Raw genomic sequence first — 57,671 nt, 5'->3', positions numbered from 1 at the left:
TGCATCACGATCATCGCGGCAAAGGCATCGCCAAGGCGCTCATCGACCTGCTGGCCGACAAGGCGGAAGAGCGCAGCTGGTCCAAGCTGGTGCTCAACGCGCCGCGTGTGCCGGAAGACGGACGCAAGCTCTATGAGCAGGTCGCGACGGCAGCCGACTGGTCGAGCTATGTGATTCGATTCGGCGCCTGATGTGCTTTTGCTAAAGTTGATGAAATTACACATGTTTTTTAAATTGCGGCCTTCAAACGATTGAAGGCCGCATTCACGTGAAAGTGTCGCAAAGGTGCGACCAATTGTTAGTCTTTTCGTGAAAAAGCTTCTTTGACGTGGTGGTAAAAGAGCAGTAGAAAGCGGCACATAAGGCCGTATTCCACGGTCTCGCCATATTTTCAGGTCGCACCGGCGCGGGATCGAAAGTTCCGGTTCATTGCGTAGAGCGCGACTTCAAAACTGGGTTTTTAGAAAAACCCGCCATCCGGTACGCCAGATCGATCATTGTCGGTGGGCATTCCGGGGGAGAAACGTCAGGGAAGCCCCACGAGAGGCCAACGAGAACCATGACACAACCGACCGTAACGCGTCAGCGTCCTTTGTCGCCGCACCTGTCCGTCTATAAGCCGGTCATCACGATGACGATGTCCATCGTGCATCGTATCACGGGCGGCGCTCTCTATTTCGGCACCCTGCTGCTTGCAGCCTGGCTTATTTCCGCAGCCGTCGGCGAAGAGTGCTTCAATGCCGTCAACGCCGTGTTCGGCTCCTGGATCGGCCAGCTTGTGCTGTTCGGCTATACCTGGGCGCTGTTGCACCATCTGGCGGGCGGCGTTCGTCACTTCATCTGGGATACCGGCGCAGGTCTTGAAAAACATACCGCTTCCAAGATCGCCTGGGCTACGGTCGTCTTCTCGGTCATCGCCACGATCCTCGTCTGGGTCGTCGCTTACTCGGTGCGCTAGGAGGCTGATCCCATGAGCGGTTCGAATAATGATATGCGCACGCCTCTCGGCAAGGTTCGCGGTCTTGGTTCTGCCAAGGAAGGCACCAGCCATTTCTGGTATCAGCGCGTGACGGCAGTGGCCCTGGTGCCGCTGGTTCTCTTTTTCCTCGGTCTGGTGATTTCGCTCAATGGCGCAAGCTTTGCGGAAGTCCGGGCTGCTCTCTCGCATCCCATTACCGCCATTGTCATGGCGCTGTTCGTTCTGACCGGCGTTTATCACATGCGTCTGGGCATGCAGGTTATTATCGAAGATTATGTGCATGGCGAAGGCATGAAGGTCGTGCTGGTAATGCTGAACACCTTCTTTGCGGCGGTGGTCGGTTTTGCCTGCGTTTTCGCGATCCTCAAGCTCAGCTTCGGAGGTTGATAGCCCGATGGCTAGTGCAGAAAAGAATGCAGCTCCGGCTGCGGGCGAAAAGTCCTACAAGTTTGTCGATCACAAATTCGACGTTGTCGTGGTTGGCGCCGGCGGCGCTGGTCTGCGCGCCACGCTCGGCATGGCCGAGCAGGGGCTCAAGACCGCCTGTATCACGAAGGTTTTCCCGACCCGTTCGCATACGGTCGCGGCACAGGGCGGCATTGCCGCCTCGTTGAAGAACATGGGCCCGGACAGCTGGCAGTGGCACATGTACGATACCGTCAAGGGATCGGACTGGCTCGGCGACACCGACGCGATGGAATATCTGGCGCGTGAAGCGCCTGCCGCCGTCTACGAGCTTGAGCACTACGGTGTGCCGTTCTCCCGTACGGAAGAAGGCAAGATCTACCAGCGTCCGTTCGGTGGCCATATGCAGAATTTCGGTGACGGTCCTCCGGTTCAGCGCACCTGCGCTGCTGCCGACCGTACCGGCCACGCGATCTTGCACACGCTTTACGGCCAGAGCCTGAAGAACAACGCGCAGTTCTTCATCGAATATTTCGCGCTCGACCTGATCATGACCGACGGTGTCTGCACCGGCGTGGTGGCGTGGAACCTCGATGACGGCACCATCCATCGCTTCTCCGCCAAGATGGTGGTTCTGGCGACCGGTGGTTACGGTCGCGCCTATTTCTCGGCTACCTCGGCCCATACCTGCACCGGCGACGGCGGCGGCATGGCTGCGCGCGCTGGTCTACCGCTTCAGGACATGGAATTCGTTCAGTTCCATCCGACCGGCATTTACGGCGCAGGCTGCCTCATCACCGAAGGCGCACGCGGTGAAGGCGGCTATCTGGTCAATTCCGAAGGCGAGCGCTTCATGGAGCGTTATGCGCCATCGGCCAAGGATCTTGCCTCGCGTGACGTGGTTTCGCGCTGCATGACCATGGAAATCCGCGCCGGTCGTGGCGTCGGCAAGGCCAAGGACCACATCTTCCTGCATCTCGACCATCTCGATCCCGCCGTTCTGCATGAACGCCTGCCGGGCATCTCCGAGTCGGCCAAGATTTTCGCGGGCGTGGACGTGACCAAGGAACCGATCCCGGTTCTGCCGACCGTTCACTACAATATGGGCGGCATTCCGACCAATTACTGGGGCGAAGTGCTGAACCCGACGCCGGAAGACCCGGATCGCGTACAGCCCGGCCTGATGGCTGTCGGCGAAGCGGGCTGCGCTTCGGTGCACGGTGCAAACCGTCTCGGCTCCAACTCGCTGATCGACCTTGTGGTGTTCGGTCGTGCGGCTGCGATCCGCGCTGGCGAAGTCATCGACCGCGCCGCGAAGATCCCGGATATCAACGAAGCCGCTGTCGAAAAGATCATGGATCGGTTCCATCGCCTGCGTTACGCCAATGGCTCGACGCCGACGGCAGAGCTGCGCGAGAAGATGCAGCGCACCATGCAGGAAGACGCCGCCGTGTTCCGCACGTCGGAATCGCTCAAGCAGGGCTGCGAGCGCATGGAAAAGATCTGGCAGGAACTGCCGGATATCAAGGTTTCCGACCGCTCAATGATCTGGAACTCCGATCTCGTTGAGACGCTGGAGCTGGAAAACCTGATGGCCAATGCGTTGACGACCGTTGTTTCGGCGGAAGCGCGTCATGAAAGCCGCGGCGCGCATGCGCATGAGGATTTCCCGGACCGTAACGATGCCGAATGGCGCAAGCACACCCTGTCCTGGCTCTCGCCGGACGGCAAGGTGACGCTCGGTTATCGCGCCGTTCATCTCGATCCGCTCACGACGGAAGAAGAAGGTGGCATCAGCCTCGCCAAGATTGCGCCGAAGAAGCGCGTTTACTGATTAAGGGAAAGAGCAATGGTTGAACTCGCACTTCCCAAGAATTCCCGCATGCAGGAGGGCAAGACCTGGCCCCGCCCTGATGGCGCCAAGCGCGTCACGGAATTCCGTATTTATCGCTGGTCGCCGGACGACGACGCCAATCCGAGCATCGACACCTATTATGTCGATCGCGACGATTGCGGCCCGATGGTTCTGGATGGTCTGCTCTATATCAAGAACAAGATCGATCCGACGTTGACGCTGCGCCGCTCGTGCCGCGAAGGCATTTGCGGCTCCTGCGCGATGAATATCGACGGCGCCAACACGCTGGCCTGCACCAAGGGCATGGACGATATCAAGGGCGCCATCAAGGTCTACCCGCTGCCGCATATGCCGGTGGTGAAGGATCTCGTGCCCGACCTCAACAACTTCTACGCCCAGCACCGTTCGATCGAGCCCTGGCTCAAGACGGTTTCGCCGGAGCCACAGAAGGAATGGTTGCAGAGCCATGACGACCGCCAGAAGCTCGACGGTCTTTATGAGTGCATTCTGTGCGCCTGCTGCTCGACCTCGTGCCCAAGCTACTGGTGGAACGGCGACCGTTATCTCGGCCCGGCTGTGCTGCTGCAGGCATATCGCTGGCTGATCGACAGCCGTGACGAAGCCAAGGGCGAACGTCTCGACAATCTCGAAGATCCGTTCCGCCTATATCGCTGCCACACGATCATGAACTGCGCGCAGACCTGCCCGAAGGGATTGAACCCGGCCAAGGCGATTGCCGAGATTAAAAAGATGATGGTCGAGCGCCGCGTGTAATCGCGGCAATCGCTTCTTTTTTGCGATCCCTGTCGGCCTGCGGCCTCCACGCCTCTTGTGCCGAGATCAAGAAGATGATGGTTGAGCGCCGCGTGTAGTAGCGCCAGCTATCAATTGGAGTATGCAAAGGGGAGGGCTGTTGCCTTCCCCTTTGTTCTTTGCACGAACCGGCAATAGATCATGCACTCATTGATTGTATGGTCTTGACCTTTACGTTGCCGCCGATATGTCTTGAGATAACAAGGCAGCACGGAGAATGGGCAATCATGCTCGACCATATCGGCTTCAACATTTCCAGCATGCCCAAGTCGCGCAAATTCTATGATGAGGCGCTTGCCCCTCTGGGCATTACCCGCGCCATGGAATTCGGCGACTGGGTCGGATATGGGCGCAACGGTAAGCCGGAATTCTGGATTGGCAAGCAGAAGGGCGCCAAACTGGAAGGGGTTCTGCATGTCGCCTTTTCGGCGGGCACGCGCTCGGAAGTGGATCGTTTCTATGAAGCGGCCATCGCGGCTGGCGGCAGCGACAATGGAAAGCCGGGCATCCGCGAAGGTTACCATCCCGATTATTACGCTGCTTTCGTGATCGACCCGGACGGGCACAATATAGAGGCCGTCTGCCACCTGCCGGAATAAAAGGCGGGATCTGTAATCCCGCCTTTCGTGGTCTCAGACCAGTTTTGCGTCCAGCGTCACTTCGATTGCGCCAAGCGCCTTCGAAAGCGGGCAGGATTCCTTAGCCTTCTTGGCAAGATCGGCAAAGGCCTCAGCCGAAATGCCGGGAATCTTGGCATTGAGGGTCAGCGCGCTGCGGGTGATTTCAAAACCGCCGCCCGAAGCTTGGCCGATGTTGACGGCTGCCGTTGCTTCCAGTTTTTCCGGCGGGGTGCCGTTCTGCGTCAAAAGGGCGGAAAGCTGCATGGCGAAGCAGCCCGCATGCGCCGCACCGAGAAGCTCTTCCGGATTGGTGCCAGCGCGCCCGCTTTCATCCTCGAAGCGAGCTTTAAAATCATAGGGAAGGTCTTTCAGTGCGCCGCTCTGGGTGTTGAGCGTGCCTTTGCCTTCCTTCAGCGTGCCTTGCCAGACTGCTATTGCTTTTCTTTCCATGGGGAAGCTCCTCTCGGTGATTGTCCGTCACGGATATAGGGCGCTTCGCGATGGCTTCCAGCGATGAATAGGCAGCAATTAGGGGGCGGCGGTCAGATCGGCTGCCCTTTCAGAAGGCGGGGCGTATCGCCGGACAATCCGGCTGCCTGCTTGATGAAGAAGGATTTCAGGCTCGGGACGCGATCCACGAGACCAAGGCCGATATCGCGAATGGAGCGGATGGCCGGATTGTCGTTGGAAAACAGCTTGGTGAGAACATCGGTAGTCACGCCCATCTGCACCGTGTCAAAGCGACGCCAGGACTGGTAACGTTCAAGGGCGGCGAACGATCCGATATCGAGGCCGAGGCGATCCGTTTCGACGATAACCTCGGCAATGGCAGCAGCATCGCGGAAACCGAGATTGAGGCCCTGTCCCGCGATCGGGTGGATGCGATGCGCCGCATCGCCGACAAGGGCAAAGCGCGGTTTCACGAATTCGCGCGCCAGCGTCAGGCCAAGCGGGAAGGCGCGGCGCGGGCCTTCGACATGCAGCGCGCCGAGACGATGCCCGAAGCGCTGTTCCAGTTCGGCTTCGAAAACGAAATCATCTTCGCGGATCAGCCGGTCGGCGTCAGCGGTGCGTTCGGTCCACACCAGCGAGCTGCGATTGCCCTTGAGCGGCAGAATGGCAAAGGGTCCGGCAGGCAGGAAATGCTCGTCGGCGCGTCCGCCATGCGGCTTTTCGTGGGATACGTTGCAGACGATGCCCGACTGGCCATAGTCCCAGTTGACGGTCTTGATGCCCGCCTGATCGCGCAGACGGGAGCGCGCACCGTCGGCGGCAATCAGAAGGCGGGTCTCGATGGCGTCGCCATTGGAAAGCGAAACGGTAACGGTTTCCGGCTTGGTTTCGAAGCCATTCACGCTGGTTGCTTCGAGAAAGGTAATGCCCAGCGCATCGGCCTTGTTGTGCAGGGCAGTATTGAGAATGCGGTTTTCAACCATATGGGCGAAAGGCTCGCCGGGGTCCACATCGCCTGCAAAGGTGAGGAAAACGGGTCGCACCGGGTCGGATACGCGCGAATCGGTGATGACCATTTCGGTAATTGGCTGCGCATCGGGCACGATTTCCTGCCAGCAGCCGAGCTTGTCGAGCATGCGTGATGCGGCAGCCGCGATGGACGAGGCGCGTGGGTCGGTTTTCCACGAACCGGCGGGCGCGCCATCGACAACGGTGACGGAAAGATGTGGCGCCGCCGACTTGACCGCAACCGCCGTGACGAGGCCAACATAACCGCCACCGGCGATCAGCAGGTCGGTGTTGCGGGTGCTTGTCTGTCTGGAAGTCGCAGCCATCGGTTCGTCCTTTTCGGAAAGCCTATACCATGCTTGTGCGCTTCTGGCACAAATACGGCAAGAGTGAAGCCGATATTTTGCCGCGGCACTGTGAGGCACACCGACCGAATCCGAAAAGCCTCCGGGCCACTTGACAGATTTCGACCGGCAGGAACAAACATGAGCCTCAAGTTTATTAGCTTCATATATGGTCGCAGGAGCCAGGCTGTCCATGTCCGATCGCGAAAAGTCCGAATATCAGCAGTCCGATCTTACATCTGTCTCAGATGAGAGCGCAGGCCAGACGGCTTCCATGCGGCAGCTGCTGTCGATACTCGATCTGGAAACGCTGGAGATGGACCTGTTTCGCGGCAACAGCCCGCAAGTGGGTTGGCAGCGCGTGTTCGGCGGTCAGGTGATCGGCCAGGCGCTGATCGCGGCGCAGCGCACCGTGGAGCCTGCGCGGCATGTGCATTCGCTGCATGGATATTTTGTGCGTCCCGGCGATCCGGCGATTCCGATCATCTATGAGGTGGATCGCATTCGCGACGGTTCCAGCTTCAACACCCGCCGCGTGCTGGCCAAGCAGCACGGCAAGGCCATCTTCACGCTGTCGGCGTCGTTTCAGGTGGATGAGGGCGGTCTGGACCACCAGATCGCCATGCCCGAAGGACTGCCGATGCCGGAGCAATTGCTGGGCGACCGCGACATCAAGGAGCAATATCTGCATCTCGCTCCGGCCAATGTTCGCAGATATTGGGAACAGGAGCGTCCCATCGAGATCAAGCCGGTGCAGCTGACGCATTATTTCTCGCGCGAGAAGCTGGAGCCTGCGCAGCATGTCTGGGTGCGCGCAAATGGTATTGTTCCTGATAATCGCGCGCTTCAGGCGGCGATCCTCGCTTATCTCTCCGACATGACGCTGCTCGACACATCGCTGCATCCGCATGGGCGCTCGATCTTCGACCGCGATCTTCAGGCGGCAAGCCTCGATCATGCGATGTGGTTCCATCGTCCGTTCAAGCTGAATGACTGGCTGCTTTATACGCAGGACACACCGAGCGCTTCGGGCGCGCGCGGGTTCAATCGCGGTTCGCTTTATACGCGCGACGGCATTCTGGTGGCTTCCGTTGCACAGGAAGGACTAATTCGTGTGCATGAAAACAAAGAATGATTAAATATTAACCACACCAATGCCTTCTGTATAAATATTATGCAATTCGACGGTTTTCAGCCAAGTTCAGCGCTCGGGCATGGCGCTGAAAAGATGAATCGCTAGAATCACTTAGCCTGAATTTGCCTAAACCTCCGGCACAAAAAGCCCGGCTTTGCGGGGCTGCCGGAAGCCGCAACGACCCACTTCACAAAAAAATCACATTTTGCGCCGCGCCTTTCTGCAACTGGCACGATTTTTGTTTCTCTTGGTTCGAACCGGTCTTTCCAGCGCATACGCGTTTGAAACCGCCATTCGACGGAGATATTCGATGCTCATAACAGGAAGAATCAAGCCAGCAGCTCTTTTGGCCTCTTTGCCTGCGCTGGTCGCCATGGCTGGAATGGCGATGGCACAGGACGCAGCGCCTGCTGCGGCTCCCACGCCCACTCTCGATACGGGCGATACGGCCTGGATGCTGACGTCAACCGCGCTCGTGTTGATGATGACCATCCCGGGCCTTGCGCTGTTCTATGGCGGCATGGTGCGCAAGAAGAACGTGCTGTCCACCGTGATGCAGAGCTTTGCCATCACCTGCCTCATGTCGGTTTTGTGGATGGTCGCCGGCTATTCGCTCGCTTTCACCGACGGTGGTTCGTCGAACGCTTATATCGGTGGTCTTTCCAAGGCTTTCTTCTCCGGCGTCACGATGGAATCGCTGACCGGCACCATTCCGGAATATGTCTTCATCACTTTCCAGATGACCTTTGCGATCATCACGCCCGCGCTGATCGCCGGCGCGTTTGCTGAACGCATGAAGTTTTCGTCCATGCTGGTCTTCCTGACCCTGTGGCTGTTCATCGTCTATATCCCGGTCGCGCACTGGGTCTGGGGCGGCGGTTTCCTCGCGTCGGACGGCGTGCTTGATTTCGCCGGCGGTACGGTCGTTCACATCAATGCTGGTGTTGCCGGTCTGGTGGCTGCACTCATCCTTGGCAAGCGCGACGGCTATGGTCACACCAACATGGCGCCGCACAATCTCGTTCTCTCGGTCATCGGCGCTGCCCTTCTGTGGGTGGGCTGGTTCGGCTTCAATGCCGGTTCGGCTGTCGGTGCGAATGCTCTCGCCGGTGTCGCCATGCTCAACACGCAGGTTGCGACCGCCGGTGCGGCTCTGGCCTGGATGTTCGTGGAATGGGCAATTGCGGGTAAGCCAAGCGTGCTTGGCATTATTTCGGGTGCTGTGGCCGGTCTGGTCGCCGTCACGCCTGCTGCCGGTTTCGTCAATCCGATGGGCGCGCTCATCATCGGCATCGTGGCCGGTGCGATCTGCTACGTCGCAGCCGTCAAGATCAAGCATGCGCTCGGCTACGACGACTCGCTCGATGCGTTCGGCGTCCATGGCGTCGGTGGTTTCGTGGGTGCGATTTTGACCGGTTTCTTCGCAGACACCACCATCAATTCGCTCGGCGAAGGTGCTTCCATGGCCAAGCAGTTCTTCGGTGCGGCAATCACCATCGTCTATACCGCAGTCGCGACGGCCATCATCCTTTATGTGATCAAGGCCGTGATGGGACTGCGTCCAAGCAAGCAGGCTGAAATCGAAGGCCTGGATATCTCTTTGCACGGCGAATCTGTTCAGTAAGAACAATTCTCCCAAGAAGGAGAAAGGCGCGGGAAACCGCGCCTTTTTTCATTTATAAGAAGAAAACCCATGGTTAATGGGGAATTAACCATCGCCGGATTAGGATCGGACCGATTCATTCTGCCCATAGCTATTCCGTTATGGGCGACAGCAGAAATTTCGGTTCGGGACTGGCTATATGCGGCAAGGATATTCGCCCTCATACCCGCTGCGTGACGAGCGGATTACGGAAGACAGGCTCCGCCTGACCAATATCTTCCGCAGGCAGTTCTATATATTGTTCGGTCTGGCGCTTCTGTCGCTGACGGCAATGGCAGTTGGTGCACTGGCCACTTGGAATGTGGCTGATCCAAGCTTCAGCCATGCAACCGACAATCCGGTGACCAATGCGCTTGGCTATCCGGGCGCTGTCTTCTCTGATCTCGCCATGCAGTTTTTTGGTCTGGCGAGCGTTCCTGCATTGTTGCCGCTGGTCGTGTGGTCGCTTCTGATGATGACGCGCGGCGGTATTGGCCGCGTTGCCAAGCGCAGCTTTGCCTGGATCGGCGCTGCCCTTCTGTTTGCCGGCATTGCAAGCTGCTTTGCCGTGCCGGAAAGCTGGCCGATGCCGATCGGTCTTGGCGGTGTGTTTGGCGATATGGTGCTGCGCCTGCCCGGCCTGTTCCTTGGCCAGTTCCCGCAGGGCGCAATCGCTTCGGCCATTGCATTGGTTCTCGCCGTTCCCGCTTTGTGGCTCTGCCTTTTTGCAAGCGGCATTATTGGCCGTGGCATCATCAATCCGGTTCAGCCCGTGCAGCGCGGACGGGCGGAGGAAGATTTCATCGATGAGGATGACGAGGAAACCGCAGGCGGCGGCTTCCAGTTCATTGGTGCGCTGACCCATCTCGTGCTGACAACGACAGCCAACTTCAAGCGTCTGACCGGGCTTGGTCGCCGCCAGTCCCGCGACGAGGATTTCGGCGACATGCGCGCCGTGCGCCGCAGTGCCGAAACGCGTAACGGTGCGGAAGCGGGCAGACGTCGTGAGCCGGGCTTCGGTGGGCCGTCGGCGGACGAAGCGCCGTTCCACATGGATGATCCGATGGATGACGGCATGGACGACGTGCCGCTGGCCGGTCAGGAATGGCACGATGCGCCGCCAGCACGCAGCCGCAAGGCGCGTGTCGAACAGGCCGCGCCGTCGCCCAAGCCGGGCGCTCGCGCACAGCGTGAGGCGCAGCCGTCGTTCCTCAAGGACAAGGGCGTGTTTGAAATGCCATCGCTGCATTTCCTCGCCGAACCAAAGCTTGTTCAACGTGATCCCGCTCTGTCGAAGGATGCGCTGGAGCAGAATGCCCGTCTGCTTGAAGGCGTGCTGGAAGATTTCGGCGTGCGCGGCGAAATCATCAATGTGAAACCCGGACCGGTGGTCACGCTTTATGAACTGGAGCCAGCGCCGGGCATCAAGTCTTCCCGCGTGATCGGCCTTGCCGACGATATCGCCCGTTCGATGAGCGCGATTGCGGCGCGTGTTGCCGTTATTCCGGGCCGCAACGCCATCGGCATCGAATTGCCGAACCCGAAGCGCGAAATGGTTTATCTGCGCGAAATGCTGGCCAGCCGCGACTTCGAACATTCCAAGGCGAAGCTGGCATTGGCGCTCGGCAAGACCATCAATGGCGAGCCGGTGATTGCCGATATCGCGAAGATGCCGCACGTCCTCGTTGCCGGTACGACCGGCTCCGGCAAGTCGGTGGCGATCAACACGATGATACTGTCGCTGCTCTATCGCATGACGCCGCAGGAATGCCGCCTGATCATGATCGACCCGAAGATGCTGGAACTTTCCGTCTATGACGGCATTCCGCATCTGTTGACGCCCGTTGTGACCGATCCGAAGAAGGCGGTTGTCGCGCTCAAATGGACCGTGCGCGAAATGGAAGACCGCTATCGCAAAATGTCGAAGGTCGGTGTTCGCAATATTGACGGTTTCAACCAGCGGGTGGGTCTGGCGCAAAAGAAGGGCGAACCGATTGCGCGCACCGTGCAGACCGGCTTCGACCGCAATACCGGCGAAGCGATCTACGAGACCGAAGAGCTGGATTTGGCACCAATGCCCTATATCGTCGTGATCATCGACGAAATGGCCGACCTGATGATGGTCGCAGGTAAGGATATCGAAGGTGCGGTGCAGCGTCTGGCGCAGATGGCGCGTGCCGCCGGTATCCATGTCATCATGGCGACGCAGCGTCCGTCGGTGGATGTCATCACCGGCACGATCAAGGCCAACTTCCCGACCCGTATTTCCTTCCAGGTGACGTCGAAGATCGACAGCCGCACTATATTGGGCGAGCAGGGCGCTGAACAGCTGCTCGGTCAGGGCGACATGCTCTTCATGGCGGGCGGCGGTCGCATCCAGCGCGTGCACGGGCCTTTCGTCGGCGACGACGAAGTGGAGCGCATCGTGCAGCATCTGAAGCTTCAGGGCGTGCCGGAATATCTGGATGCCATCACTGAGGATGAAGAGGATGACGAGGGCGGCAGCGGACCGGCTGGAACCTCCAATCTGGAAGACTCCGACGATCCTTATGATCAGGCCGTTGCCGTAGTGCTTCGCGACAAGAAGGCTTCCACGTCCTATATCCAGCGTCGTCTCGGCATTGGTTATAACCGCGCTGCCTCGATTATCGAGCGTATGGAAGACGAAGGGATTGTCGGTCCCGCCAACCATGCCGGCAAGCGCGAAATTCTGGTGCCGACCGGTGACGATGACTTCTAAGCCGAGTGCAGCAGCGCGCCATACTCGCGCCAAACTGGCGGCGTAGTTAAACAGAATGATGAAAAGAGAAAGTATATTGATGATGTTCTCCCGTTTTTCAGCCTTGGTAAAAGCTGGCCGTCTTGCCGCCGTGCTGGGAATGGGAGCGCTTGGTCTTGGCGTATCATCGCTTGTTCTGGCACCTGTTGCTGCGATGGCGCAGGGCGCAGGCAGCGGTGCGGCGGCGCAGCAGATTGCCGACCATTTTTCATCGGTACGCACCATGACGGGTGAGTTCGTGCAGTTCGGGCCGAAAGGCGACCAGACCGGCGGCACTTTCTATATCGAGCGTCCGGGCAAGATCCGCTTCAACTACAACAACTCGCCAATCCGTGTAATTGCCGACGGCGAGTCCGTCGTTATCAACAATCGCAAGCTGGATACGTGGGATCTCTATCCGCTTTCCAAGACGCCGCTCAAGCTGTTGCTGGCGGATCGCATCGATCTCGGCGGCGGTCGTTTGCAGAACGTGAAGCAGGAACCGGACATGACCACGCTGGTGCTCGGCGACAAGTCGATCTTCGGCGATTCGAAAATCACCATGATGTTCGATCCGAAGTCCTATGAGCTGAAGCAGTGGACCATCACCGACGCCCAGAAGCTCGATACCACGGTGATGATCTTCAACGTGCGCAGCGGTGTGCGCTTCACCGACGACATGTTCAAGATCGACTATCAGCGCATCGCCATGAAGCGCAAGCGTCCGTAATCGCCAGTTTATGGTCTGCAAGCCGTTTGCATTTGCGCGATAAATGGTTAGGTTCGCGGCATCTTTTTCGTTGCTGCGAGTCCTTCCCCCATGGCTTTTTCCGTTGCTACCTGGAACATCAACTCCGTGCGCCTGCGCATGCCGCTGGTCGAGCAGTTTCTGCGCGACTATCAGCCCGATGTTTTGTGTCTTCAGGAAACCAAGTGCCCGGACGATCAGTTCCCCTCCAAGGGGTTTCGCGCGCTCGGCTATGAGCATATCGCGATCAGCGGCCAGAAGGGCTATCACGGCGTTGCGACCATCTCGCGCCGTCCGTTGTCCGGCGTCGAGAAGATCGGCTTTTGCGATATGGGCGATTGCCGCCATTTGAGTGCTGTCGTCGAAGCTGGAAACAAGAAGCTCCGCATCCATAATTTCTACGTGCCAGCCGGCGGCGATGAGCCGGACCCGGCAATCAATCCGAAATTTGCCCATAAGCTCGGCTTTCTGGAAGAAATGCGGGCCATTGTGGCGGACAGGCAGGACGGATTGTCGTCGATCCTGGTGGGCGATCTCAACATCGCGCCGCTGGAAAACGATGTCTGGTCGCATAAGCAGCTTTTGAAGATCGTCAGCCATACGCCGATCGAGACCGAGACGCTGGAAGACCTGCGCGTCAAGGGCGGCTGGAGCGACCTCATGCGCCAGATCATTCCAGCGGATCAGAAAATCTATACCTGGTGGAGTTATCGCGCCAAGGATTGGGATGAATCGGATCGTGGTCGCCGCCTCGACCATATCTGGGGTTCCGCTGATCTGGAGGTCCATATGAAGGGCTTGCAAATCTTGCGCGATGCGCGCGGCTGGGAGCGGCCGTCAGATCACGTCCCTGTTATCGCGACATTTGATCTGGATTGATTTCGTAACAGTCCCTATATTGGGAGCAGTCTAAACAAGGAGAGAAGAACGATGGATCAGGCAGCACTGTATCAACCAACCAGTGTTTTCAATGTTTCCATGGTTCGCAATGACTGCTCCTCTCACACTTCAGGACGTTTCCTGCATCACGGCTGATGGCCGCACGCTTTTCGAATCCGTCAATTTCAGCGTGACCGAAGGCCGTATTGGGCTTGTCGGGCGCAATGGTGCGGGTAAATCCACGCTTCTCAATATCATGAGCGGCGCCATGGCGCCGACTTCCGGCGCGGTCACGCGCAACGGCAGGCTCGGTGTTCTGCAACAGAATATTGTGACTGACGGCGGGCGAGCGCTGGCCGATCTGTTCGACCTTTCCGCAGCGTTCACCATGCTTTCGCGCATTGAAGCCGGGCTGGGGTCGGATAACGACTTTGAACAAGCGGACTGGCTGTTGCCGCAGCACTTTGCCGATGCCTTGCAGCGCTTCGGGCTGACGCTTGAACCGCAGACACCCCTTGCAACGCTCAGCGGTGGGCAGCGGACGCGCGCCGCTCTCGCCGCCCTTCTTTTCCATCAGCCTGATATCATTCTTCTGGATGAGCCGACTAACAACCTCGATCATGATGGCCGTCTGGCCGTGATGACTATGCTGGCAGAGTGGCGCGGGGCAGCAATTGTCGTTAGCCATGATCGCGCCTTGTTGCGAAACATGGATGGCATTGCCGAACTTTCACAAGGTGGCCTGCATCTTTATGGCGGCAACTGGGATTTTTATCACGACAAGAAGCAGGAAGAACGGGACAACGCAGCTCGCAATCTTCAGCTTGCCCAGCGCGATGTGAAACAGGTTCAACGCAAGGCGCAGGACGCAGCCGAACGTCAGGCACGCAGTGATTCACGTGGACGTAATTCACGTGCCGATAGCGGCATAAGCAAAATGACACTCGATGCGCGTGAGGATCGGGCGCAGAAGACCGGCGGCAAAGGTCAGGCGCTTGCGGATCGCAATATGGAGAAGGCTGCGGCGCAACTGAGAGAAGCTGAAACGCTGGTCGAAACAGTCAAGCCGATGCGCTTCAGCGTCGAGCGCGAGGCGCTTCCTTCCGGGCGCGTCCTTCTGCAAATGGAGAGCGTGTCGGGCGGGCCGCGACCGGACACGCCCGTCATACGCGATTTTTCGATGAAGATTGTCGGACCGGAGCGCATTGCCATACGCGGTGCGAATGGCGCGGGCAAGACATCACTGCTGCGGCTTGTCACGGGGGAATTGCTGCCGGTTGCGGGGCGCGTGCAGTGTTTCGTGCCGATCGCTATGTTCGACCAGCAGATGAGCTTGATGGACCGCAAAGCCACGCTTTATGAGAACTTCCGGCATCTCAATCCGGATGCGAATGACAATGATGCCCGCGCAGCGCTGGCGCGTTTTTCATTTCGCGGCGAAGCTTCGTCCCGGCTTGCCGGAGAACTGAGCGGCGGTGAATTACTGCGCGCAGCACTGGCCTGTGTGTTGGGTGGAACGCAGAAGCCGGAACTACTGATCCTGGATGAGCCGACCAATCATCTCGATCTGGATTCCATCGAGGCGCTGGAGGTAGCGCTGAACGACTATGAAGGCGGACTGCTTGTCGTCAGCCACGATCAGGCGTTTCTGGATGCTATCGGGATCGAAAGGATGATTGATCTGTAGGTTCAGCGAATTGCCAGGGGGGCGCGCGGAGGATTTGCAGGCGGCAAAACCTGCTCTATTCGTCTACAGATATTCTTTCAAAATTTGGGGGGAAATTTTGGATTTGTCCTTCGGGCCAAGCCGCCGAAAGACTGAGGGGATAGAATAAGATTAGAGAAGGCCGAAGGTGCGGGCTTTCGCGACCGCCTGAACTTTATTCACCGCAACAAGTTTGGTCAGCACGTTGCTGATATGGAAATTCACGGTACGGGTTGAGATATTGAGAATTGCGCCGATGATTTCCGATGTTTTGCCCTCGCTGGCCCAGTGCAGGATTTCCCTTTCACGCGCCGTCAGGTTCACTTCGGAAACGCAGTTCATGGTTGGAACATCAAGATGTTCATACATGGACAGATGAAGCAAATTGGCCGAAATCTGCATCTGACGACGCAACGTGGCGATTTCGCCGGAAGCTAACGGCGGATCGCTTCTGATGAAAGACAGCATGCCGAATACGCCCTGCGCGGCCCAGCAAGGCTGCGAAATACCAACCTTGAAGCCGAAACTCTGCGCATCCGTCCAGATTTGAGGCGCCTCGGCGTATAGTTTCGCCGACCAGACCAGCGGCTCGATGCTGTTTAATGCTTTACGAATAAGCGGATCTTCCTCCGCATATTTTTTTGAAGCGTAATGATCTACCCACTCTTGCGGCAGAGAGCCGAAGCTGAGCCATTTCACCACGCCATTGAGCAGTGGAACGCGCATGATATAGGACACATGTGCGAACCCGCGCTGTTTGGCATAGTTGTCTATGTGCTCCAGAAGCTGCCCAGCATCATCAGCGGATTGCATAGATTCATAAATTTGTTCCCATTTCATTGCAGACACCCAATAAGAATGTTTTGTTTATGCTCGTGTGAAATTTATTAGTGTATTGTATTCAGTTTTACTGAAACAATTTCATCATATTACTCTCTTTTTTTCAAGATTTTAATACCGATGGGAACAATTTTAATTCAATTGGCTGTATATTTAAATGAAATTCAGCTAAATTAGCGCGCGTCCACTTTACTCGGGGTTATATCCGCAGGATTTGAAGTAGTTTGCGGATTCTTGTGGTTCGAACAGCGTGACGATCTGGCCGACAGTATTCCATAAGCCCTGGACGGTCCGCTCGGCTTTGGCGCGCAAGACGGCCTTGAGCTTGGCGAAGGCCTTCTCGATGGGGTTGAAGTCTGGACTGTATGGAGGAAGGTAGAGCAAGCGGCACCCAGCACCTTCGATTGCAAGACGCACGCCCTGCGCCTTATGTGACGGCAGGTTGTCCATGATGACGATGTCGCCGGTCACCAAGGTTGGAATGAGAACCTGTTCGACATAGGCCTGGAATGGGACGCCGTTCATCGCGCCGTCGAGGGCCATGTCATGCCGGATAGTCTGAGTGCACCGGTAAATGTCGTTGTCTTCCAATGGCCGTTTGGGACCGGTGAACGGCATCGATCTCCGCAAGGGGGGCGCCCGCGAAGCCGGGACATCTTCGTGCTCAGGCTGGTTTCATCAATGAAGACGAGGCGCGCTGGATCGAGATCGAGCTGGCCGTCGAACCAGTCCTGGCGATGCTTCAGCAGGTCAGGACGGTCCTGCTCCAATGCATGTGCGGTCCTTTTTTGAAAGTCCAGTCGCGCTTTCGCAGCCAGACGTCAAGCGCACTGCGGCCGATCGATACGGCTCTCTCCTCATGCAATCGCCGGACCATCTCGTTGAGCGTGATGTCCTTCGCCTCTTCGATCATGCCGAAGATGAAGCCCTCGTGAGGATCCAGGCGTGAGCCGCCGCGTCTGCCCTGCTTCGCCGGGGCCAACAGACCTGCCCGCGCACTCGCAATCCAGGCGATGGCTGTTGAAATCCCAATCCCAAATCGGGCTGCCGCTGAACGCGCCGACATGCCATCCCGTGACGCAGCCAGAACGCGGCTACGCAGATCATCACTGAAAGCCCGGGTCATATTGCCTCCAACCAAATCACCCGTCGGAGCGATGGAATCAGAATTCGGCGACCAAGGGAATCCCCAACGCGATTCCGCGTTCAATGGACGCGCTCTAGCTTTAATTCAATTAATTTTCATTGACATGAAGCTGATGATAAGTGGCCGAGGCCAAAAAAGTGCGCGGCTGCGTTGATCTGACATTTGTATAGGTGCTTTAGTCGATGAGCCCTAACTAAAGCTCGGCGGACAGCTGTTCTGTTTTCTAAGCCGACACCTCAAGCACTCCATAATCGCTTCAGCGATTTCAGCCAGTGTCCACGTTTTAAAATGTTGTGGAGGCGGGCATATACATCGCCGCGAAATCGTCTTCTTTCTTATCGGTGCCGCCGTGCTAACAACGACACCGATATTGAACTCGCTACTATTAGGGTTCGACGGTATCAATCTCGATGGGGCCAAAGGCTTTCGACCAAGTATCATCTATATTATAGTCGGACTCCAGCGTTCCTTTATCGTATCCTTTAACGTCATCGAAAGCAAAATTAAATACTAATTGCTTGTTATTGATGTCGCTTCCGGCTATTTTCCTTCTTTGTTGTAATCTATTTCCATATCCACCACCCTTTTTGTTTAGGTAAAGGATCAGGGTGATTGTTTTTCCAATTAATGTTTTATCAGAGTCGATATCCACAAAGATATCCAATCCGTCAACGATATCAGGGAAATTAATTATGCTAGCATGCTGTCGCAGATATGGAGCCGCCAGTGTTCGAGTCACGCCCGGAGCGGGATGATTCGGGGCCGAGCTAATTACCTCCGGTAATACGGGCCTTGTCTGGAAGCCAGCGCCGGTAGTGTTCACGAGCATATAGGAAAAGATGTTCGAAGGCTGCCCATCAATGTCTGGCGTAAGATATTTGAACGGAACAACAACCGAACCGTCGACGGCTTCCTCGTAGCTCGTGATTACTATATTCTCCTGAGAGTTATCCGCAGTACGACTATTGATCCAGAAAACAACCTTTTTGTATTCTTCTCCAACGCTTCCCGGCGGCACTTGTAGGGTGAAGCCATCGTGATCATATGCATATTTGCCAGTTAAATCAATTGGTTGAGGTTCATACTCAACCTGATGGAATTGGTCGTAATAAGTTACATCAAGAAATGTGGCTATGACGAATTCGCTCGACTGAACAAGCGCTTCATTGTTCTCGTTCGGCCAAGCCCTGACGGTGGCGACACACGCGGTCAGAGAGCCGATTTTTAGGATGGTCTTGCCGTTTTGATCGGTTTTTGTGGGAATAATATGAGCGTCGTTGTCGACGAACAACTCTGTGTTCTTCTCGTCGAAGAACTGCATGCCCGGCATCATTGTTTCGACAGTCCAATCTATCAACTTGCCGGGTTGAGGAATGCCATTCTTGACATAGGTATAGGTGTACGTGATGATTTGGCTCTCATCGAGTGGATCGACGTCCTGGCGCCTGGGCGGGTTATGCGCATAGCGCTTGTTATGGGCCAGAGCGGTGCCCTGGTAATCATCTACCCCAAAGTTCAGTTGGATCGGGCAAGTAGCATCTGCTTGCGTGGCTTCCACGGTAAAGGGAAGGGATTGTGCCTTGGTTACCTCAATTATAGCAATGGCTGTACCATACGACCTTGTAAGTTCGTCTTGCCGTTTGATTGTGACGCCGTCTGTAGGCAGGTTCCACTTGATTGGGTAGTTATTTAGCTTCTTGCCGCTTTCCGTAGACAATTCCACGATGATGATGGTATTTGTGTCGAGCGATTGGGAGGAGTTGTTGTTGGGTTGCAGGAGTTTGAGGTTGTTGTGTCGCGCTGGACCCGTGAATGTGAATAGTGCAGTTTCGGAAACAACCGAGCCGTCGGCTGTCTTGACTGTTGCTTTTAGGGAGACATCGAAGGCGGGAGGGCCCGAAACGGTCGACAAGTGAAACCAGAACGAGGCTTTTCCAGATGGATCCGTGTTTGCAAACGGGTTCCACGATAAATTGGGTGCTACTGGGCTTCCATCGGCAAGGGTCAGGTCGAGCTTCAATTGGCTGCTGGGAACAGGACCGCGGCTATCCGTATATGTCGCAGTTACCGTAACATCGGTATCGTAACGGATCGTTTGCGGATCCGGCTGATCAATCGTTATTTTGGGTTTGTTTTCACCAAAGGTGAGCTTGACCGTTGTGGGAACACAATCTGGCCCTTCGGAAATGGATAACTGTGTCGTAAGCGCGGCGGACGCAGTTACCGGTATGGTCGCGATGCCGTCAAAGTCTGTTGCAGCACTGGAACCAACCTTGATATCAGAGTTGGGGGCGATATTTAGCGTGCGATAGCGCACAGCATTTCCCTTGTAATCGGTCACGCTAACCTTAACAGCCTGTTCAATTCCGACAGCCAGCGGGTCGGTGGTCGTAGGTGAGACCGGTGCGATGACGTTGGCGGCTACCTGATACGACGCCTTGTAGGGGGCGCCTTCCGATGGTGTAATGGTAACGTCGATATTCTGAACTACACCTTGTGGCATATTGCTAAAGTGGATGTCACTTTGGCTCAAACCGTTTTGGAGCTCGGTAATAAGCTCGGGAAAACGTGCCTCTCCCTCTCCCTTTACAGAGGCTTCCCAAGTAACGCTGAAATTGCCACTTGGCGCGATCCCATTCTCGTCGGTCACTTTAACTTGGAACGCGTAGGAATTGTGCGGGTCAAAAATATTCTCGTTGTCTGGCAGCGGTGCAACCTGAACAAAGCGCGGCCCGCCGATCTTGAAGGTCGGGTAGTCGAAGATGACAATGTCCGATTCTTCCATTCCAACTAAGCCAACTTTCAAGGTGATCCGATCATCCATTCCATAGACAACATATGGAACAGTAATTGATGAAATGGCAGTGCCTATGTGATCTTCCTTTAAGGATGCCGGCTCAATCCGGACCTCGACACCATCGGGTAATCTGGTATTTACACTCCACAATATCTCACGACGACTTAAGACAAATCCATTTCCAGCCGTGTGAAGTGTCTTTAGGTCGTAGGAATAACCAGGATATAGTACAGAATTGTTAATAGGCCAAAAATTAATAACCTGATTTATAACTATATTTTGATCAATAAGTAGATTTTTTGAATTATCTTCTTTACCATCTACTTTTGCGGTCGTGATCCACTCTCCGGGAGAATATTGGTCTACTTCTTTAAAATGGGTGTAGAATTGACCAAGGCGGATTTTAGTATTATTACTTATTGTACTCTGACCAAGTACAGAAGTAATAATTATTTCTTTGCTTTCTATAGGAATTCCATAGGGGTCAGCGTAGAAAACCAGGTAGTTTATATCGCCTGCATCTGGGGCGAGGGATATGGGGGCGAGATATTTTGGGTCGTCGCCGGGGTAGAGAATTTTTAGCCAGTTTCCCGCGCCAATCGGCGGAGCAGACTTTGGCGCGCCGAAGAGACATTCGAATTCGAGCTTGGATTCCGGTTCATCTTCCGGCCAGACGGCCAGGCGGATGGTTGCGTTCGCACTCGGATCGGCAAGCGTCACCTGGATGGAATTGACGCCGTTGCCGTCGCTGCCGACCGGCGTCGCCTGGTGGCGTAGCGTGGCTTCGCCTTCGGCAAGCTGCCACACGAGGTTTCTGCCAGCCAATGGCGTATGAAAGCTGTCCTTATAGGTGACGGCAAGATCGACGAATTCATTCGCTGGAAAAGCAAAACCGCAAGCCGGTGTGCTGGCCATGTAATGCAAATTATTGTTGTTTTGAGTGAGAATGAACTGTCTCATCCTGCTCTCCTGATTTTGAACAAACGGAAAAACTTGCCAATTCCATCCGAACTGACAATTCAACTGGCGCAGTATGTGTCTGGGCTTAGAGGAAGGCTGTCTTCATATGCATCACTGTCAAATGACGCACCTGCCTTCAGATCGTCGTTCGGCAAAGTATTTAAAACGCACCCAATGCAAACCGACTGGGTTCCTGTCTGTTTCAACAAGACATATCTCAGTTCTGTGTGAAATGCCCGGTCACGATGGAACTAGAATCAACACTGTGGTTGTTTTCCGAGCGCCACCCCATATACTGAAATTTCTTATTTCACAGAAAATGCGATGTGCTTGGAAAGATCGCTTATTGTTTGTGTGATCTGCCGAGTCCCACGTTGATTGCGAGCTCTGGGGTATGCTTCGGCATGGCCTTTGTTTTATTAGTGTTTGGGTCTCTGATTACATAGTCAACCCTGACCGTGCCCAAATGTATTCCCGTATCCTGTCCAGCACAAAAGCCAGCAAATCTGGGCGCGGGAATTGGCACTATAAGCTCGCCATTAAAGTCACTACCGTCAAGTGTGTGATCGTCCGACTCAACTACGTTGGAATTGGGTTCCATCGTTTCATAATGATAGGCATTAACGTAACACTTTATCTTCAGAATATCACCTTTCACAAAGGGCAGGCTTCCTCCTAGCGCCGGTATTTTAATTGAGAAATTGTTGGTGATGGTCGCATCGTTAATGACACCGGTGTGATTTGCCAGATATGCTGCGTTATCCAGATTGCGGTATTGCGTAGCTGCTGGCGGATTGACGTCATCGGCTCGAACCGTCAACAGTGCGAGGATCATTCCATTTTCAGCCGCCAATGCGTTATAAATCATATAGACAAATGAGTTATAAGTGTCGTATCTCAATGTGTCAGGCGGTATTTTAAAGCCTTCGGTACTGAGTTCCCTCATGCTTTTGACGTAGATATCATCATTCACCTGCAGTGCCACTAGCGCCTCAGGCCGGTTGCCATAGTCGGTTGTGCATGTCTGTGGCAGTGTGACGCTAACAAAATCCTGACTCGCAGCGACCACGAGCTTGCCGTCCTCATTCTGCGTGGCGTCTACAGGCCCCCATTTTGCATCTATGGATTTCGAGTTATCAATAAAGACCAGGTGTGGCGGCATGTTGGCTGGCAGCTCCGCGCGCTCGTTCCACAGGCGGACAATGGGTTCGATGATTGCTTGGGTATGACTAGCATAATAGAATTCTAACTTGCCGTCCGCCCCGGAAGTGAGCTTGTAGCCAGTCTCTCCGTCGTCATAGTCCGCAAAACTTCCGTCGCTTTTTAAAACCGCAACTGAACGGGGCGAGAGGCTGACATAGACGTCCATTGACGCGCCGCCTGTGCCATCATTTGTTATGAGCTCGAACTTGATTGACCCATCCGTTGTTGTTGGTACATCTGCTGTTGAGACATCAGTTACTTTAAGTGGGGGACTAGTAAATTGAATAGTGTTTGCCATTGAATTAACCTCATGTTTTACAATGCGCATCAACAATGAATTTTAAAACGAAACGCAGCAACTGTTGGGAACGACATAATCTTTGACGGAGTTGCCAGTTGCGCTGAAAATTGATCGATACCGGAGACAATGCGCGCTGATCAAAAGCTGATCCAGCCGTCAGCAAACCGGCACGATGATTCCCGAAAAATCCGCTCTCCTGGGGCGTGCTATCTCGCCGTTCTCAATGCGTTTTGAAAATGGGGAAATAGAAAGCATATTCCCGAAAATAAATATAGATTGGATTCGTCCTTGATGAATATAATATTCATTATTAGATTTATTTAATATAATAAAAATTCAAATTATTCATTGAATTTTTATTTAAATATGAGAAAAAGCTAGAAACTGTATTATTTAAGAGAATTGAGATGTTAAATTATCGCCGCAGATTCAGTGTATATCATTTTTCTAAATTAAAAATACTTAATTTAAATCTCCGTTCAAGTGTGGCGCTCCCAAAGGCACTTATTTTGGCGGCCTTATTGTTCTCACCCGTCTTGCCAGCTCTTGGCCAGACAGTGGGTGGGCGAGGCGGGGAAGGGATTCGTAGCACCGGTCAACCTGGTGACGGTGGATCGCCTGGCCAGCCGGGAACCGATGGAGTGCAACCTTCGGGCTTTCTTGACGCCGGGGTGGGAGGTGGAGGTGGCGGTGCCGGAGGCGGCCTGGGCGGGCATGGTGCCGGAGGCGGGGGACGAGCGCAAGGCGGCGATGGCGGCCTGGGCGGAACGCATGACAAGGAGGATGGCGCTAACGGAGACGATTACACAACCCCCCTTACCGGCGGATTAGGGGGCAATGGCGGTGACGGACAGGATGCAAACATTACCCCCAATGGCGACGGTAGCGGGGGTGGCGGTGGTGCTGGTGGTTATGCCCTGATCATTGCTGGCAATAGTTCTGTTACAAACCATACGACGATTACGGGTGGTAATGGCGGTAACGGCGGCAACAGTGGTCACATATCGGTAGTATTTTAGTGAACGCAGAGGGTATGGGCGGCGGTGGCTATGGCGGTGGCGGCGGCCTAGGCATCTGGATGAATGGTGACGGGATAACTGTCACGAACTCCGCTACAGGCGTGATTATTGGCGGAAACGGTGGCAAGGGCGGAACATCTTTTTCGGCTTCGTTATCGGCAGGAGTTGGCCGGAACACTGGCAATGGTGGTGACGGCGGCGCGGGTATTTATGGCGCAAGCGGTAATCCTTCTCAGGCTCGACCTGATTCAGCAGTTGTGAACCAGGCATCAGGGAGCATCACCGGTGGCGCGGGTGGTGAAGGAGGGGACACGGACCCGACCGTGATTCAAAATGGCCGATCAGCCATCGACGAAAATGGGGCCAATGGCGGCGTTGGTGGCGCAGGCGTCTTTGGTGTTGCTACGGTGACGAATGAACAGGGCGCGACCATTACTGGCGGTGCAGGTGGCAAGGCCGGTCGGGGGTCGCAATGGGTCAAAAACGCTGCGGATATAAATACCGAAGCCAATGGTGGTGCCGGGGGCGCCGGGGTGGTTACGCTTTCAGTTGCGGGAGGGGCTCAGTCGAGCGTCGATAATTCCGGTGCGATCACGGGTGGCAAAGGTGGCAAGGGCGGAGATGCGCTGACACCGCTACTCGATACGCTCACCGTGAACCAGAGCGTTGGCGGCAGAGGTGGCGACGGTGTCAGGGGCGATAATACAACGATTACCAATACGGGCGTGATCGCGGGTGGTGATGGCGGCGATGGCGGCGCAACACTGGCGGGGACAACCGCGGGGCGCAACGGCGATGGCGGTGCCGGCGGTGACGGTATCAATGGCTCGAACCTGATGGTTGTGAATAGCGGCACCATTGAAGGAGGTAATGGTGGCGCTAAGGGAGCAAATGGTGCCGGCACTGCGGCGGACGGAAAAAATGGCTACGGCGTACACTTCACGAGCGGCACCAACACGCTGGAACTCCATAATGGTTCCACCATTATCGGAGGCGTTTTCGCCGACGCCGGAACGACCAATACGTTCATACTCGGTGGAGCTGCCGCTGGTACCTTCGACGGAATCCTGTCGACCAAAATAGATGGTTCAGGAACCTATCAAGGGTTCACTACCTTCGAAAAACGGGACACCAGCAACTGGACGCTGACGGCGGCCAGCGATGTGAGTTGGACCATCTATGGCGGCACCTTGACGATCGGCAATGGCGGCGGATTAGGCACCGCTGGCACCTCCGTCAATACCGGTCCAAGCGCCGCAGAAAAAGGCATCCTGGCTTTTGATAGCAATGGTTCAATAACGGTCGGCAGCACGATTACCGGCGGCGGTAAGGTCGTTCAGAAAGGGACGGGCACGGTTTCTCTGGGTTCAATCGCCAACACCTACACGGGCGGGACTGACCTGAACGACGGTATTATGTCGGTAGAACTTGATCAGGCTCTCGGCGACATAACCAGCGGTGTCACTTTTAACGGCGGAACATTGCGTATAGCGGGAACGGACAACGATACATCGAACCGTCAATTCGCGCTGAATTCTGCATTTGGCACATTCGATATTGATGATGCGGCCAATATCTTCACGCTCACAAACGATTTGGACGGCACCGGAGCGTTGAAAAAGACCGGCGCGGGAACGCTCGCTCTGACAGGCCTCAACGCATATACCGGCATGATCGCAATCGAAGAGGGCACGTTGCAGATTGGTGACGGTAGCACGGTGGGAGAACTCGGTGCAGTTTCGGATGTTACGGTTGCCAGTGGTGCATCGCTGGCTTTCAATCGAACCGACGATAATCTTGTTGTGAGCCAGACGATTAGCGGTGATGGCGGTGTTACACAGAAAGGCACGGGGAAAACGACGCTAACTGGCACCAACAACTACATTGGTGTAACTGACATCCAGGCGGGCGCGCTTCAGCTTGGCCAGAACACAACAGCCGGTAGTCTGGATCCTCAAAGCACCGTTAACATCGCCCAAGATGCAAAATTTATCATCAATCACAACGATGCCTCTTTTGATTTCACCAACATGATTCAAGGCGACGGCCAGGTGGTGATTGACGGCGACGGAACTGTCGTGCTCACCAATATGAGCAATACCTATACGGGCGGCACTGAACTCGAGAAGGGTGTCCTCAAGCTTTACTCTGATAGGGTCCTGGGCTCAGGTGACCTAATAATGAATGGTGGCACGCTGTTGCCGGATTCGGCTGTTGTGCTGGGCCACGATGTTCAGGTTTTGGGCATTGACAGTGTGTTCCAAACGAACACATTGAAGGACTTAACGCTTACGGGAAAACTGACGGGCGACGCAGGTACTGCTTTCACTAAAACAGGTAACGGTCGCCTGATCCTCAATCAAAGCGCCAATGCGTCGGGCTTTGCTGGTTCTGCCAACGTGAACGAAGGCGCCTTGGTGGTCAACAGCAACCAATTTGGTGGTAGTGTCATCGTCAACAGCGGTGGAACGCTGGCAGGCGCTGGCACAGTCGGCAATACGAATGTTGTGACTGGCGGAAAGCTGGCAGGTATGGTTGGCACAACGCTGACTATAAACGGCAATCTGACCGTCGATGCGAATAGCACCGTTGATGTCAATATTGGTGCAACAACTTTCAATCAGGAGATGTTCAACGTTACGGGCAACCTCACCCTTAACGGAAAACTCGACGTTAGTACCAGCGGGGGTGCGGCACCCGGTATCTATCGCATTTTTAATTATGATCCCAGTCAAACGAACGCCTATAGCACTTTCCAATTGGGTACAATTGATGGCGCCGCCGCCAATTCGGCCGACTGGAAGATTGAGGACACGAATCCCGGTCAGATCAATCTCGTCAATATGAAGGGCATGTCGTTTGTTGTTTGGGATGGTTCCAATACAAACGATGGTGGTGGAGTCCACGGCGGTGACGGAACCTGGAACATCGCGGACACCAATTGGAAAGATATTCAAAGCCTATCCGTCAATGACCCATGGGCTGACGGATCAGTCGCGGTCTTCAGAGCAGCCGCTGGAACAGTAACCATTGACGATCAAGCGGGTGGCGTAAATGCAGCGGGCTTGGTGTTTGAGACCGATAATTATCACATCAACGGTCGACCGCTCAATCTGGTTCAAGGAGTTAATGGAACGGCGCCGTTTATACAGGTCGGTGCGGGAAGCGATCCGACCGTTAAGGCCACAATCGACACCGTTTTGCAAGGAAGCGCGGGCTTGACCAAAACAGGCGTTGGCACGCTGATTCTGACGAAGGATGCGACATATAGTGGTACAACAACGGTAACCGCTGGCACTCTTCAATTGGGCAATGGTGGCCACGAGGGCGCGGTGAATACGGATGTCGAGTTGAATGGTAGTCTGCTTGCTGACACTGCGCTCGTATTCAATCGTTCGGATGGGTTTCATTTCCAGCATTCGATCAGTGGCAACGGTGAAGTTATCCAGCGCGGCACCGGGACCACAGTTTTCGATGCAAGCAATAGCTTTTCTGGTGGTCTGACTGTCGAGATTGGGACGGCGCAAGCCGGCATCGCGGACACTGCGTTCGGCGCAGGCCGTGTGGCCGTGGAAAAAGGTGCCACGCTCGATCTTGCTGGATTCAACCAAACCATCGGTGGTCTCGTCGGCAATAAAGACGACAAGGGTGACGGTGATATCCAGCTCGGTAGCGGAATCCTGACACTCAATCAGGACTTCAGCACCAATTTTTCCGGTAAGATTTCTGGTACAGGCGGTCTCGTAAAAAACGAGAACGGTACGTTGACGCTGTCGGGTACAAACAACTATTCCGGTGTTACCACTGTCAATGGCGGCTCGCTGGTGCAAGGCGCGAAAGATGCCTTCAGCGGTACATCAGCCTATGCCGTGGCCAACGGAGCGACACTCGATCTAGGCGGTTTTGCCACCGGCATGCGGTCACTGGAAAACGGCGGTACTGTTGATTTCGGCGGTACTGGTGGTACTGCGCTTAACATTGCTGGCGATTATGCTGGTGGCGGCACGCTTGTCATGAGCACCGTGCTGGGTGCGGATAACTCCACCACGGACCAGATGAAAGTCGGCGGCAATACTTCCGGAACGACATCGGTTGTGGTCAAGAACCGGGGAGGGCTTGGTGCCGCGACGGTAAATGGTATCGAACTGATCGATATCGCGGGGAACTCGGGCGGCACATTCAATCTTCAAGGTGATTACACGACCAAGGATGGGCAGCAGGCAATACTCACCTCCTCGGCATATGCCTATACCTTGCAGAAGGGCGATGCGAGCGGTTCAAACACCAACGATTGGTATCTTGTCAGCCAGTACACCAGAAACGATCCGGATGGCCCTAATCCGCCGGCTTGTGATGATCCGAATGGTTGTCCTGAGAATCCGAGCAATCCAAGTGGACCATCCCGGTTTAGTCCCGCCGCTCCGGTATATACGTCTTATGCTGCCAGCATGCAGGCACTGAACCAACTGCCAACATTGCAGCAGCGCCGCGGGGATCGTTACCTTAACAAGTCAGGATCACTTCGCGGCTCCTCGGAGGCTGGCGAGACGGATGATCGGGCCATTTGGGCACGTATCGAAGGAGCGCATAACCGTCTGGAGCCGAATACGACTGCCGGGCATGTGCAGCAGGATATCAATACTGTCATCATGCAGGCTGGTGTCGATGGGCAGTTCTATGAGGATGAGAGCGGTCGGTTGATCGCAGGCATTACCGGTCAATACGGCAATGGTCGTGCCAGAACGGCGAGCAATTTCGACGATGTCAACGGTGGTGGCGAGCTGAACACCCAAGGCTGGGGTCTCGGTGGAACCATTACCTGGTATGGCAATGACGGTTTCTATGTCGATGGACAGGCGCAGGCCAACTGGTACAAAACCGACCTTCGCTTTGGCGGCGGCAACAACGGGCTGACGAACGACAATAATGGTTTCGGTTATGCGTTAAGCGTGGAATCTGGAAAGCGTTTCGATATCGATGAAAATTGGTCGCTGACGCCGCAGGCTCAGCTGATGTTCTCATCGGTCGATTTCGATACGTTCTCGGATAGCTACGGCGCGACTGTCAGCAATCGTGACGGCAACAGCCTCAACGGTCGTCTCGGGCTTGCCGCCAACTACGCCAATAGCTGGCAGGGAGCGGATAGCCGCATGGTCAATGCCAATGTGTATGGCATCGCCAACCTCTATCAGGAGTTCCTCGGTGGAACGAGCATCAACTATGGCGGCACCCGGATGAAAGCCGACCGGGACCGTACATGGGCGGGCATTGGTTTCGGTGGCACCTATGCCTGGGCGGATAATAAATACTCCGTCTATGGCGAAGGCACCGTGAACACTTCGCTCAACCACTTTGCTGACAGCTATGCCGTCAAAGGAAACGTAGGTTTCAAGGTGAACTGGTAGGATCAGCATAACAAGAAGAGCCCCAACAGGCTCTTCTTGTCGCTCCATCTCGATGCTGACGCTGGGCTTGTGGTTTACTTCTTTTGCCATCGGGCGAGGAATGACGTCAGGTCGCAATGCATCGGACGGACAGGGCGTTGTCGGGGAATCGGTTATTGCGAGACCTTAGCAAAGGTTGCTCGGAAGCATTTCCGGTAAATCGGAAGGACTTGCAGGGAAAATCGGACGAGACTGCTTCCCATTCATTTTGGATAGGCAAAACATACCCTAAGCAAAAAAGAAGCGCCGGTTTGATTGTATCAAATCGGCGCTTTCGTTTTCAGAGCAAGAATTCCGCTCGCTTTGAAGCCTCGGTAGGTTGTCGCGTTTCGACCGAGGGACTGATGGAGCGTTTTAATTCGGAGTGGACAACCTCTACCGAACTCACAGCTGGAGTTCGTTCAGTGAAAGTCGGATCGCTTTAGCCGGTTTAACTCGTTCTTTGGCGCCTATCTTATCCGAAACAGTTTCGGACATTTCCGTCCGCGCTCTCGAAGTCAGTCGCCATTCGTCAGGCGGGGCGCGACTTTCTCGATCTCGCCGATCAGCTCCAAAAGATTGCGGCTGATATGACCATGCAGGGAGGCTGCCACTTCCGGGTATTCTTCCAGAATGCGCCGGAAGATTGAGCGGCTGATGCGGATCACTTCGGTTTCCGCTTCGGCAACCGCGCCGGTCAGGCGTGATGTCTGGGCGATGAGAGCCATCTCACCAAGCATCGCACCGGGGCCAACGGGGCGGATCGATATCCGCCCCTCATCAGCGTCGTGAAACAGGGTAATGTTGCCGGAAACGACGATATAGGCACAGTCCGCGCTCTGGCCTTCACGAAAAAGCTCGCGGCCCGCGCGCAGCACAAGCCGCTCGGCGCCGAAGGCAAGGAGGCGCAACTGTTCCGGAGTGAATGACTCGAACAGGCCCACCGTGCCCAGAATGCGAATATCGTCGTCTAGCGCCATAGAGTGTCAATACACCTGCATCGGGCGCTGTCCATCACGGGACAAGCTTGTATCCCCCGCTTTCTGTGACGAGAAGCGTCGCGTTGGATGGGTCCTTCTCGATTTTCTGGCGCAGACGGTAGACATGGGTTTCAAGCGTATGGGTCGTCACGCCTGAATTATAGCCCCAGACCTCCTCCAGCAGCACATCGCGACCGATGACCTTGTCGCCAGCGCGATAGAGATATTTGATGATCGCCGCTTCCTTTTCGGTGAGGCGAATCTTTGCACCCTTCTCGTCGATCAGCAGCTTCTGACCCGGCTTGAACGTATAGGCGCCGACCGTGAAGGTCGCGTCTTCGCTCTGTTCATGCTGGCGCAATTGCGCGCGGATGCGGGCAAGCAAAACGGCAAATTTGAACGGCTTGGTGACATAGTCGTTCGCGCCGGATTCGAGACCGAGGATCGTGTCCGATTCGGTGTCATGTCCGGTCAGCATGATGATCGGGGACTTGAAGCCGCCTTTGCGCAGAAGCTTGACAGCCTCGCGGCCATCCATGTCCGGCAGACCCACATCCATGATCAGAAGATCGACGATGCCATTGCGGGCCGTCTGAATGCCCTTGGTGGCGTTGTCTTCCTGCAGAATCTGGAATTCTTCACACAGCTCAAGCTGCTCGACGAGGATGGAGCGGAGATCTTCGTCGTCATCCACAATCAGAATTGTACGGCCTGTCATGCCTGTCCTCGTTACTCTTTGATTTAAATATGGCTCTTCGTGTTTTATGACACTTAATGGCCAGAAGTTGAAGCGGCGAAACGCGAATCAGGCTTTCGCACGCCTCAGGGGCGAAGTGTAAACATATTTTGCCCGAAAACTGAAAATGGAGACGGCAGCGTGACCAGATACCAAGGAGGCCGTGGGGTCGGCATCATCAATGTTCGGGCCAAGCCGGGCCACAAAACGCGTGGGCTGCTTACTGCTGGCAATCTGGTGCTGGAATGCGCGCTTGGCAAGGGCGGCATCAGCGCTTTCAAGCGCGAGGGCGATGGTGCAACGCCTCTGGCCGCCATGCGTCTGCTTTATGGTTATTGTCGCGGTGACAAGGGCAACCTGCCATCGTCACGGCTGCCTCTGCGCCAGATCCGCCGTCTGGATGGCTGGTGCGATGCGCCGGGCGACCGCAACTATAACCGGCCGGTGCCGCTGCCTTACAGGGCCAGTCACGAGGATATGTGGCGCAAGGACGAGCTTTACGATGTTTGCATCGTCATGGACTGGAACATCCTGCCGCGCCGCCGCGGCTGCGGCAGCGCCATTTTCTTCCACCTGGCGAGGCCGGGCTATACACCGACGGAGGGCTGTATCGCATTGAAGCGCGCCGACATGGCGCGCCTCTTGCCGCATCTATCGGACAGAACGGTCATTCGCGTCCTGCGATAGTTCCGATTTTCAGTGCGCCGGTGCGGGCACGATTTTCACCTCGTTGCCCTGCACGTCGTAGAGCTTTCCGCCGAGGAAATAGTCGCCGTCGTGCAGCTCTGCGATGTGGTGATGACGGATAATGCGCTCGGTGCCTTCCGAAAACACCGACATTTGATCGGAATTACCGGTCTTGAACTCATTGAACAGCAGGTTCAGCACGATGGCCATCAGCGCAGCCGAGCTGATGCCCGAATGGAAGATGGTTTCAAACCAGTCGGGAAACTGATGGTAGAACTGCGGTGCAGCGATCGGGATCATGCCGAAACCGATGGAAGTGGCCACGATGATCAGATTGACGTTGTTCTGATAATCGACCCTCGACAGCGTGCGGATGCCGCTGGCCGCGACCGTGCCGAAAAGTACGATGCCCGCACCGCCCAGAACCGCTGGCGGAACACAGGCAATCACGCGCCCCATCACCGGCAGCAGGCCGAGCGTGACAAGAATGAGACCGCCGGTCGCGACGACAAAGCGGCTTTTCACGCCCGTCACCGCCACCAGTCCGACATTCTGCGCAAAGGCGCTCTGCGTGAACGAGCCGACGATTGGGGCAAAAATGCTCGACGCCATATCGGCGCGCAACCCGTTGCCGAGCCTGCGGGAATCGACCTTGGTGCCGATGATTTCGCCCACGGCCAGAATATCCGCCGAGGTTTCCACCAGGGTCACCAGAATGACAATGAACATGGAAATGGTCGCAGCGATGCTGAATACGGGCATGCCGAAATGAAAGATTTCTGGAAAAGCCATGATCGGGCCTTCGCTGACGCGCGAAAAATCCGTCATGCCGAGCGCCCAGGCGATCAGCGTGCCGCACACCATGGCGAGCAGGATTGACAGGCGGGAAATGGTGGCACTGCCGATCTTGCTCAGGATAAGCACCAGCGCCAGTGTCAGTCCGGCCAGACCGATATTGGACATGCTGCCGAAATCGGGCGCATTGCTGTTGCCGCCCATCGCCCAGCGGGCCGCAACGGGCATCAGCGTCAGGCCGATGGTTGTGATGACGATGCCAGTCACGAGCGGTGGAAAGAAGCGCGTTATGCGTGAGAAAATCGGCGTTATCAAAAAGCCGATAAAGGCCGCCGCCATGACGGAGCCAAGCACGACTTGCAGGCCTGCTTCACCGCTGCCGCTGGACGTGACAATGGCCACCATTGTGGCGACACCGGCAAAGGAAACGCCCTGCACGAGCGGCAGCTGGCATCCGAAAAAGGGAATGCCGATGGTTTGCAGCACGGTGGCAACACCGCCGGCAAACAATGAGGCAGTGATGAGCAGACCCACTTCACTGGGGCTCAATCCTGCGGCCTGACCGATAATCAGGGGAACCGCAACAATGCCGCCATACATAGTCAGCACATGCTGAAAACCATAGGCAAGGTTTGCTGCAACCGACAGTTTTTCATCTTCAGGGCGCGAAACTGCATCCGCCCCGGACAGGTGCGTATTCAATGCTACTCCCTCCCGGCAGACGGGTTTAGACCAGTCTGCCCTCTCCGTTCTCCCTGCGCAATCGTGTTGTGGCTGTCCGAGTTGTGCCGCACACAAAAATACGCATGTCTCCTCCAAGACAGTCGTCAGAGTATAGCGGCACCCGTCCGCATGACTGTGCGTGTTTTGCTTGAAATTGTTTTCGACGCGGGAAGGCTAATGTCGTGGTTGGGTTTAGCAACCTGTCATTTTCATCGCTTCTTGCAGAACCGTGAAAACAGCGGGGTCTGTCGATTGCGCCACGTTGAAGCGCAGATAGGCGCTTGCCGTGCGTGACGGGCTGAATACATCGCCGGGCGCCATAACGACACCCTTGTCCAGCGCGTGCCTTGCAATGGTGCCGGAATCCATGCCGTCGGGCAAGCGCGCCCAGAGAAACATGCCGCCTTGCGGTTCGGCCCAGAGTTCCAGCCCTGCGGCTTTCAGGCGTTTGGCGGTCAGCGTCATGGCATCGGCAAGCTTGGCGCGCATGCCTTCGATGTGGCGGCGATAGGTGCCATCGGTCAAAAGCGCATGGACGATTTGCGCCGAGATCGAATTGCCGCCGAAGGTGGTGGCGAGCTTCAGATCGGTCAGGCCGTCGATCCAGTCACTGCGCCCGGCAATATAGCCGACACGCGCCGCAGCCGAGAGCGTCTTGGAAAAACTGCCAATGTGCAGCACGCGCTCGAACCCGTCGAGTTCCGCCAGTAGTGGTGCTGGCGACGGATGAAAATCGCCGAAAATATTGTCCTCGACGAGAATAATGTCGTGCGCTTCCGCGAGCTTCAGAAGGCGATGCGCGGTTGCGGGCGACATGACGCCGCCGGTCGGATTTTGCAGGCCCGCATTGGAAATATAGAGTTTCGGGGCGTGTTCGGTGGCAGCCTTGGCGAAGGTTTCGAGGTCCGGGCCGCTATGGGTATAGGGCACGCCGACCAGCTTGACGCGGTGGGTCAGCAGCACGGCCTGAAAGTTGAAATAGCACGGATCGTCCACCAGCACGGTGTCGCCCGGCTGGAGCAGAAAGCGGCAGATGAGATCAATGGCCTGCGTGCCGGAATCGGTCAGCAATATCTCGCTGCCGGAAATATCCATGCCCTGTTCCGCCAACCGGTGCGCGAGATGGCTGCGCAACGGGCGGAAACCGAGCGGTTCGCCATAGGTGGCGAGATCGCTGCGCTCGTCGCGGGCAATGGCGCGCAGCGCACGGCGGATGCCCTCAAGCGGCAGCCATTCATCCGGCAGCCAGCCGCAGCCGGGCTTCAATGTCTTGCCTTCGGTTTCCAGCGATTGGCGCATGACCCAGAACGGGTCGATCTGCCGGTCCTTGTGCGGCGTGGTGGTGGCCAGCGAAAACGGCTGGCGCGCTCGCTCTGACACATAGAAGCCAGCACCACGGCGCGAGTGGATGGTGCCTTCTGCCACCAGCCGGTCATAGGCTTCGACGACGGTGGATTTGGAGACGTCCATGGTTTCGGCTAGGCGGCGGATCGATGGCAGGCGGGCGCCGGGCGCAAGGCTCATGGCCGCAATGCGTCCGCGTATAATGGACATGACTTTTTCGACGAGCGAGGTTTTTTCAGCCATGCCATTTTCATCACCGCGCGCGCTATCGACGCCCGCATAGGCGGCTTCCACGGCTTCGAGGCTGCGCAACAGGCCCGTCGATATCATCTGTACTCTCTTTCGTATCAGTACAGTTTGCCAGAATTGTCCGGTAACTGTCTCTGATTATTTCGGCAAGTTCGCGGCATTGTCCGCGAAATTCATAGACGATTTTGCTGAAAGCTGAAAAGACACAATGAGCGAGAATGTTGGGAACAACGGTATTGGCAACAAGACCGCCGGTTGGATGAATGGGTTTCTGGGCGTGCTGATTTTCTCAGGCTCGCTGCCTGCGACACGTCTTGCGGTCATCGATATCGACCCGACATTCCTGACCCTGGCGCGCGCGTCGATTGCCGGGCTGTTGGGCATGGCGCTGCTGCTGGCATTTCGCGAACCGCTTCCGCGCAAGAGCGATGTCATTTCGCTGATCGTGGTGGCGCTGGGCGTGGTGGTCGGCTTTCCGCTGCTCACGGGTATTGCGCTCCAACATATGACCTCGGCGCACGCGATTGTCTTTATCGGCCTGCTGCCGCTTTCGACGGCAGTGTTCGCTGTGCTGCGCGGCGGCGAGCGGCCGCGTCCGCTGTTCTGGCTGTTTTCGATCGTGGGTGGGGCTATTGTCGCGTCCTATGCTTACGGGCAGGGCAGCCAGTCCACGCTGCTCGGCGACGTGCTGATGCTGGGTGCCATCATTGTCTGCGGGCTTGGCTATGCGGAGGGGGCCAGCCTGTCGCGCAGGCTCGGCGGCTGGCAGGTCATTTGCTGGGCGCTGGTCTTCTCGCTGCCGATCATGCTGCCGCTGACCATTCTCATGCGTCCTGAAACATGGACAGGCATTGGCGCGATGGCATGGGGCGGGCTGGTCTATGTGTCGCTGTTTTCGATGCTGATCGGGTTTTTCTTCTGGTATCGCGGGCTGGCGCAGGGCGGGGCTGCGACGGTCGGACAGCTTCAGCTTCTGCAACCGTTTTTCGGTCTCATGCTGGCGGCAGGCATTGCGGGAGAGCCCGTCAGCATGGGCATGGTCGCGACAGCGGGCATCGTCGTGCTGTGCGTTGCGGGAGCGAAACGCTTCGCTTAAGCGGGTCTAAATGAATGCCCAGACGGTCGTGCGCTTGACTTCGGAATCTTCCAGCGCACGCGTCACGGGCACCGTATAGACCGCAAGCTGCTCCAGCCGATCCTTGGGCAAATAGGCGCGGCCCGGATCCCCAACGATGATTTGAGCGCCGCGTTTCGCCAATTTTGCGAACCATGGAATAAGCCGGTCGGCCAGCGGCTTTTCATAGAAGACATCGCCCGCCAGAACCACATCCCAGCCGTGATCGGCGCCGATGAGATCGTCAAGGCTGGCCGTCACTGCAACGCCATTGGCCTTGGCGTTGATATCAATTGCGGGAAGCGCGAAGGGATCAATATCCGAAGCGACGACGCTTTTCGCGCCCGCTTTCATGGCCGCGATGGCGACAAGACCGGAGCCGGATGCAAAATCCAGCACAGTCTTGCTACGCACGGCTTCCGGATGGTCGAGAATATAGCGCGCCACGCCCTGACCGCCCGCCCAGGCAAAGGCCCAGAAGGGCGGCGGCAGGCCGATTGTGGCCAGTTCTTCCTCTGTCTTGTGCCAGAGGTCGTGCGCTTCGTCAGCCAGATGCAGGCGGATTTCCGGCACATGCGGCGGTGCTTGCAGGCCGGTATTGGCCAGAATGAAGCTGCGCGTGCTGGTTTCCGCCGGATCGAGCATCAGATATCTTTGGCGTCGAGGCCGCCCATGCGGCAAACCTCAATCCATTCATCTTCCGTCACGGGCTGAACGGACAAGCGCATGGAGGTGACAAGCGCCATATTCTCAAGCTTCGGGTTCGCCTTGACATCCTTCAGGGTGACCGGCTTCGGCACATCGCGAACAGCCTTGATGTCCACGCAATCCCAGCGCGGGTCGTCGGTGGTGCTGTCAGGGTGCGAAAGCGCGCAAACCTCGACAATACCGACCACTTCCAGCCCTTCATTGGAATGGTAGAAAAAGCCTTTGTCACCGAGTTTCATGGCGCGCATGTTGTTGCGCGCCAGATAATTGCGCACGCCATCCCATTGCTCGCCTTTTTCACCACGGGCCTTTTGCATTTCCCATGACCATTTGAACGGTTCGGATTTGAACAGCCAGTAAGCCATTGTGCGTTCCTCGGTAAGCGACTCAGGCGTTGGCGGGATTTTTGAACGACCAGTTCCACGGGCGCACGGTCACGTCCTGAAACAGACCAGCCTTCGCATAGGGATCGTTGGCGCCGATGGCTGCTGCTGCCGCCTTGTCTTCGGCTTCGACAACGAGAAGGCTGCCATTTGGCTTGCCATCTTCGCCAAGGAAAGGACCGGCAAACTTCAGCACATCGCCAAGGCTCGTAAGGTATTCGAGATGCGTCGGGCGCGTGTCGAGGCGCACCTGCAGATGGTCGGGCTTGTCGTTGCAAAGAAGTGCAAAAAGCATCGTCTGGTCCTCTAGTCTTCGGTCTTGAGTGGTCGGTTGATAAGGTTGATCACAGCCTCGTCGATGGTGATCTTTCCGCTGAGCAAAGCGCCAACCGCATCGATGATGGGCGCGGAAATGCCGTGCTTGTCGCACAGTTCCGCAGCAATCGGCGCGGTCGCGACACCTTCGGCCAGAGGCCGGTTGGTCAGGTCTTCGCCGCGACCAAGCGCGAGGCCGTAGGAATAATTGCGCGATTGCGAGGATGAGCATGTCAGCATCAGATCGCCGAGGCCGGAAAGCCCCATAATGGTTTCCGGCTTTGCGCCCATGGCCTGACCGATACGGCGCAGTTCGGCAAAGCCGCGCGTCACAAGGGCTGCCTGCGCGCTCGCACCATAACCGCGCCCGACAGCGGCACCCGCCGCAATCGCCAGAACGTTTTTCAACGCACCTCCGATCTCGACACCTTTGAGATCGGTAGTCGAATAACAGCGGAAAGCAGGACCTGAAAGAAGTGCAGCCAGCTGGTCAGCGGTGTCGGCATCCTCGCAGGCAACCGTTACTGCCGTTGGCAGGCCACGCGCAACATCGGTGGCAAAGCTTGGGCCGGATAGGGCGGCGATGCGGTGGTTCGGCAAAACTTCCGCCACCACTTCCGACATCAGGCGTCCGGTGCCGCGCTCGATGCCCTTTGCGCACAAAACGACGGGCGCGGATTGCGGGATGAGGCTGTTCAGTTCGGAAAGGCCTGCGCGCATGGCCTGTGCCGGGATCACGGCCAGAACGGCGTCAGCACCGGTTACAACGTCCGAAGCGCTGGCGCTGGCGTGGATACCAGCGGGCAGTTCGATGTCACCCAGATAGCGCGGATTGCGCCGATCATTGTTGATGGCTGCGACAGTTTCCGCATCGCGGGCAAAGAGCCATGCTTCGTGGCCACTGGTCGCTGCCATGGCGGCAAGCGCCGTGCCCCATGCGCCGCCACCGAGAACGGCGATCTTCGTGCGAGCACTCATGCCTTGGCTCCACGCCGTCCCGTGCCGATCAGCGGCGCGGATTTTTCATCGAGCGGCCAGCGCGAGCGCGGCGCGATGGCAAGCGAATCCGGAGCCTTGGTCGCGGCATGTTCTGCCCCGGCCCAGGCGATCATGGCTGCATTGTCGGTGCAGAGATTGAGCGGCGGCGCGATGAAGCTGAAGCCGTGTTTGGCGCAAAGCTGTTCCAGCGACGCCCGCAGGGTCTTGTTGGCGGCGACGCCGCCCGCAACCACCAGCGAAGGCGTTGCACAGTCGGGAAACTCTGTCTTGAACCGTTCAAGCGAACGCCCGACCCGGTCTGACAGCGTGTCCGCCACGGCTGCCTGAAACGAGGCGCAAATATCCGCAACATCCTGATCGCTAAGCGGCACCAGTTCGCTTGCTGTCTGGCGCACGGCGGTCTTGAGGCCCGAGAAGGAAAAATCGAGCCGCGCTTCGCCTTTCAGCGGGCGGGGCAGGGCAAAGCGTTTCGGATCCCCCTGAAGCGCCATGCGCTCAACCGCCGGGCCGCCGGGATAAGGCAGGCCCAGAAGCTTTGCCGTCTTGTCGAAGGCTTCGCCCAGCGCGTCGTCTATCGTGGTACCGAGACGCTCATAATCATTGAGCCCGCGCACCAGCACCATCTGCGTGTGACCGCCGGAAACCAGCAGCAGCAGATAGGGAAATTCGAGCTTGTCGGTCAGCCGCGCCGTCAAAGCGTGGCCTTCCAGATGGTTCACAGCATAGAACGGCTTTTGCGCGGCCATAGCGAGCGCCTTTGCCGTCATCAGGCCGACGATCAGCCCGCCGATGAGGCCGGGACCGGCAGTGGCCGCCACGGCATCCACCTCGTCGAGTTGCATATCCGCATCCTGCAAGGCGCGCGCGACCAGCCGATCCAGCGCCTCGACATGGGCGCGCGCGGCAATTTCCGGCACGACGCCGCCATAAGGCTCATGTTCGGCGATCTGGCTCAGAACCACATTGGACAAAATACGGCCTTCGCCCTTATCGTTGCGTTCAACGATAGCGGCGGCTGTTTCGTCGCAACTGGTTTCTATTCCAAGAATGCGCATTTGCGGTTAGACCCTGCCAGTCTCATATTTCTGATACGTCAAGCAACCCGGTACCATGGACGACGCGATATGCAAACAGCATCCTTGAAGATTGGCCCATTGAAGATTGGTACGCGCGGTAGCAAGCTGGCTTTGGCGCAGGCGCACGAGACGCGTCGCCGCCTGATGCAAGCGCATGGTCTGTCGGAAGACGCGATTGAAATCCTGCCCATGTCCACGGCGGGCGACCGCATTCAGGATCGCCCTTTGTCGGAAGTCGGCGGCAAGGGGCTTTTCACCGAGGAAATCGAACAGGCGCTGAAGGATGGCACAATCGATATTGCCGTCCATTCGACCAAGGATATGCCGACCGTTCTGCCCGAGGGGCTGCATCTTTCCGTCTTTCTTGAGCGCGAGGACCCGCGCGATGCTTTCATCGGCCGCACCGCCGGGCGATTCATGGATTTGCCGCAGGGGGCAATCGTCGGTTCGTCGTCGCTGCGCCGTCAGGCGTTGATCCGGCGTTTGCGCCCGGACATTCAGGTGGTGATGTATCGCGGCAATGTCGATACCCGTCTGCGAAAACTTGAAGCGGGCGAAGTGGACGGCACCTTTCTGGCTTGCGCCGGGCTCCGGCGTCTCGGTCTCGATGCGGCGATCACCGAACTGGTCGATCCGCTTGCCTTCCCACCGGCACCGGGACAAGGCGCCATTGGCATTGAAAGCCGCATCGGCGATACGCGCATCGATGCGCTGCTGGCACCGCTGGCGCATCGCGATACGCAAGTGGCGCTTGCCTGCGAACGCGCATTTCTGGGTGCGCTTGACGGCTCCTGCCGCACGCCGATTGCCGGTCTGGCGACGGTGGACGGCGACAACGTGCATTTCCACGGCATGATCCTGACGCCGGATGGCGCGCAAGCGCATGACGTGACGCTGGACGGCACGGCAGCGAACGCGGCTGCAATCGGCGTCGAAGCCGCCAGAACTGTACGTGCGGCTGCGGGTCCGCATTTCTTCACGGATTGGGACTGACATTGAACGGGCCGGGCGAAGCGAAAGCAGGCAGACGGGTTCTGGTCACACGACCGGAACCGGCAGCCTCGCAGACGGCATCCCGGCTTTTGCAAGCGGGTTTCGAGCCGGTGTTGTTGCCGCTCAGCCGCACGGTTTCGCTGGCGTTCTCGATACCGGGCATTCCGTTTGCAGCGCTGACAGTGACAAGCGCCAATGCTTTCCGCCATGTCGAGCGCGCCGTTCTGCCGTTACATCTGCCGCTTTTCGCGGTCGGTGAAGGCACGGCGCAGGCCGCGCGTGAGGCCGGTTTCGGCCAGGTGATCGAAGGCGGTGGCGATGCCGTCCGGCTTGCCGAAACGATGCGTCAGGCTCTGCCTGCGGGTGCGCGGGTTCTTTATCTCGCCGGGCGCGTGCGTCAGCCGGTATTCGAAGAGCGGATTGCCGCCGCCGGGATCGAAATGGCGGTTTGCGATGTCTATGACATTGAGCCTGTCGATTACACGCCCGATGCATTTCGACGCATTCTGGGGCAAGTGCCCGTTGCTGCCGTGATGCTTTATTCCGGCGTGGCGGCGGGGCAGTTTGTCGATGCGATGCGCAGGATCGAGCCACCTTTTAACGAAAACACCCGTTTTCTGTGTATTTCAGCCCGGGTTGCCGACAGGCTGCCTGCCGAATGGCAACAAAGAGCGCTGACCGCGGACCACCCGGATGAAAAAGGACTTTTCCGACTGTTTCCCAAACTTTGATTCTTTTAGACGCAACCTTCCTGCGACAGAAGATTTTATCTGTTAGAGTCACACCGAGTTACCGGCAGGCAATCGACGATTACGAGAGGACCCATGGCGAAATCCGGCACCCCGCGACATTCCAAACCGGCCCGCAATCCCGTGACGATCAATCTCGATCCGTCTGATGTAAAGCGTGTCGACGAACAAGCGGGAGCCAGGACGACACCGCCCGCCGAACCGGTCGGGAACTTTGCTCAGGCAACGACCGCCAAGCCCGCTGAAACGAAAGCCGAGCCGAAACCGGCTGCAAATGCCGCAAGGCCGCCCTTCACCGCTGGCGTAAAACCGGAAACGGAAAAGCCGGGCACGAGTTCGGGCACATCTTCAACCGTGCCGCCCGTCGGCAACTCCAGCCCGAAGCAAAGCACCGGCGCGTCGCATCTTCTGGCGGGTATTGCCGGTGGCGTCATAGCGCTTGGTGGCATGTTTGCGCTGCAATGGGGCAATGTCATTCCGTCGCCCGGCGCGCGCGTGACCGCCGAGCAACTGGCCGCGATGGAGCAGCAGATCTCAGAACTGCGCACCAACCCGACGCCCGCACCGCTCGACGCTGCGAGCCGCACGCAATTTGCCGATTTGCAGAAGAATGTTCAGGCCGCCGAAATCAAGGCGGAAGCGGTCGCAGGCACGCTGACGCAATTGCAGCAGCAGGTCGAGACATTGCCGCAGGCGAGTGGAGGCGCCGCTTCGGGCGATATCGAAGCGCTGACCGGGCGTCTCGACGCGCTGGAATCGAAATTGTCGGCGGCCCAGAATCAGGCGGATCAGGCTGCAGCCGGTGTTTCCGGTAATACCGGCACGATTTCTTCGCTGGAATCGAAGCTGACCTCCTTGCAGGCAACGGTCGGCGAAGCCGCCCGCCAGCCGGATGCAACAGCGCTGATTGCCGCCAATGCGCTGAAAACGGCCATCGATCGCGGCGGTTCGTTCAAATCCGAGCTCGAAACCTATGCGTCGCTGGCGCCACAGGAAAGTTCGGTCGAGGGCCTCAAGGCCTTTGCCAATACGGGCGTGCCGACCGTGGCGGACCTCAATGCCTGGTTTGGTCCCGTCGCCAATCGTATTGTCGCCACCGAAAACAAGCTGCCCGCCGATGCGGGCGTTTGGGATCAACTCGTTGCCAGCGCCAAGGGGCTGGTGAGTGTTCGGCCCGTCGCAGGCAATGTGGAAGGCGAAGGTGTCGGACCCACGACCGCACGTATGGAAGCAGCGCTTCATGCAGGCGATCTGGAGCGCGCCATCGGTGAATGGGAAAAACTCCCTGCCGATGCGAAAGCGGTGTCCGGAGAATTTGCGAACCAGATGAAAGTGCGGCGCGACGCCGACGCGCTGATCCAGCGTCTGGTTGCTGACAGCCTCAAGCCGAAAGCACCGGCAGAAGCGGGTGCCGCGGCACCGGCGGGCAATTAAGGGGGCGGGCCGATGCTGCGTGTTTTATTCTATCTGCTGATCGTTGTGGCCCTTGGTTTCGGCTTTGCCTGGCTGGCTGACCGTCCGGGCGAGCTGGATGTTGTTTTTGCAGGCAACCATTATAATGTGCCGCTGATTACGGCAGTCGCCGGTATTGTGGCTATCGTGGCGGCGATCCTGCTTTTGTGGTGGCTGGTAAAAAGCATCATCCAGTCGCCCTACACGCTGCGCCGCCATTTTCGCGCCCGCAAGCGCGACCGTGGATATCAGTCGCTTTCGACTGGTCTGATCGCTGCCGGTGCGGGCGATGCGGAAGCTGCGCGCCGCATGACCAAGCAGGCGGGCAAGCTGCTGAATTCCGATCAGGAGCCGCTCATCAAACTTCTGGAAGCGCAGACGGCGATGCTTGAAGGTCGCACGGACGATGCCCGCAAGGGCTTCGAGGCGATGTTGGAAGACCCCGAAACCAAGCTTTTGGGCCTACGCGGGCTTTATATCGAAGCGCAGCGCGTCGGCGCAATCGAGGCGTCCCGTCATTATGCTTCGGAAGCTGCCAAGCAGGCGCCGCAGCTCGAATGGGCGTCATCGGCAATGATGGGCCAATTCTGCGCCGACGGCGATTGGGATGGCGCATTGAAACTGGTCGAGGCGCGCAAACAGGCGCTGGCGCACAGCAAGGATACGGTGAAGAAGGAACGCGCAGCGTTGTTGACCGCCAAGGCCATGGCAACGCTGAATGTCGATCACGCCCATGCCAAGACTATTGCGCTGGAGGCAAACAAGCTTGCGCCCGATCTGGTGCCTGCCGCTGTCGTGGCTGCGCAGGCGCTGTTCACCGATGGCGATGTGCGCAAGGGTTCCAGGATTCTGGAGGCGGCATGGAAGCGTTCCCCGCATCCCGATATCGCTTCCGCTTATGTCTATGCCCGCGCAGGCGACACGGCGCAGGATCGTCTGAAACGCGCGCGGCATCTGGTGTCGCTGCGTTCCAACACTGCGGAAGGCAGTCTCGTTCTGGCGCGCGCGGCCTATGAGGCTGGAGATTTCAAGGCAGCCCGCGACAATGCCGAACAGGTGTTGCGGGCACGCCCGACCGAAAGCGCCTATCTGCTGCTGGCCGATATCGAGGAAGCCGAAACCGGCGATCAGGGCAAGGTGCGTCAGTGGCTCGCGAGAGCGCTCAAGGCGCCACGCGATCCGGCCTGGACTGCCGATGGTTATGTTTCCGAGCGCTGGTCGCCAGTTTCGCCGGTTACCGGCAGGCTGAACAGCTTTGAATGGAAAGTCCCGGTTGTCGAACTTGCGCCGGTTGTTGAGGCCGAAGAGCCGGAAATCAAAGGGCCTGTCCCGGATGTTAAACCGGCAGTGCCCGTGGTGGTGACGCCGCCGCTTCGCGACGCACCTCCGAAAGCTGCGCCGCAGCTTGATGTGGTGGAGGCCGAAGTGGTTGTGCCCGCCGCCGAGCCCGTGAAAGACGATCCGCCTGCGCCAGTTCTGAAGCGCGATGAAACTCCGCAACCGCCGCTTGATGGAACCTCGTTCGATGACGTCGAAGACGGAGAGGACAAGCGCGGTCATTTCGTGGTCGATGATCCGGGTGTGGATCAAAACAGCACACCGCGCAAGGTGCAGGGTGGTTTACGGCTGTTCTAAGCCAGTTCCACTTGAATAAAGCGTTGCTTAAAAACAACGCTGGCGACGTCATCTGCGTCGAACCGTCTTTCATGACGGTTTGTCGCGTTGCCTGCCGTATTTCCCCCGTTAGGTTCGCAAATATGCAGGTCGGCGTTTCCCTGGTGAGGCGCTTGAGCGTTAATGTGTCTCGCGAGGGTGAATGTTCGATCGTCTGTTGGAATTTTTGAAAGAACTGCCCGGCAACGGTTTTCGTGACCGCACGGGAAATATTTCCAACGATGATCCGAAACTTGCCGCCGCTGCCCTTTTGTTTCACATCATGGATGTCGACGGAGAAACACGCGAGAGCGAGCGCAAGAAGCTCGCCGCGATGCTGTCGCTGAAATATAATCTCAAGGGCGATGCGCTGAAGAAGCTCATCAAGGCCGCCGAGGCTGCCGATAGCGAAGCGATCGATTTTTCAAGCTTTACATCCGTTCTCAAGCGTCAGCTGGACTATAATGCGCGGCTCGATTTCGTGGGTCTGATGTGGGAAATGGTCTATGCCGATGGCGATGTCAGCGAAGTGGAAGCGGACGTGACATGGCGCATCGCCGAGCTTATCGGCATCCGCGAGGATGACCGCAATGCCCTACAGGCGCGGGTACAGATAGAAAAGGCGAGCCGTAGCTCGCCCTTTTGATCATCAAGTCCGGCCTTGCAGATGGCGGGCCTTGCGCAATTGCGGGAACATGGCTGCCCAGATCATCGCGACGGCGATGGAGCCGACGCCGCCAATCACCACTGCCGGAACCGCACCCAGAGCCGCCGCCATCAGACCTGCGCGGAATTCGCCCAATTCGTTCGACGCGCCGACGAAAACCATATTCACGGCATTGACGCGTCCGCGCACATGATCCGGCGTCCAGAGCTGCATCAGCGTTTCACGGATGTAGACGCTGATCATATCGGCAGCACCGGCCAGCGCCAGTGCGACGACGGAAAGCCACGTCAGCGTTGAAACGCCAAAGATGATGTTGAACAGGCCGAAAAGCCCAACGAAGACGAACATCACCCGGCCTGCATGGTCGCGGATCGGATGACCGGCCAGCCAGATCGCGGTCAACACCGCGCCAATGCCGGGTGCGGAACGCAACAGGCCAAGCCCCCACGGACCAAGATCGAGAATATCGCGCGCATAGATCGGGAGCAGCGCCACCGTGCCGCCGAGCAGCACCGCAAAAAGGTCGAGCGAGATCGCGCCCAGCACGATCTTTTCCTTCCAGATATAGCGGAAGCCGGCGAGCATGCTCGACAGGGAACGCTGTTCTGCAAGCGTATGCTGCTTCGGCTTTGGTATCGAGAAGGTGAGGACCGCAGCCGCGATCAGAAAGACCGTGGCAATGCTGTAGGCTGCGACCGGCGAGATGCCGTAGAGCAGGCCGCCCGCGACGGGGCCAACGATGGTTGCGACCTGCCAGGCCGACGAATTCCAGGATACGGCATTGGCAAAATCCTCGGTCGGAACAAGGTTCACCACCAGCGATGCCGAGGATGGCCCGAGGAAGGCGCGGGCGATGCCGAATAGCAGGAGGCTCGCAAATACGGTCGCTGGCTCGAATAGCCCCGCAAGCGTCAGTGAGAGCAGCAGTCCTGTGACGACAGCTTCCAGAACCAGCGACAGGCCCATGATCAAGCGCCTGCCGAAACGGTCAGCCGTGGCCCCGGTTACGAGAACGAGCAGCAATGCAGGCAGAAACTGCATCAGCCCCACCATGCCCAGATTGAAGGCATCGCGGGTCTGGTCATAGATTTGCCAGCCGACCGAAACGCTGACGATCTGCACCGCAAAGGCGCTCAGAAAGCGTGCGCCCCAGTATTTTTTAAAAGATGAGTGGCGAAAAGCTGCGTAACGATCAGCAGAAGAAGCATCGGTTGAGGGAGACATTGCTCAAAACATCGCGAGGAAAGATAGGGGTTACTTACAGCATCCTTCCCATGATCGGAATCACTTTTTGGTGGCAATTGTGTCGGCAATTCCCGAAGCGGAAAGGACTTCAAGAAAAAGGGCGAAAAAAAAGGCCGACATGACGTCGGCCTAGTCGATCCGGGAGGGCGGATCAATCCTTGCCAAGCAGGCCTTTCCAGATGATCGCGCCGAGCGCTGCACCGATCAGCGGAGCAACCCAGAACAGCCAGAGCTGGCTGAGTGCAGCCGTTTCAGCGAAGAGCGCAACGCCGGTGGAGCGAGCCGGGTTAACCGACGTATTGGTCACCGGGATCGAGATCAGGTGGATCAGCGTCAGGCCGAGACCGATCGCGATGGGGGCAAAGCCAGCCGGTGCGATCGACGATGTCGAACCCAGAATGATGATGATGAAGAACGCCGTCAGGACGATTTCGATCAGCAGGGCCGAGGTCAGGCTATAGCCGCCCGGCGACAATTCGCCATAACCGTTGGAGGCGAAGCCGCCCGCCGTGAAACCGCTTTTCCCCGAAGCGATCAGATAGAGCACTGCCGCTGCGACAATGGCACCCAGAACCTGTGCGATCCAGTAGGGGATAAGATCCTTTGCCGGAAGCCTGCCGCCGATCACGAGACCGAGCGAAACAGCCGGATTGAAGTGGCCACCAGAAATGCCGCCCACAGCAAAAGCCATGGTCAGGACGGTGAGACCAAAAGCAAAGGCGACGCCCAGGAAGCCGATGCCAAGTTCAGGAAAAGCCGCAGCGAGCACCGCGCTGCCGCAGCCGCCGAAAACCAGCCAGAAAGTTCCGAAAAACTCAGCCGATAGTTTATTCAACATGGAAATCCCCAAGGTTGGTGTAGTGAAACTGGCCGAATGCGAATCAGATATCCAAAACTATATCCCTGTCATATTCTTCCGGCAATATTGTTGAAAACAAAGAATGGCGTCTATGCTTTGCTTCGTAGAACTATTTTAAAAGTAAATATCGAAAATTACCCCAATTATATTGTTGTTATTCGATAATATGATTGATAAGCACTTGAATTGATTAATGTAAATCATGTGCCCTACGGCTGAAGCGAAGGGCGAGCAGCAATGGCGCCCCGGAGGGCGTTGTCACCGGTCGTCGGCTGAATGACGCAATTGCGGGGTTGCTTGACCGCTGACTTCCATAGCCGGGTTATTGCGAAGGGGGCTGCATGCGCGTTATAAGCGAAGAGTAGGCACGGGGCAGGCCCGTAACCGAAGAACAGCCATTTTCAAAGGCTGTCGTAGAGCAGACAGGGAGTTTGCGGTTTGAACATGCATCCTAAGACCAGAGGATCGAGAATCTTTTGGGGTATCGCCATGGCGGTGCCGCTGGTTTCCGCTCTTTCCGGCTGCACGGCGACCGCATGGACGGAAAAGGTCAAGATCGACACCACGCCGCTACCGACCGAATGCGCGGGATGGCAGAAGATCGATCTCAAGCAGCGCACCACAATGGTTCTGCTGCGTCAGGATCCCAAGCTTATTGTCGAGATCGATTCTCACAATCTGAAGGGACGTAATCTCGGCTGCTGGCAGTAAGCGATCCAGCTTTTGAAACACGCGTCGGGGCTCAAGCCGGACGCGCCATCCTGATATCGACCTTCTCGATTGTGCCGCGCAGGGCGGGCAGCATCGTCTCGAAACGGATGTTTCTGCCGGGTTCGATGCTTGTGCGCACCGGTTCCAGCAGGCGTTCACGCTTTTGTCCGTCACGATAGGTGATGCTGACGATCAGAGCCGGTGGCGGCTGCGTTTCGTGGCTGTCATTCCTGATGCTGGCGCCCACATTCAGCACATTGCCTTCGGCGCGCTCTGCGATATTGCTGGTGATGTCGGTCACTTTCAACGCGGAAACGAGCGGCAGTGATGGCGATACGCTGGCGACGGCGTCCGACGACTTGCCTGTCATGATCGTATAGCCGCCCGCCATCCAGAAGGCGGTCGTGGCGCAAAAGGCCACCAGAACCCAATAGGCAACACTGGGGCCGCTCGCGGTTTCCGTCGCAATCGCCGGGCGTTGCTGTTTGCGGAAAAGGCTGAACCCCGGCAGCACATGCGGCGTGGCTGGCTTTCGACGTTCCGGCAGCACAGTTTCGAATTCGGCGTCCTCGACTTCGACAGCGGGCGCGTGACGCCAACCGGCAGACGTCGAGGCACGCTTATGGGCGCGCGCATGGTCTGCGGCGGGGGATCGCTTCGCCATCATGAAGTCATCTTCCTTTGCGTTTGCTCACTCATTCCAGCCCCATAGGCTGCCGCAAAATGGTTAATGCTTCGCTCGCGAATATTTTAACGGCCGAAACGGGTCCGATTTAACGCAAGATTAACCATAGAGGGTAAAGGTCGAACGGGTATTGATGCGCGACGCGTGAAGGCTTCGCGCGCGCGAAGAACAAAGAGAAACTGACCGGTGATACGTTTCGAGAATGTCGGGCTGAGATATGGAATGGGACCTGAAATCCTGAAGGATGTCAGTTTCCACATACCGCCGCGTTCATTCCAGTTTCTGACCGGCCCTTCGGGTGCCGGGAAGACGTCGCTCATGCGGCTGCTTTTCATGGCGCTGAAGCCGACACGCGGATTGATCAACGTGTTCGGCAACGACGTGGCGCGTCTCGACCATAAGCAGGTGCCGCTGCTGCGCCGCCGTATCGGCATTGTGTTTCAGGATTTCCGTCTGCTCGACCACATGACCACTTATGAGAATGTGGCGCTTCCGTTGCGGGTGCGCGGCAAGGAAGAAGCCACCTATCGGCATGAGGTGGAGGAACTTTTGCACTGGGTTGGCCTTGGTGACCGGATGGGCGTTCTCCCGCCGGTCCTGTCCGGTGGTGAAAAGCAGCGCGCCGCGATTGCGCGCGCGCTGATCGACCAGCCGGAACTGCTGTTGGCTGATGAGCCGACCGGCAATGTCGATCCGCCGCTCGCCAAGCGCCTGCTGCGCCTGTTCACGGAGCTTAATCGCTCGGGCACCGCTGTCATCATCGCGACGCACGACCTTTCCCTGATGGATCAGGTCAATGCGCGCCGCATGATTCTGGAACATGGGCGGCTCGATATCTATGAATAAGCCCCGCAGTGGTCGCCTAAACGGCTGGCAGAAAATTCTGGATGACCTCAAGGTTCGTTTCGAAGACCTGAAGGACATGGTTCTGGTGCGGGTCGGCAAACGCCGACAGCGCAAGGGGCCAAGCCCCATCGTGCCCGATGGCAGCGTCACCGGCACGGCTTTGGTGACCGTTATCGCGATCATGACCTTTCTCGCCTGCCTGACCATGGGCGGCGTTTCGCTGGTCCGCGCATCGGCTGCCGCCTGGCAGAGCCAGATTGCGCGCGAGGCGACCATCCAGATCCGTCCGGTCGAAGGGCAGGATATTGAAAAGGCCTTGCAACAGGCGAGCGATATCGCGCGCGGCTTTGCAGGCGTGAAGGCGACGAACATCATCGACAAGGATGCTACGGCGCGTCTGCTGGAACCCTGGCTTGGCAGCGGGCTCAACATTGACGAACTGCCGGTGCCGCGCCTTGTCGTGGTGACCATTGACGAAAGCGCGCCGCCAGATTTCGGCACCATGCGCGCGGAACTGACCCGCGCCATACCGGCAGCCAGTTTCGACGATCACCGGACTTGGGTGGACCGGCTGGTGTCGATGGCGCGAACCACGGTTCTGGTCGGCACGGCAGTTCTTTCGCTGGTGATCGCAGCCACCATTCTCACCGTCATTTTCGCCACGCGCGGCGCAATGTCCGGCAATAGCCACATCATCGAGGTTCTGCATTTCATCGGGGCGGAATCGAAATTCGTGGCGCGTGAATTCGAGTGGCATTTCTTCCGCACCGCGCTGAAAGGCGCGCTGTTCGGCGGTGCCGCCGCCATGCTGGTTTTCCTGATCTTTTCGTGGTGGGCTTCCCGCCATATGGCGACGCCGGAAGGCGATCAGGCCGCGGCGATGTTCGGGAACTTCGCCATCGGTCGCAGCGGCTATCTCGGCGCCGCCGCCATCATCATACTGGTCAGTGTCCTGACCATGCTGACCAGTCGCCTGACGGTTATTCGCCAGCTCGCAACCATGGATGGTCCGGGAGTGCGCTCCGAATGACAATCTTTTGGCCCAATACGCTCCGCCGCTCGCAAATTCCTGGTAGTTTTCCGAGTTATCGCCGCAATGCTGCGTATGATAGCCAGAGGAACAACGGGCGAATCGCGCACGCATTGGGCGGCGGATACCGGGCGAGTAACGATGCGGTGGCAAAGGGACAAACAGCGGAAGAGATGCGAGCGGGCGCCGTGGTCTGGCGACGCAGCCCCCCTGTTGTTGCCCCTTCATCCTTGCTGCTTGCGCCAGCCAGATTCCTGTGGTCTGTCATGATGCGCATGCTGAGACGTTTCCAACCCATTTCCATCGTACTTTTTGGCCTGCTTCTGGCTTTTCTCGTTGGCTTTGTCGCCTTCGGTGAGAAGGTGACGAGCATGACGCCGCCGGTGATCGATGAACCCGCCGACGCCATTGTGGTCCTGACCGGCGGTCAGTCCCGCATTCAGGCGGCGGTCGATCTGTTGCAGGAAAAACGCGGCAAGCGTCTGCTGATCAGCGGCGTGCATCCTTCCACGAATGAAAAATCGATACAGCGCGCCACCCATGCCGATCCGAGCCTGTTCGACTGCTGTGTCGATCTCGACCGTTCGGCACGCAACACCATCGGCAATGCCGAGGAAAGCGAACACTGGATTCGCAACAACGGTTATAACCGGGTGATCGTCGTGACGAACAATTACCATATGCCGCGCAGCATTCTGGAAATGTCCTACCGGATGAAGGACGTGGAATTCGTGCCCTATCCGGTGGTGAACACCGAGGGGCGCGGGCAAAGCTGGGTTGCCGAGGGTGACACGCTGCGCGTATTGTTCGTGGAATATGTCAAATATCTGGGCGCGGTCGTGCGCGTCGGTACGTCGGAGATTTTCGGCTTCGACATCCTGAACGGCGTCGCCGGTCAGAAAATCAATCGGTAACAAACAGCAAATTCCTGACAATCGGTCACTGTTTTCTGTATGGAAAACGGGGCAGTTCCTGATATACGAGTGCCCGAGATTTCGGAAAGCGAAGGTCTGACAGTTTTTCGAGATTGTGTCTCTCTCTACGGGACGTGCTCTAGCCGGGACATTCGCCGACACGATGCTTCTCTATCTGCGTTCAATCCTCTTCAATGCGGCGTTTTACATCTGCACGCTGGTTCAGATGATCGTCTATACGCCGTTCTATTTCCTGCTGCCGCGCAAGAAGGCCTGGATCGTGCCGAAGCTGTGGGCGCGGGTCAATCTCAAGCTCCAGAAGATCATTGCCGGGACGGATTACGTCATTGAAGGTCTCGATAATATTCCAGAGGGCGCCTATATCTGCGCGCCCAAGCACCAGTCGGCCTGGGATACCTATGCGTTCCTGCCCTATCTGGATGATCCGGTTCTGATCCTGAAGCGCGAATTGATGCGCATTCCGCTGTTCGGCTGGTACGTCGCTAAAATGGAGATGATCCCGGTGGATCGCGGATCGCGCGTCAAGGCGCTGCATTCGATCACCAAGGGCGCGGAAAAGGCCATTGCCGAAGGGCGTCAGATCCTGATCTATCCTGAAGGCACCCGCCGCGCGCCCGGTGCGCCGCCGCAATATAAATACGGCATCGTGCATCTTTACGATGCGCTGAACCTGCCGGTCTTGCCGATTGCCCATAATGCCGGGCTTTACTGGCCGCGCCGCAAGTTTCTGCGCTTTCCGGGCACCATTCGGTGCCGCGTCCTGCCGCCCATTCCGCCGGGGCTTGAAAAGGAAGAATTTCTGCGCCGCCTGATCGAAACCACCGAAACGGCCTGCGACGAGCTTCTGGTTGCGGCAAGCCGCGACCCCAACCCACCCCCGATGCCACCGACAGCTGTGGACCGCCTGAAGGAACTGGGTGTTTCACCGCGCAGTTAAATGCCCGACATCCTTCCGGCTGTACATGAGCTAAACGACAATTAGTCGCGTTTTATTGAACTTTCGTTTTTCTTGCACGGAAACATGAAACCCGTTATCAGAGCGCGACACGAAAGGACCCATCATGAATATTGATGCCATTTCCATCGGAACCAATCCTCCCGAAGACGTCAACGTCATCATCGAAGTTCCGGTCGGCGGCCAGCCGATCAAGTACGAGATGGACAAGAAGTCCGGGGCTCTGATCGTTGACCGTTTTCTCTACACGCCGATGACCTATCCGGGCAATTACGGTTTCGTACCGCACACGCTCTCGGAAGACGGCGATCCGATCGACGTTCTCGTCTGCAACACCCGTCCGCTGGTGCCGGGTTCTGTGATCAATGTCCGCCCGATCGGCGTTCTGGTCATGGAAGACAATTCCGGCAAGGACGAAAAGATCATCGCCGTTCCGTCGCCGCACCTGACGCGCCGTTACGAGAAGATCCACGACTATACCGATATGCCGGAAATCACGCTGAAGCAGATCGCGCATTTCTTCGAGCATTACAAGGATCTGGAACCCGGCAAGTGGGTCAAGATCGGTGACTGGGGCGATGAAGACTACGCTCGCAAGTTCATCGTTGAAGCGATCGAACGCGCCAAGGGCAAGTAATCGCCTGTTTCATGAGTTGAGTTCAAAACAAAAGCGCCCGATGATCCATCGGGCGCTTTTGTTTTTGGTGTTTGCTGTGCCGGTCAGAGGAAGAGCGGCAGCAGCGTCGTCCACATGAACTGGCGGATGAAGAAGATAATCAACAGCAGGACAATCGGCGAAATGTCGATGCCGCCGAGATTGGGCAGGAGATTACGGATCGGGCGCAGAACCGGCTCGGTTACCTTGTAGAGAAACTCTCCGACCGAGGCCACGAAGCGATTGCCGGAATTGACGACATTGAACGCATAGAGCCACGAATAAATGGCGCTGGCGATGATGATCCACGTATAGATGTCGAGCGCCAGGTCAATAGTGCGGAACAATGCTATCATGAGTGTCTGTCTCCTTGACGATTGGCCGAGATGTAGCGATTGCTTCGATTGAGGACAAGTGCCCGATAGGCTGCCGGCTCAATTTTCGTGCTTGAGGCACTGGATCGGCCCTTCTCTTTGCTCTGCCGGACAATGCCCTGATATGCCATCGGTGTTGCTATGCTTTGTAATAAATGGCAAGTGAGCTTAACAGTGCTGACCGGTGTTTGGCTGAACGGATAAAACGACAATGGATATTTCAGAAAATAGTCGCGATCCTTATAAGGACCGCAAAAGCATCGAGTTTTCCTTCCGTGCCAAACGGTTCGCCCATATCCGCAAATTGATCGAGGCGGCACTTGCCGAAAAGCCGGAAGGCGAAAAAGTTGAAATCCTCGATCTCGGCGGGTCGGAAAAATATTGGCTGATCGGCGAAGACTTCATCGAAGCCAACCGCGACCGCCTGCATTTCACGCTGATCAATCCTGAAAAGCAGGAAGAGAAAGATACGGGAACCTTCACGTTTCTGGTCGGCGACGCGACCGATCCGGCGCTTTTTGCGGGGCGGACTTTCGACGTGGTTCATTCCAACTCGGTTATCGAACATGTCGGCGACTGGGCGGCCATCACACGCTTTGCGGAAAATACCCGCAGGCTCGGCAAGCGCTATTACATGCAGACGCCCAATTACTGGTTCCCTTATGAGCCGCATTTCCGCTTTATCGGTTTTCAGTGGCTGCCGGTGGCGGTGCGCATCTGGCTGATGACCAAGATGCGGCTCGGCTTTTTCGAGCGTCAGAAAAGCGCCGACGATGCCCGTTTTCATGTGGAATCGATCCGGCTTTTGACCACGGGACAGGTGCGTAAGCTCTTCCCGGATGGGCGGATCGAATTTGAGAAGATTGCCGGACTGGCGAAGTCCATTCTCGCGATCAGGGATTGATCAGTCGAAATCACGCGGTGGGTGTGATTTCGCGGCAATCAGGCTGCCGACATGCTCAAGCGCGTGATCGCGTACGCGCATATCGCGCAGATGTTTCAGCGTGTTGGCGACATAGTCGATATTCGCGCCGGATTCGCCATGCGCGGATGCAACAATCGCAGCCGCGTCCTCGGCCTTGAGCGCGCCCGCATATTGCACATGGCGGCGGTCGGCCACATAGACCAGTCCCTGAACATCGCGCCCGTCATGGAGGCGCAGCCGTAACCTTTTTTCGTGGTAGACATTGTTCGACATTTCGCGTTCGCGCAGATAGACCATCACCTCGTCGGTCATCTCGCCCGGAACGCGGAACGCCATGCCAAGGCAGGAGCCGCCCGCGTCGAGACCAAGCACCAGTCCGGGGTGGTCGGGCGAGCCGCGATGAAAATGCGAATAGATGCACAAGCTGCGACGATAGCCGTGCAGGCGGGCGCGAACGGTCTCCACATGCGCGAAGCCGGGCCGCCACATTAGCGAGCCGTAGCCGAAAACCCAGAAATCACTCGTCCGCTTTGCATCGATATGGTGTGTCATGATGGTATAATATTTGCCGTCTTGTGACCGATTTCCATGGGTAATTGATGGATATCCCTCGTTTTTTCTGAAGCGCCACTTCACAAGACTCAATCCTGCCATAATATGGCCAAGAGTGAGGTTGAGCAAAACATTGTATCGAAAGATGCGTCGCTGGCGGCTCTGCTGCTTCTCAGGCTCAACTCTCTGACCGACATAAGGTTTTTCGATGGTGCATCCCGGGACGGAAGCTGGAACGAAACAACGGAAGTCCAGAAAGCGATCTATTGCGCTTGGCATTTTCCTGATCGTTCTCGTCGCTGCCTACACTGCCGGGTGGTTCTATGTGGCCGACCGCCTGCAAACGCGCGCCACCGCGGATATGGCAAAGCTGTCCGCTCAGGGCATTGGCGTGCGCTGCGAGGATCTGCGCACAAGCGGCTATCCGCTTCGTGTCAATGTGGTCTGCGACAGCATTTCCTGGCAGAAGCCCAGCGCCGGTATGGCCTTTCGCGCAGGGCGTTTCACCTCCGGCTCGCCGATCTATGCGCCGCGCTCGCTCAGCAATGATCTGACAGGACCTGCCTTTATCGAATTTCCGGGTCTTCAACCGCTTGAAGTGAGCTGGAGCCGGTTCAGCTCCAACACCCGGCTTGCCCGCCCATTCCCGACCGAGATTGCGCTTGAAGCGCGCGACATCGTGGTCGGTCGCCGCACGGAAACCACGACGACGGAGCCGCTCAGCAGTCTGGAACAGATGGATTTCAGCATGAGCGCCGTCGATGGCGCGCTGAAACTGGCAGGCCGCTTTGCCGGGCTGAAGCTTGCAGCCCCGGTGATCGGCAATGCCAAGAGCCCCGAGATCGACGGCGTTGCCGATATCGAGATTGCCGATGCTGCCACACTGCTGGCGTCGGGATCTTCCGACTTCAGCCAGCGTCTGCGCGGCCATAGCGGCACGATCCATCAGGCATTTCTCTCCATGCCCAATGGGGCGATGGTGACGCTGACCGGTCCGTTTTCCGTCGATGACAATGGGCTGATCAACGCCGATGTGAAGCTGACACTCGTCAATGCGCAATCGCTGGCGCAGGCTGGCCAGACGGTTTTCCCGGAGCAGGGCAGCAATATCGCCACCATCCTCTTCGCGCTATCAGCCATGCCGAAAGACGAAAACGGCAATCCCACGCTGGAGATTGCCGTTCGCAAGGGCAGAGCCAATGCCGGGTTCATTCCGCTTGGGCGGTTACCGGCGCTTTAGGGGAGTAAGGGAATAGGGGAATAGGGGAGTATGTTTTTACTGCCCTATCTATTGCCTTACTTCTTTTCGTTGGTGCGCGTCGCAGCATGACGGCCAAAGTCTGGCGCATCCACTTCCTGACCCGCATCGATAATGCCACGGCGCACCGCACGCGTGCGCGTGAAGAGGTCGAACAAGGCCTCTCCGTCGCCCCAGCGGATCGAGCGTTGCAGCGAGGCCAAATCTTCCGAAAAGCGTCCGAGCATTTCAAGGATAGCGTCCTTGTTGTGCAGGCACACGTCACGCCACATGGTCGGGTCTGATGCCGCCAGACGCGTGAAGTCACGGAAACCGGATGCGGAATATTTGATGACTTCCGATTTTGTCACCTGCTCCAGATCGCTGGCGGTGCCGACGATGTTGTAGGCGATGATATGCGGCAGATGCGAGACGATGGCCAGCACCAGATCATGGTGCTGCGGGTCCATATGGTCGAGCCGCGAACCGCAGGCCGTCCAGAAGGCCGTAAGCTTTTCCAGCGCCGCTTCATCCGTGTCGGGAAGGGGCGTGAGGATGCACCAGCGATTGTTGAACAGCTCTGCAAAGCCTGCGTCCGGGCCGGAATATTCCGTTCCCGCTAGCGGGTGGCCCGGAATGAAATGCACATTGGCGGGCAGTTCCGGCTGCATCTGTGCAATGACGGAAGCTTTCGTCGAGCCGACATCGGTGACGATGGCGCCCGGCTTCAGGCTGCCAGCGATCTGCTTTGCGACGGTGCCGGACGAACCGACCGGTACCGAGACGATCACCAGATCGGCTTCCCTGACCGCTTCGGCGCTGTCGGTGGTGTAGCTGTCGCCGAGGTTCAGTTCCTCGGCGCGCTTCAGGGTTTCGGCGCTGCGGGTTGCAATTGCGATATGGTTGGCAAGGCCTTCGCGACGGATGACGCGCGCCAGCGACGAACCGATGAGACCGATACCGATCAGCGCGATTTTATCAAAATGGATCGTGGACATTGATCTTACTTTAAAAACTCAGTGAGTGCGGCGACTACGCCGCGATTGGCTTCTTCCGGTCCGACGGTCATGCGCAGCGCGTTGGGGAAACCGTATCCGCCAACACGGCGCAGAATATAACCGCGCTTGGAAAGCCACTCATCCGCCTTGTCTGCCGAGTGTGCGGCGTCTTCGGGGAAATGGATCAGAAGGAAGTTCGTGACCGAAGGCGTCACCCGCAGGCCGAGCTTGGTGAACTCATCCGTCAGCCAGGACAGCCACTTGTCGTTATAGGCGACCGACTTTTCGACATGGTTGCGGTCGCGAATGGCGGCCGCACCGGCGGCAATCGCTGCCGAATTCATGTTGAACGGGCCGCGAATGCGATTGACTGCGTCGATCACATGGGCGGGCGCATACATCCAGCCGATTCGCAGACCCGGAAGGCCGTGGATCTTCGAGAAGGTGCGGGTCATCACGACATTCTCGTTCGACGAAACGAGTTCGAGACCGGCCTCATAATCGTTGCGGCGCACATATTCGGCATAGGCAGCATCGAGGATGAGAAGGACATGCTTCGGCAGGCCCGCATGCAAACGGCGCACTTCCTCGAAAGGCAGATAAGTGCCGGTCGGATTGGCCGGATTGGCGATGAAGACAACCTTGGTGCGCGGCGTAATGCCAGCAAGAATGGCATCCACGTCGATGCGCGCATTGCTTTCCTTCACGGTTACCGGTGTTGCACCGGCTGCCAGCGTCTGGATCTTGTAAACGGCAAAGCCATGCTCGGTGATGACGGCTTCATCGCCCGGCGCAAGATAAGTCTGGCAGAGCAGGCCCAACAACTCATCCGAACCATTGCCGCACAGGATATTGCCAATGTTCAGCCCTTGCGTTTCGGCAATAGCTTCACGCAGCGCGAGCGCCTGTCCGTCGGGATAAAGTTCCAGCTTTTCGCCCGCGTATCGATAGGCCTCCACCGCATGGGGGCTGGGGCCGATCGGGGTCTCGTTGGAGGAGAGCTTATA

50 protein-coding genes and 1 pseudogene (2 of these 51 cut by a window edge) are annotated in these 57,671 nt (G+C 57.2%); 29 read left to right on the top strand and 22 right to left on the bottom strand.

Annotated features, from left to right (window positions below; all coding sequences use genetic code 11):
* The 6 genes from ABWW11_RS00520 to ABWW11_RS00495 all read left to right on the top strand — a co-directional run.
* Positions 1-191: the end of a GNAT family N-acetyltransferase gene (locus ABWW11_RS00520; protein WP_109369953.1), read on the top strand. The gene continues 268 nt to the left of window position 1, outside the view; only the last 191 of its 459 coding nucleotides appear in the window; the start codon falls outside the window, past its left edge; its stop codon occupies positions 189-191.
* A 368-nt stretch (positions 192-559) separates the two neighbouring features.
* Positions 560-958 carry a succinate dehydrogenase, cytochrome b556 subunit gene (gene sdhC / locus ABWW11_RS00515; RefSeq protein ID WP_078337554.1) on the top strand — a complete coding sequence of 133 codons (399 nt, stop codon included), beginning with the start codon at positions 560-562 and terminating at the stop codon, positions 956-958.
* Between the two features lie 12 nt (positions 959-970).
* The gene (gene sdhD, locus ABWW11_RS00510; protein ID WP_109369952.1) at positions 971-1,366 is read left to right on the top strand and encodes a succinate dehydrogenase, hydrophobic membrane anchor protein; all 396 of its coding nucleotides are present in this window, start codon (positions 971-973) and stop codon (positions 1,364-1,366) included.
* A gap of 7 nt (positions 1,367-1,373) precedes the next feature.
* The gene (sdhA, locus tag ABWW11_RS00505) at positions 1,374-3,218 is read left to right on the top strand and encodes a succinate dehydrogenase flavoprotein subunit (protein WP_109369951.1); all 1,845 of its coding nucleotides are present in this window, start codon (positions 1,374-1,376) and stop codon (positions 3,216-3,218) included.
* Between the two features lie 15 nt (positions 3,219-3,233).
* Positions 3,234-4,013 carry a succinate dehydrogenase iron-sulfur subunit gene (locus ABWW11_RS00500; protein WP_109369950.1) on the top strand — a complete coding sequence of 260 codons (780 nt, stop codon included), beginning with the start codon at positions 3,234-3,236 and terminating at the stop codon, positions 4,011-4,013.
* 266 nt (positions 4,014-4,279) lie between these two features.
* Positions 4,280-4,651: a VOC family protein gene (locus ABWW11_RS00495; protein ID WP_109369949.1), complete on the top strand. Its 372-nt coding sequence runs from the start codon at positions 4,280-4,282 to the stop codon at positions 4,649-4,651.
* 33 nt (positions 4,652-4,684) lie between these two features.
* On the opposite strand, the gene ABWW11_RS00490 is transcribed toward ABWW11_RS00495, so the two are convergent.
* Both ABWW11_RS00490 and ABWW11_RS00485 read right to left on the bottom strand, forming a co-directional pair.
* Positions 4,685-5,122, bottom strand: a complete 438-nt coding sequence (locus ABWW11_RS00490; protein ID WP_109369948.1) for an OsmC family protein — start codon at positions 5,120-5,122, stop codon at positions 4,685-4,687.
* Positions 5,123-5,214: 92 nt separating this feature from the next.
* Positions 5,215-6,459: a ubiquinone biosynthesis hydroxylase gene (locus tag ABWW11_RS00485; protein ID WP_109369947.1), complete on the bottom strand. Its 1,245-nt coding sequence runs from the start codon at positions 6,457-6,459 to the stop codon at positions 5,215-5,217.
* A gap of 292 nt (positions 6,460-6,751) precedes the next feature.
* Here ABWW11_RS00485 and tesB point away from each other — a divergent pair, with 292 nt between their 5' ends.
* From tesB to ABWW11_RS00455, 6 genes are all read left to right on the top strand, one after another.
* The gene (tesB, locus tag ABWW11_RS00480; protein WP_235942808.1) at positions 6,752-7,612 is read left to right on the top strand and encodes an acyl-CoA thioesterase II; all 861 of its coding nucleotides are present in this window, start codon (positions 6,752-6,754) and stop codon (positions 7,610-7,612) included.
* Positions 7,613-7,922: 310 nt separating this feature from the next.
* Positions 7,923-9,236, top strand: coding sequence for an ammonium transporter (locus ABWW11_RS00475; protein WP_319080541.1), 1,314 nt, complete (start codon positions 7,923-7,925; stop codon positions 9,234-9,236).
* Positions 9,237-9,414: 178 nt separating this feature from the next.
* On the top strand, positions 9,415-11,994 hold the full coding sequence (locus ABWW11_RS00470) for a DNA translocase FtsK (protein WP_124915127.1): 2,580 nt from the start codon (positions 9,415-9,417) through the stop codon (positions 11,992-11,994).
* A 79-nt stretch (positions 11,995-12,073) separates the two neighbouring features.
* Positions 12,074-12,742 carry an outer membrane lipoprotein carrier protein LolA gene (locus ABWW11_RS00465; RefSeq protein WP_181376106.1) on the top strand — a complete coding sequence of 223 codons (669 nt, stop codon included), beginning with the start codon at positions 12,074-12,076 and terminating at the stop codon, positions 12,740-12,742.
* 90 nt (positions 12,743-12,832) lie between these two features.
* A complete protein-coding gene (gene xth / locus ABWW11_RS00460; RefSeq protein ID WP_109369942.1) occupies positions 12,833-13,639 on the top strand; it encodes an exodeoxyribonuclease III in 807 nt (268 codons plus the stop codon).
* 109 nt (positions 13,640-13,748) lie between these two features.
* Positions 13,749-15,326: an ABC-F family ATP-binding cassette domain-containing protein gene (locus tag ABWW11_RS00455; protein ID WP_124915126.1), complete on the top strand. Its 1,578-nt coding sequence runs from the start codon at positions 13,749-13,751 to the stop codon at positions 15,324-15,326.
* A gap of 150 nt (positions 15,327-15,476) precedes the next feature.
* Here ABWW11_RS00455 and ABWW11_RS00450 read toward each other — a convergent pair whose 3' ends face one another.
* The 4 genes and pseudogenes from ABWW11_RS00450 to ABWW11_RS00435 form a co-directional block, all read right to left on the bottom strand.
* Positions 15,477-16,184, bottom strand: a complete 708-nt coding sequence (locus ABWW11_RS00450; protein ID WP_109369941.1) for a LuxR family transcriptional regulator — start codon at positions 16,182-16,184, stop codon at positions 15,477-15,479.
* Positions 16,185-16,373: 189 nt separating this feature from the next.
* A pseudogene (locus tag ABWW11_RS00445) lies at positions 16,374-17,310 on the bottom strand (IS630 family transposase).
* 406 nt (positions 17,311-17,716) lie between these two features.
* A complete protein-coding gene (locus tag ABWW11_RS00440) occupies positions 17,717-21,088 on the bottom strand; it encodes a hypothetical protein (protein WP_319080539.1) in 3,372 nt (1,123 codons plus the stop codon).
* 343 nt (positions 21,089-21,431) lie between these two features.
* The gene (locus tag ABWW11_RS00435) at positions 21,432-22,589 is read right to left on the bottom strand and encodes a hypothetical protein (protein ID WP_319080538.1); all 1,158 of its coding nucleotides are present in this window, start codon (positions 22,587-22,589) and stop codon (positions 21,432-21,434) included.
* Positions 22,590-23,233: 644 nt separating this feature from the next.
* On the opposite strand from ABWW11_RS00435, the gene ABWW11_RS00430 reads away from it, so the two are divergent.
* Positions 23,234-23,611: a hypothetical protein gene (locus ABWW11_RS00430; protein WP_283735967.1), complete on the top strand. Its 378-nt coding sequence runs from the start codon at positions 23,234-23,236 to the stop codon at positions 23,609-23,611.
* Between the two features lie 14 nt (positions 23,612-23,625).
* On the top strand, positions 23,626-29,016 hold the full coding sequence (locus ABWW11_RS00425; RefSeq protein ID WP_283735966.1) for an autotransporter outer membrane beta-barrel domain-containing protein: 5,391 nt from the start codon (positions 23,626-23,628) through the stop codon (positions 29,014-29,016).
* 536 nt (positions 29,017-29,552) lie between these two features.
* Here the strand turns inward: ABWW11_RS00425 and ABWW11_RS00420 are convergent.
* Complete coding sequence (locus ABWW11_RS00420; protein WP_109369936.1) at positions 29,553-30,014, bottom strand: cyclic nucleotide-binding domain-containing protein; 462 nt, start codon at positions 30,012-30,014, stop codon at positions 29,553-29,555.
* A 34-nt stretch (positions 30,015-30,048) separates the two neighbouring features.
* A complete protein-coding gene (optR, locus tag ABWW11_RS00415) occupies positions 30,049-30,732 on the bottom strand; it encodes a response regulator OptR (protein ID WP_078337540.1) in 684 nt (227 codons plus the stop codon).
* Positions 30,733-30,891: 159 nt separating this feature from the next.
* Between optR and ABWW11_RS00410 the strand changes: the two genes are divergently transcribed.
* A complete protein-coding gene (locus tag ABWW11_RS00410; RefSeq protein ID WP_109369935.1) occupies positions 30,892-31,437 on the top strand; it encodes a L,D-transpeptidase family protein in 546 nt (181 codons plus the stop codon).
* Positions 31,438-31,446: 9 nt separating this feature from the next.
* Here the strand turns inward: ABWW11_RS00410 and ABWW11_RS00405 are convergent, their stop codons facing one another.
* A complete protein-coding gene (locus ABWW11_RS00405; RefSeq protein ID WP_109369934.1) occupies positions 31,447-32,934 on the bottom strand; it encodes a nucleobase:cation symporter-2 family protein in 1,488 nt (495 codons plus the stop codon).
* A gap of 213 nt (positions 32,935-33,147) precedes the next feature.
* Positions 33,148-34,629, bottom strand: a complete 1,482-nt coding sequence (locus tag ABWW11_RS00400) for an aminotransferase-like domain-containing protein (protein WP_109369933.1) — start codon at positions 34,627-34,629, stop codon at positions 33,148-33,150.
* A 127-nt stretch (positions 34,630-34,756) separates the two neighbouring features.
* Between ABWW11_RS00400 and ABWW11_RS00395 the strand changes: the two genes are divergently transcribed.
* Entirely contained in the window at positions 34,757-35,644 is an 888-nt protein-coding gene (locus ABWW11_RS00395; protein WP_109369932.1) for a DMT family transporter, read from the top strand.
* A 6-nt stretch (positions 35,645-35,650) separates the two neighbouring features.
* On the opposite strand, the gene ABWW11_RS00390 is transcribed toward ABWW11_RS00395, so the two are convergent.
* Genes ABWW11_RS00390 through tsaD form a run of 5 tightly spaced genes read right to left on the bottom strand, consistent with a single transcriptional unit; the run spans position 35,651 to position 39,122 of the window.
* Positions 35,651-36,307, bottom strand: coding sequence for a class I SAM-dependent methyltransferase (locus tag ABWW11_RS00390; protein WP_109369931.1), 657 nt, complete (start codon positions 36,305-36,307; stop codon positions 35,651-35,653).
* Entirely contained in the window at positions 36,307-36,735 is a 429-nt protein-coding gene (locus ABWW11_RS00385) for an EVE domain-containing protein (protein ID WP_109369930.1), read from the bottom strand. Before ABWW11_RS00385 ends, ABWW11_RS00390 begins: the two co-directional genes overlap by 1 nt.
* Positions 36,736-36,757: 22 nt before the next feature.
* On the bottom strand, positions 36,758-37,048 hold the full coding sequence (locus ABWW11_RS00380) for a YciI-like protein (protein WP_109369929.1): 291 nt from the start codon (positions 37,046-37,048) through the stop codon (positions 36,758-36,760).
* Between the two features lie 11 nt (positions 37,049-37,059).
* Positions 37,060-38,046 (bottom strand): NAD(P)H-dependent glycerol-3-phosphate dehydrogenase, encoded by a 987-nt coding sequence (locus ABWW11_RS00375; protein ID WP_109369928.1) that lies wholly within the window; start codon positions 38,044-38,046, stop codon positions 37,060-37,062.
* Positions 38,043-39,122 carry a tRNA (adenosine(37)-N6)-threonylcarbamoyltransferase complex transferase subunit TsaD gene (gene tsaD / locus ABWW11_RS00370; RefSeq protein ID WP_109369927.1) on the bottom strand — a complete coding sequence of 360 codons (1,080 nt, stop codon included), beginning with the start codon at positions 39,120-39,122 and terminating at the stop codon, positions 38,043-38,045. Before tsaD ends, ABWW11_RS00375 begins: the two co-directional genes overlap by 4 nt.
* A 69-nt stretch (positions 39,123-39,191) precedes the next feature.
* On the opposite strand from tsaD, the gene hemC reads away from it, so the two are divergent.
* The 5 genes from hemC (at position 39,192) to ABWW11_RS00345 (ending at position 44,636) form a co-directional block, all read left to right on the top strand.
* On the top strand, positions 39,192-40,136 hold the full coding sequence (gene hemC / locus ABWW11_RS00365; RefSeq protein ID WP_109369926.1) for a hydroxymethylbilane synthase: 945 nt from the start codon (positions 39,192-39,194) through the stop codon (positions 40,134-40,136).
* A 2-nt stretch (positions 40,137-40,138) separates the two neighbouring features.
* Positions 40,139-40,867: a uroporphyrinogen-III synthase gene (locus ABWW11_RS00360; RefSeq protein ID WP_109369925.1), complete on the top strand. Its 729-nt coding sequence runs from the start codon at positions 40,139-40,141 to the stop codon at positions 40,865-40,867.
* Between the two features lie 93 nt (positions 40,868-40,960).
* Entirely contained in the window at positions 40,961-42,319 is a 1,359-nt protein-coding gene (locus tag ABWW11_RS00355) for a COG4223 family protein (protein WP_109369924.1), read from the top strand.
* A gap of 12 nt (positions 42,320-42,331) precedes the next feature.
* Positions 42,332-43,972 carry a heme biosynthesis protein HemY gene (locus ABWW11_RS00350; RefSeq protein WP_109369923.1) on the top strand — a complete coding sequence of 547 codons (1,641 nt, stop codon included), beginning with the start codon at positions 42,332-42,334 and terminating at the stop codon, positions 43,970-43,972.
* A 181-nt stretch (positions 43,973-44,153) separates the two neighbouring features.
* Entirely contained in the window at positions 44,154-44,636 is a 483-nt protein-coding gene (locus tag ABWW11_RS00345; protein WP_109369922.1) for a tellurite resistance TerB family protein, read from the top strand.
* Between the two features lie 3 nt (positions 44,637-44,639).
* Here ABWW11_RS00345 and ABWW11_RS00340 read toward each other — a convergent pair whose 3' ends face one another.
* Both ABWW11_RS00340 and aqpZ read right to left on the bottom strand, forming a co-directional pair.
* The gene (locus tag ABWW11_RS00340; RefSeq protein WP_109369921.1) at positions 44,640-45,881 is read right to left on the bottom strand and encodes an MFS transporter; all 1,242 of its coding nucleotides are present in this window, start codon (positions 45,879-45,881) and stop codon (positions 44,640-44,642) included.
* A 172-nt stretch (positions 45,882-46,053) separates the two neighbouring features.
* A complete protein-coding gene (gene aqpZ / locus ABWW11_RS00335; protein WP_109369920.1) occupies positions 46,054-46,740 on the bottom strand; it encodes an aquaporin Z in 687 nt (228 codons plus the stop codon).
* Between the two features lie 465 nt (positions 46,741-47,205).
* Between aqpZ and ABWW11_RS00330 the strand changes: the two genes are divergently transcribed.
* On the top strand, positions 47,206-47,472 hold the full coding sequence (locus ABWW11_RS00330; RefSeq protein ID WP_109369919.1) for a hypothetical protein: 267 nt from the start codon (positions 47,206-47,208) through the stop codon (positions 47,470-47,472).
* A 31-nt stretch (positions 47,473-47,503) separates the two neighbouring features.
* Here the strand turns inward: ABWW11_RS00330 and ABWW11_RS00325 are convergent, their stop codons facing one another.
* A complete protein-coding gene (locus ABWW11_RS00325) occupies positions 47,504-48,139 on the bottom strand; it encodes a hypothetical protein (RefSeq protein WP_109369918.1) in 636 nt (211 codons plus the stop codon).
* A 240-nt stretch (positions 48,140-48,379) separates the two neighbouring features.
* Here ABWW11_RS00325 and ftsE point away from each other — a divergent pair, with 240 nt between their 5' ends.
* The 5 genes from ftsE to ppa all read left to right on the top strand — a co-directional run bounded on the left by ftsE (position 48,380) and on the right by ppa (position 52,560).
* On the top strand, positions 48,380-49,003 hold the full coding sequence (ftsE, locus tag ABWW11_RS00320) for a cell division ATP-binding protein FtsE (RefSeq protein WP_210261380.1): 624 nt from the start codon (positions 48,380-48,382) through the stop codon (positions 49,001-49,003).
* The gene (locus ABWW11_RS00315) at positions 48,996-50,033 is read left to right on the top strand and encodes a cell division protein FtsX (protein ID WP_109369916.1); all 1,038 of its coding nucleotides are present in this window, start codon (positions 48,996-48,998) and stop codon (positions 50,031-50,033) included. The genes ftsE and ABWW11_RS00315 overlap by 8 nt, the downstream gene beginning before the upstream one ends.
* A complete protein-coding gene (locus ABWW11_RS00310; RefSeq protein ID WP_109369915.1) occupies positions 50,030-50,947 on the top strand; it encodes a YdcF family protein in 918 nt (305 codons plus the stop codon). Before ABWW11_RS00315 ends, ABWW11_RS00310 begins: the two co-directional genes overlap by 4 nt.
* A gap of 163 nt (positions 50,948-51,110) precedes the next feature.
* Positions 51,111-51,905 (top strand): lysophospholipid acyltransferase family protein, encoded by a 795-nt coding sequence (locus ABWW11_RS00305; RefSeq protein ID WP_109369914.1) that lies wholly within the window; start codon positions 51,111-51,113, stop codon positions 51,903-51,905.
* 124 nt (positions 51,906-52,029) lie between these two features.
* Complete coding sequence (gene ppa, locus ABWW11_RS00300; RefSeq protein WP_078337519.1) at positions 52,030-52,560, top strand: inorganic diphosphatase; 531 nt, start codon at positions 52,030-52,032, stop codon at positions 52,558-52,560.
* Positions 52,561-52,643: 83 nt separating this feature from the next.
* Here the strand turns inward: ppa and ABWW11_RS00295 are convergent, their stop codons facing one another.
* Positions 52,644-52,934: a YggT family protein gene (locus ABWW11_RS00295; protein WP_109369913.1), complete on the bottom strand. Its 291-nt coding sequence runs from the start codon at positions 52,932-52,934 to the stop codon at positions 52,644-52,646.
* A gap of 229 nt (positions 52,935-53,163) precedes the next feature.
* Between ABWW11_RS00295 and ABWW11_RS00290 the strand changes: the two genes are divergently transcribed.
* Positions 53,164-53,856, top strand: a complete 693-nt coding sequence (locus ABWW11_RS00290) for a methyltransferase domain-containing protein (RefSeq protein WP_109369912.1) — start codon at positions 53,164-53,166, stop codon at positions 53,854-53,856.
* Here the strand turns inward: ABWW11_RS00290 and ABWW11_RS00285 are convergent, their stop codons facing one another.
* A complete protein-coding gene (locus tag ABWW11_RS00285) occupies positions 53,857-54,429 on the bottom strand; it encodes a gamma-glutamylcyclotransferase (RefSeq protein WP_109369911.1) in 573 nt (190 codons plus the stop codon).
* Between the two features lie 208 nt (positions 54,430-54,637).
* Here ABWW11_RS00285 and ABWW11_RS00280 point away from each other — a divergent pair, with 208 nt between their 5' ends.
* Complete coding sequence (locus ABWW11_RS00280; protein ID WP_109369910.1) at positions 54,638-55,669, top strand: DUF2125 domain-containing protein; 1,032 nt, start codon at positions 54,638-54,640, stop codon at positions 55,667-55,669.
* A 56-nt stretch (positions 55,670-55,725) separates the two neighbouring features.
* Here ABWW11_RS00280 and ABWW11_RS00275 read toward each other — a convergent pair whose 3' ends face one another.
* Both ABWW11_RS00275 and hisC read right to left on the bottom strand, forming a co-directional pair.
* Positions 55,726-56,664, bottom strand: a complete 939-nt coding sequence (locus tag ABWW11_RS00275) for a prephenate/arogenate dehydrogenase family protein (RefSeq protein WP_109369909.1) — start codon at positions 56,662-56,664, stop codon at positions 55,726-55,728.
* 5 nt (positions 56,665-56,669) lie between these two features.
* Positions 56,670-57,671, bottom strand: partial view of a histidinol-phosphate transaminase gene (gene hisC / locus ABWW11_RS00270; protein WP_109369908.1) — the 3' portion only. It continues 105 nt past the right edge of the window; the window shows 1,002 of its 1,107 coding nt (coding positions 106-1,107); its start codon lies beyond the right edge, outside the window — the gene reads right to left on this strand; its stop codon occupies positions 56,670-56,672.

Source organism: Brucella sp. NBRC 113783, assembly GCF_040372265.1.
Taxonomy (GTDB): Bacteria; Pseudomonadota; Alphaproteobacteria; order Rhizobiales; family Rhizobiaceae; genus Brucella; species Brucella teleogrylli.
This window is presented reverse-complemented; position numbering and strand designations above follow the sequence as displayed.

Excerpts from the sequence above, each read along its gene's own strand:
- sdhC (WP_078337554.1), top strand. The coding sequence starts at position 560 with ATGACACAACCGACCGTAACGCGTCAGCGTCCTTTGTCGCCGCACCTG.
- sdhD (WP_109369952.1), top strand. The coding sequence starts at position 971 with ATGAGCGGTTCGAATAATGATATGCGCACGCCTCTCGGCAAGGTTCGC.
- sdhA (WP_109369951.1), top strand. The coding sequence starts at position 1,374 with ATGGCTAGTGCAGAAAAGAATGCAGCTCCGGCTGCGGGCGAAAAGTCC.
- ABWW11_RS00500 (WP_109369950.1), top strand. The coding sequence starts at position 3,234 with ATGGTTGAACTCGCACTTCCCAAGAATTCCCGCATGCAGGAGGGCAAG.
- ABWW11_RS00495 (WP_109369949.1), top strand. The coding sequence starts at position 4,280 with ATGCTCGACCATATCGGCTTCAACATTTCCAGCATGCCCAAGTCGCGC.
- ABWW11_RS00490 (WP_109369948.1), bottom strand. The coding sequence starts at position 5,122 with ATGGAAAGAAAAGCAATAGCAGTCTGGCAAGGCACGCTGAAGGAAGGC.
- ABWW11_RS00485 (WP_109369947.1), bottom strand. The coding sequence starts at position 6,459 with ATGGCTGCGACTTCCAGACAGACAAGCACCCGCAACACCGACCTGCTG.
- tesB (WP_235942808.1), top strand. The coding sequence starts at position 6,752 with ATGCGGCAGCTGCTGTCGATACTCGATCTGGAAACGCTGGAGATGGAC.
- ABWW11_RS00475 (WP_319080541.1), top strand. The coding sequence starts at position 7,923 with ATGCTCATAACAGGAAGAATCAAGCCAGCAGCTCTTTTGGCCTCTTTG.
- ABWW11_RS00470 (WP_124915127.1), top strand. The coding sequence starts at position 9,415 with ATGCGGCAAGGATATTCGCCCTCATACCCGCTGCGTGACGAGCGGATT.
- ABWW11_RS00465 (WP_181376106.1), top strand. The coding sequence starts at position 12,074 with ATGATGTTCTCCCGTTTTTCAGCCTTGGTAAAAGCTGGCCGTCTTGCC.
- xth (WP_109369942.1), top strand. The coding sequence starts at position 12,833 with ATGGCTTTTTCCGTTGCTACCTGGAACATCAACTCCGTGCGCCTGCGC.
- ABWW11_RS00455 (WP_124915126.1), top strand. The coding sequence starts at position 13,749 with ATGACTGCTCCTCTCACACTTCAGGACGTTTCCTGCATCACGGCTGAT.
- ABWW11_RS00450 (WP_109369941.1), bottom strand. The coding sequence starts at position 16,184 with ATGAAATGGGAACAAATTTATGAATCTATGCAATCCGCTGATGATGCT.
- ABWW11_RS00440 (WP_319080539.1), bottom strand. The coding sequence starts at position 21,088 with ATGAGACAGTTCATTCTCACTCAAAACAACAATAATTTGCATTACATG.
- ABWW11_RS00435 (WP_319080538.1), bottom strand. The coding sequence starts at position 22,589 with ATGGCAAACACTATTCAATTTACTAGTCCCCCACTTAAAGTAACTGAT.
- ABWW11_RS00425 (WP_283735966.1), top strand. The coding sequence starts at position 23,626 with ATGGGCGGCGGTGGCTATGGCGGTGGCGGCGGCCTAGGCATCTGGATG.
- ABWW11_RS00420 (WP_109369936.1), bottom strand. The coding sequence starts at position 30,014 with ATGGCGCTAGACGACGATATTCGCATTCTGGGCACGGTGGGCCTGTTC.
- optR (WP_078337540.1), bottom strand. The coding sequence starts at position 30,732 with ATGACAGGCCGTACAATTCTGATTGTGGATGACGACGAAGATCTCCGC.
- ABWW11_RS00400 (WP_109369933.1), bottom strand. The coding sequence starts at position 34,629 with ATGATATCGACGGGCCTGTTGCGCAGCCTCGAAGCCGTGGAAGCCGCC.
- ABWW11_RS00395 (WP_109369932.1), top strand. The coding sequence starts at position 34,757 with ATGAGCGAGAATGTTGGGAACAACGGTATTGGCAACAAGACCGCCGGT.
- ABWW11_RS00390 (WP_109369931.1), bottom strand. The coding sequence starts at position 36,307 with ATGCTCGATCCGGCGGAAACCAGCACGCGCAGCTTCATTCTGGCCAAT.
- ABWW11_RS00385 (WP_109369930.1), bottom strand. The coding sequence starts at position 36,735 with ATGGCTTACTGGCTGTTCAAATCCGAACCGTTCAAATGGTCATGGGAA.
- ABWW11_RS00380 (WP_109369929.1), bottom strand. The coding sequence starts at position 37,048 with ATGCTTTTTGCACTTCTTTGCAACGACAAGCCCGACCATCTGCAGGTG.
- ABWW11_RS00375 (WP_109369928.1), bottom strand. The coding sequence starts at position 38,046 with ATGAGTGCTCGCACGAAGATCGCCGTTCTCGGTGGCGGCGCATGGGGC.
- tsaD (WP_109369927.1), bottom strand. The coding sequence starts at position 39,122 with ATGCGCATTCTTGGAATAGAAACCAGTTGCGACGAAACAGCCGCCGCT.
- hemC (WP_109369926.1), top strand. The coding sequence starts at position 39,192 with ATGCAAACAGCATCCTTGAAGATTGGCCCATTGAAGATTGGTACGCGC.
- ABWW11_RS00355 (WP_109369924.1), top strand. The coding sequence starts at position 40,961 with ATGGCGAAATCCGGCACCCCGCGACATTCCAAACCGGCCCGCAATCCC.
- ABWW11_RS00350 (WP_109369923.1), top strand. The coding sequence starts at position 42,332 with ATGCTGCGTGTTTTATTCTATCTGCTGATCGTTGTGGCCCTTGGTTTC.
- ABWW11_RS00345 (WP_109369922.1), top strand. The coding sequence starts at position 44,154 with ATGTTCGATCGTCTGTTGGAATTTTTGAAAGAACTGCCCGGCAACGGT.
- ABWW11_RS00340 (WP_109369921.1), bottom strand. The coding sequence starts at position 45,881 with ATGTCTCCCTCAACCGATGCTTCTTCTGCTGATCGTTACGCAGCTTTT.
- aqpZ (WP_109369920.1), bottom strand. The coding sequence starts at position 46,740 with ATGTTGAATAAACTATCGGCTGAGTTTTTCGGAACTTTCTGGCTGGTT.
- ABWW11_RS00330 (WP_109369919.1), top strand. The coding sequence starts at position 47,206 with ATGCATCCTAAGACCAGAGGATCGAGAATCTTTTGGGGTATCGCCATG.
- ABWW11_RS00325 (WP_109369918.1), bottom strand. The coding sequence starts at position 48,139 with ATGATGGCGAAGCGATCCCCCGCCGCAGACCATGCGCGCGCCCATAAG.
- ftsE (WP_210261380.1), top strand. The coding sequence starts at position 48,380 with ATGGGACCTGAAATCCTGAAGGATGTCAGTTTCCACATACCGCCGCGT.
- ABWW11_RS00315 (WP_109369916.1), top strand. The coding sequence starts at position 48,996 with ATGAATAAGCCCCGCAGTGGTCGCCTAAACGGCTGGCAGAAAATTCTG.
- ABWW11_RS00310 (WP_109369915.1), top strand. The coding sequence starts at position 50,030 with ATGACAATCTTTTGGCCCAATACGCTCCGCCGCTCGCAAATTCCTGGT.
- ABWW11_RS00305 (WP_109369914.1), top strand. The coding sequence starts at position 51,111 with ATGCTTCTCTATCTGCGTTCAATCCTCTTCAATGCGGCGTTTTACATC.
- ppa (WP_078337519.1), top strand. The coding sequence starts at position 52,030 with ATGAATATTGATGCCATTTCCATCGGAACCAATCCTCCCGAAGACGTC.
- ABWW11_RS00295 (WP_109369913.1), bottom strand. The coding sequence starts at position 52,934 with ATGATAGCATTGTTCCGCACTATTGACCTGGCGCTCGACATCTATACG.
- ABWW11_RS00290 (WP_109369912.1), top strand. The coding sequence starts at position 53,164 with ATGGATATTTCAGAAAATAGTCGCGATCCTTATAAGGACCGCAAAAGC.
- ABWW11_RS00285 (WP_109369911.1), bottom strand. The coding sequence starts at position 54,429 with ATGACACACCATATCGATGCAAAGCGGACGAGTGATTTCTGGGTTTTC.
- ABWW11_RS00280 (WP_109369910.1), top strand. The coding sequence starts at position 54,638 with ATGGTGCATCCCGGGACGGAAGCTGGAACGAAACAACGGAAGTCCAGA.
- ABWW11_RS00275 (WP_109369909.1), bottom strand. The coding sequence starts at position 56,664 with ATGTCCACGATCCATTTTGATAAAATCGCGCTGATCGGTATCGGTCTC.